The organism is Variovorax monticola (assembly GCF_051216855.1).
Taxonomy (GTDB): domain Bacteria; phylum Pseudomonadota; class Gammaproteobacteria; order Burkholderiales; family Burkholderiaceae_C; genus Variovorax.
Genome location: NZ_JBPJZP010000007.1, coordinates 278,424 through 334,473 on the forward strand (window position 1 = coordinate 278,424; position 56,050 = coordinate 334,473).

Below are 56,050 nucleotides of genomic sequence, written 5' to 3' on the forward strand. Positions count from 1 at the left end.
GAACAGCGTGTGCATGAAGAACCAGGCGTCCTCCACGTCGTGCACGCCCTCGCTGGCATGCAGCAGCTCGTTGAGCTCGGACTCGTAGCCTTCGTAGAGCTTGTTGATCAGCTCTTCCTTGGCCGGGTAGTGGTAGTACAGGTTGCCCGGGCTGATGTTGAGTTCGCCCGCCACCAGGGTGGTCGAGACGTTCGGCTCCCCGAAGCGGTTGAACAGGTCCAATGCGGCTTCGAGGATGCGTTGCGCCGTGCGTCGTGGCGCCTTCTTTGCCATGTCGGTGCCCCCGTTTGTCTCGTGGTCTGTTGGGGACACTCTAGCCTATGTACCCCGCGCCATGAAGGGCGCGGGACATGTTTCGCGGGGCTGATTTTTTGGTGCAGCGCCGCAATACGCGCAATACGCGCAGGCCGCTTCGGGCCTGCCGGGGCTCAGCCGGGCTTGCCGTGGCGCAAGGTGGTCTTCCTTGCGGGGGCGGCGGCCTTGCGCGCGGCGCCGCGGCTGGCGCGTGCCGGGGCGGCTTCCTTGGCGGTGCCCGCGTGCTGCTTCTTCAGTTGCGCCTCGAGCGCGTCGACACGCGCCTGCAGCGCGGCCATGTCGGCGGCCGTGGGCGTGCCGAGTTTTTCGAGCGCGCGCGCCACGCGCTCTTCGAAGATGTTCTCCAGCTTGCCCCACTGGCCTGCGGCCTTGGTGCCGAACTCGCTGGCGAAGCCGGCCATGCGGGTCTGCGCCTGGCTCAGGGTTTCTTCCGCGGCCTGCTGGGTCTTTTTCTGCATGCCGGCGCCGTCCTTGACGAGTGCCTCGAAAGCCTTGCTGCCTTCCTGCTGCATCTTGGCGAAGGCGCCGAGACCGGCCAGCCAGATCTGCTGGGCGGAGTCCTTGATGCGGTCGGATGACTTGCCGTTGTCGCTGCTGTCGTCGTGGTTGCCGGAGGTGGCCATGCGAGAAGTTCCTTGAAGGGGGTCGGGTCGCAGGACTCTAGCCGCCCGCGCCCTTCGCCGTTAGAGCTTTCCGCCTAGTCGGGCGCCCTCAGGGCGTGGCGCCTGCCGCGCGGCTGGCGTCCAGGTGGGCTTTGGCGCGCTCGGCCAGCGCCATTTCGCCGGGCGTTCCCGGTGCGAAGGCCTCGACCGGCAGCGGCCGGCCGTGCGAGTCGACCGACACGAACACGATCAGGCATTCGGTGGTCTTTTCCATCACACCGCCCTTCATGTCGCCGCTGCGCACCTCGACCGAGATGTTCATGCTGGTGGTGCCGGTGTAGGCCAGGCGGGCTTCGACCTCGACCAGGTCGCCGATCATGATCGGGCGGTGAAAGCGGATGCTGCCGATGAAGGCGGTGACGCAGTAGCGCTTGGCCCAGCTGGTCGCGCAGGCGTAGCCGGCCTCGTCGATCCACTTCATGACCGTGCCGCCGTGGACCTTGCCGCCGAAGTTGACGGTGTTGGGTTCTGCGAGGAATCGCAGGGTGATCGAGGACATGGGGCCGCCTTTTTCGTAGGGCTGTGGGATTCGGGCAGCCGCGATTATGCGAGCGGGCGAACCCTCGCGAGCGCCGCCGGTCGCGCAGGCTCGCGCGCTCAGCTGCCGCTGAACAGCTGGGCCAGCGTGCGCCGCAGCCAGGCATTGCCGGGGTCGGCATGAAAGCGCTCGTGCCAGTGCTGCTTGACGGCGTAGGCGGGCAGGGCGAAGGGCGGCTCCAGCAGCTTCACCGGCTCCTGCGTCACCAGCACCTGGCCCAGGATGCGCGGCACCACCACGATCAGCTCGGTGTGCGCCACGATGCGCGCCACGCTCAGAAAGCTCGACAGCCGCACCACCACGTCGCGCCGGAGCCCCAGCCGGGCGATGGTCGTGTCGACGATGGCGTGGCCCGTGCCCGACGTGGACACCACCGCGTGCGCCTCGGCCTCGAAGCGCTTGCGCGTGAGCCGCTCGCCGATGCGCGGGTGGTTGCGCGCCGCCAGGCACACGAAGTTCTGCATGAACAGCGTCTGCTGGTAGAAGCCCGCGTCCAGCTGCGGCATGAAGCCCACGGCCAGGTCGACCTCGCCGTCCTGCAGGCGGCGCCCGCTGAGGGTGGAGATGATCTCGGTCTCGATATGCACCCCCGGCGCCACATGCCGCAGGTGGTCGAGCAGGCCGGGCAGCAGCACCACCTCGCTGATGTCGGTCATGCAGATGCGAAAGCGCCGCTGCGCCTGCGCGGGCTCGAAGCTGCTGCGGTTGCCCTGGGCCTGCGCCAGCTGGGCCAGCGCCTCGCGCAGGTTCGGGTAGATGCGCTCGGCATGCGGCGTGGGCTGCATGCCCTGCGCGGTGCGGGTGAACAGGCGGTCGTCGAAGTGCGCGCGCAGCTTGTTCAGCGCGGTGCTCGCCGCCGCCTGCGCCATGCCCAGCCGCTCGGCCGCCTTGGACACGTTGCCGGTCTTGTAGACCTCGTCGAACACGGCGAGCCATTCGAGATCGAGCTTGGACATGGACAGGTTGCCTCGGGAGCGTTGCGTGGGGAGAACGGAAAGAGAAGCCACCATTATCGAAATTTCGAATTCCGTGTATTGACGACCGGTCTTGAGTAAATAGTGGTGCCGCTCAACAATGCCCGCAACGGAGACACCCACGCCCATGAAAACCGCGCCATCCAATGCAGCCGAGCGCAGCGACTACTACGCCCGCATCCGCCCCCTGAACCTCACGCCGCTGTGGGAGTCGCTGCATGCCCTGGTGCCGCGCGAGCCGCAAACGCCCTGCGTGCCGGCCCTGTGGCGCTACGACGAGATTCGCCCGCTGCTGATGGAGTCGGCCGACCTCATCACCGCCGAAGAAGCCGTGCGCCGCGTGCTGGTGCTGGAGAACCCGGCGCTGCCGGGCAACTCGTCGATCACGCAGTCGATCTACGCCGGCCTGCAGCTCATCATGCCGGGCGAGGTGGCGCCTTCGCACCGCCATGTGCAGTCGGCGCTGCGCTTCATCGTCGACGGCAAGGGCGCCTACACCACGGTGGGCGGCGAGCGCACCACCATGCATCCAGGCGACTTCATCATCACGCCCTCGTGGGCCTGGCACGACCATGGCAACGAGGGCATCGAAGGCGTGAGCGAGCCGGTGGTGTGGCTCGACGGGCTGGACATTCCGATGCTGCGCTTCTTCGACGCCGGCTTCGCCGAGAACGACGACGCGAAGGTGCAGCACGTGTCGCGCCCCGAAGGCCACAGCCTGGCGCGCTTCGGCCACAACATGGTGCCGGTGCGCCACGACCATGTGTCGGCCACCTCGCCGATCTTCAACTACCCCTATGCGCGCAGCCGCGAGGCGCTGGCCCAATTGCACAAGCAGGAAGCGCCCGACGCGTGGCTCGGCCACAAGCTGCGCTACGTCAACCCGCTGACGGGCGGCTCGCCGATGCCGACCATCTCGACGAACCTGCAGTTGCTGCCCGAAGGCTTCGCGGGCAAGACGCACCGCGCGACCGACGGCGCCGTGTACAGCGTGGTCGAAGGCCACGGCACGGCCGAGATGGGCGGCCGGCGCTTCGACTTCGGTCCGCGCGACACCTTCGTGGTGCCGTCCTGGGCACCGCTGCGGCTGCTGGCCCCGGCGCAAGACGTGGTGCTGTTCAGCTTCTCCGACCGCCCCGTGCAGCAGGCCATGGGCATCCTGCGCGAAGCCTTTCTCGAAGACGCCTGAAAGGATGTTCGCCCCCCGGCTTTTCACTGCGCTTCGCTTCGTGTAATTCGCCACCCCCCGAGGGGGAGGTTCGGCCGCCTTGGGGCGGCCCGGCGGCGGCCGACGCGCCGACTCCTTTTTTCTTGTTTGTTTGACCGTGTGCCGCCGCGTGCGGCAGGAGCCTTCATGTCCTTCGTTTTCACTCCCCCCGCCATCGTCGGCCTGCCCATCGTCGATTCGGACAAGCTGTTCCCCGTGCGCCGCGTCTACTGCGTGGGCCGCAACTACGCGGCGCATGCCCGCGAGATGGGCTTCGACCCCGAGCGCGAACCGCCGTTCTTCTTCTGCAAGCCCAACGACGACGCGTCGGTGGTGCCCGTGGCCGAAGGCGCGACCGGCCGCATTCCGTACCCGCCGCACACCAGCAACTACCACTACGAGGCCGAGCTGGTGGTGGCCATCGGCAAGGGCGGCAAGGACATTGCCATCGACCAGGCCGCCAGCCACATTCACAGCTACGCCGTGGGCCTGGACATGACGCGCCGCGACCTGCAGATGAAGATGCGCGAGCAGGGCCGCCCGTGGGAAATCGGCAAGGCCTTCGACTTCTCAGCGCCCATCGCGCCGCTGCGCACGCTGGCCGACGTGGGCGAGATCAACGCCGGCAGCATCACGCTGGAAGTCGACGGCCAGGTGCGCCAGAACAGCGACATCACGCACCTGATCTGGTCGGTGAACGAAGTCATCGCCAACCTGTCGACGCTGTTCACGCTGCAGCCCGGCGACCTGATCTTCACCGGCACGCCCGAAGGCGTGGGCGCCGTGAAGCCCGGCCAGACGATCAAGGTGAGCATCGAGCGCCTGCCTTCGCTCGCGGTTCGCATCGACTGATTCCGAACGAGAAAGCACAGGCCGCCCCATGACCGCACCCGTCCCGAAGAATCCTCCCACCGTGCTGCTGGTCGGCGGCGGCATCGGCGGCATGGCCGCCGCGCTGGCGCTCGCGCGCATCGGCGTGGCCGTCGACCTGCTGGAGCAGAGCGCCACCATCGGCGAGATCGGCGCCGGCCTGCAGCTGGGCCCCAACGCCTTCGCCGCGCTCGACGCGCTGGGCGTGGGCGAGGCCGTGCGCCGGGGCTCGGTGTTCACCGACCGGCTCGTGATGATGGACGCGGTCGATTGCGCCGAGGTGGCCTCGGTGCCGGTCGGCGAAGCCTTCCGCGCGCGCTTTCGCAATCCGTATGCGGTGAGCCACCGCGCCGACCTGCACGGCGCCATCCACGAGGCGGTCAAGCAGCATCCGTTGATTCGCTTCCACACCTCGGCGCAGGTCGAGTCCGTCGACATGAGCGGGCGGGGCGTGGTTGCCGTCACCCGCGACGGCCGCCGTTTCGAGGCAGACGCCATCGTCGGCTGCGACGGCGTGAAGTCGGTGGTGCGCCACACGCTCATCGGCGACGCGCCGCGCGTGTCGGGCCACGTGGTCTACCGCGCCGTGGTGCCCGCGGCCGACATGCCGGCCGACCTGCGCTGGAACGCGCCCGTGGTCTGGGCCGGCCCCGACTGCCACCTGGTGCACTACCCGCTGCGCCACGGCGAGCAATACAACCTGGTCGTCACCTTCCACAGCCGCGAAAAGGAGGAGTGGGGCGTGAGCGACGGCAGCAAGGAAGAGGTGCTGTCGTACTTCGAGGGCGTGCATGCGCGCCCGCGCCAGCTGCTCGACCGCCCGACCTCGTGGCGCCGCTGGAGCACCGCCGACCGCGACCCGGTCGTGCGCTGGAGCGAGGGCGCGGCGACGCTGCTGGGCGACGCTGCCCATCCCATGATGCAGTACCTGGCGCAGGGCGCCTGCATGGCGCTCGAAGACGCGGTAACGCTCGGCGAGGCCGTGAAGGCCTGCGGCTTCGACATGCCCGCCGCGTTCAGGCTGTACGAGGCGGCGCGCGTCGCCCGCACCGCGCGCGTGGTGCTGTCGGTGCGCGAAATGGGGCGCCTGTATCACGCCAAGGGCGTGGAGCGCCTGGTGCGCAACAGCCTGTGGGTCGGCCGCTCGCCGGAGCGCTTCTACGATGCGGTCGAGTGGCTCTACGCCTGGCGGCCGGAGCATTGCCTGGACGATGCACCCGAGGCACTGTATGCCCCGACTTCGGCAAGGACCGAACCCGCCGCGGCGCTTTCGCCGCACTGACATCTGTTTCTTTCAGCATCCACAACCATCGAGGCGGCCACACAGGTCACGCCCAGGAGACAAAAGACATGAATTTCTCGCGCGCACTGCTGACAAGCATCCTTGCCCTGACGGCGGCCACCGGGGCGCTGGCCCAGGCCGGCGACTACCCCAACAAGCCCGTGACCCTGGTCACCCCCTTCGCGGCCGGCAGCGGCCCCGACGCGGTGCTGCGCCTGGTCTCCGACAAGCTCTCGCGCCTGTGGAACCAGCGCGTGCTGATCGACAACAAGCCCGGCGGCGGGGGCTTCATCGCCATCGACCAGGCCCGGCGCGCCGCGCCCGACGGCTACACGCTGCTGCAGCTCGACAGCGAGCACATCGCCGCGCTGCCGCACCTGTACAAGTCGAAGAACTTCGTCACGCTGCAGCACTTCGACCCGGTGGCCTCGCTGTTTCGCACGCCCTTCTTCGTGGCCGTGGGCAGCGAGTCGAAGTGGAAGACCATGGGCGACCTGATCGCCGCGGCCAAGGCCGACCCCGAAGGCGTGGTCTACGGCTCATGGGGCGTCGGCAGCCCGGGCCACCTGGGCGCGCAGCAGCTCGAGGCGCTCACCGGCATCCGCATGCGCCACGCGCCGTACCGCGAGGTGTCGCAGCTGTTCGCCAACGTGGGCGCGGGCGAGGTGCCGTGGAGCTTTGCCAGCCTTCCGTCGAGCCAGGGCATCTACAAGGCCGGCAAGCTGCGCTACCTGGCCATTGCGGCGCCCAAGCGCATTCCGCAGATGCCCGACGTGCCGACCATGGCCGAGGCGGGTGGCCCGGCCTCGCTGGAGGTCAATTCGTTCGTGTCGCTGCTCGCGCCCAAGGGCGTGCCGGCGGCCGTCAAGGCGAAGATCAACGCCGACGTGGCCAAGGTCATCGCCGACCCGGAGATTCGCGCCCGCTTCGACACCTTCGCCTTCGAGCCGCTGGCCTGGTCGCCCGAGGAAATCGAGCGCAATGCCGAAGCCAAGTCGAAGGTGTACGGCGAGCTGGTGCGCAGGGGCAACATCAGCCTCGAATAGCGCGGGCCGCGCCTTGCCCGGTGCTTCGCTCGGCAGTTAAGCTGGCCCTCTTCGTTTTTTTGACAATTTTTCACATTCCATGCACGCCACCAAGAGAGCCCTCCTGATTGCCTGCGGCCTGGCCGCCGCCGCCGCGTTGCCGCTGGCCGCCAGCGCACAGAACGCCGCCTGGCCGACCAAGCCGATCCGCCTGCTGGTGGGCTTTCCGGGTGGCTCCACGCCCGACATCGCGGCGCGCACCATCGCCGAGCCGCTGGGCAAGGCGCTGGGCCAGCCGATCGTGGTGGACAACAAGGCCGGTGCCTCGGGCAACATCGCGGCCGACCAGGTGGCCAAGGCCACCGACGACCACACGCTGGGCATCGTCATCAACGGCAACCTCACGTCGTCGAAGATGCTGTACGCCAAGCTGCCGTACGACCCGGTCAAGGACTTCACCTACCTGTCGCTGATCGCGACCGCGCCGCTGGTGCTGGTGGCGCAGAACAACCTGCCTTCGGGCACCGCCTTCTTCGACGCGGCCCGCCAGGCCGGCGACAAGTGGAACTACGGCTCGGTCGGCATCGGCTCGGTGGGCCACCTGGGCATGGAACTGCTCAAGACCCGCGTGGCCGGCTTCAAGCCCGAGCACGTGCCCTACCAGGGCAACCCGCAGGTCATCACCGCCATGCTGGGCGACCAGGTGCAGATGGGCCTGATTCCCCCGGGCGTGGCCATGCCGCAGATCCGGGCCGGCAAGCTCAAGGCGATCGGCCTGACGGGCGGGCGCAGCGCGCTGGTGCCCGAAATTCCGCCGCTGGCCGACGCCGGCGTGAAAGACTTCAACCTCGAGGTGTGGGTGGCGCTGCTGGGCCCGGCCAACCTGTCGAAGGCCGCGCAGGCGCGCATCAGCCGCGAACTCGAGGTCGTCATGAAGGACCCGGACGTGCGCCGCAAGCTCTTCGAGCAAGGCTGGCAGGCCGTGGGCACCTCGCCGGACGGCATGCGCACGCGCGTGACCGAAGAGGCGGCCATCATGAGCAAGATCATCTCGGCCCGCGGCATCAAGTTGCAGTAATGACCGTCCAGACCCTGCATGAGCCGGCGCGCGAGCTGCCGGTGTTCGGCGCCTGCGACGTGGTGGTGGTGGGCGGCGGCCCTGCCGGCATCGCGGCGGCCGTGAGCGCGGCGCGCCACGGCGCCAGCACATTGCTGGTCGAGCGCTACGGCTTCCTCGGCGGCATGGGCACCGCCGGCGGCGTGACCAACTTCGCGGGCCTGTACGGCAAGCGCAAGGGCGAGATGACGCAGCTGGTGCACGGCGTGGTCGACCCGCTGATCGAGCGCATCGCCGCGCTCAACGGCATGAACGACCCGCAGAACGGCATGGGCGGGCGCATCTGCGTGCGCTCGTACGACACCTCGGCGTACAAGCTCGCGGCCGACCAGTTGCTCGAAGCGGCGGGCGTGAAGCTGCTGTTCCATGCGTACGCGGCCGCGGTGATCCGCGACGGCAGCCGCATCGCGGCGCTGGTGGTCGAGACCAAGTCGGGCCGCCAGGCCATTCGCGCCAACGCGTTCATCGACGCCAGCGGCGACGCCGACGTGGCCGCCTTCGCGGGCGTGCCCTTCGAGGTGGGCGACGGCCACGGCAGCGGGCTGTTCCCGACCACCATGTTCCGCATCGGCCAGGTCGACGCGCCGGCCGCGCTGGAAGCGGTGGGCGAGTTCAAGGCCATCAACGACTTCATGGCGCGCGCCGAGGCGCAAAAGCCGGGCGTGTACAAGTTCCCGCGCGAAGGCGCCATCCTGCGGCCCAACAAGGACCCTCGCGAGTGGCGCGCCAACGTCACGCAGATCCGCAACGCCCAGGGCCGCGCGATGAACGGCGTGGACGCGCAGGAGCTCACCGACGGCGAGCTCGAGGGCCGCCGCCAGATCACCGAGTACTTCAAGTTCCTGAAGGCCGAGGTGCCGGGCTTCGCGCAGTCGGCCATCGTGGAGATCGCGCCGCAGGTGGGCATTCGCGAAACGCGGCGCATCCAGGGGCTGTATGCGCTGCAGCGCGAGGACATTCTGGGCTCGGCCAAGTTCGACGACAACATCGGCCTGAACGCCTGGCCGATGGAAATGCATGCCGACGGGCGCATCGAATGGGCCTTTCCGCGCGACGAAGACAACGCCTACAACCACCTGCCGTGGCGCATGCTGGTGCCGCAGGCAATCGACAACCTGCTGGTGGCCGGGCGCTGCGCGTCGATGACGCACGAAGGACAGTCGGCCGCGCGTGCGAGCGGCGGCTGCTTCGTCATGGGGCAGGCTGCGGGCACGGCGGCGGCGTCGCTGGGCAGCGCGGCCTTTGCCGCGGTGGACGTGGCGGCGCTGCAGAAGAAGCTGCTCGCCGACGGCGTCGACCTCGACCGCTGAGCGCGGCGAACGCGGCGGGATGGCGCTAGAGTCCGGGGCTTGATGAACTCGAACCCCGGACGAAAAGTGCACTTCCTGTCGTTGCCGACCACCGCGCGTCGCATTCTTTTGGCGCTGTCCTGCGCCACCCTCGGCCTGCTGCAGACGGGCTGCGCCAGCACCCCCGAAGGCGACCCGGTCCACGGCAAGGACCGCATCCTGAGCTTCGTGGCGGCCAAGGACGGCCGCAAGGTCGCCATTGCCGGCGACAAGTACCACTACGTGTTCGACGGCGACCCTTCCGTGGCGGCGCTGCTGCGCTGGGACGGCCGCGCCAAGGTCGTGCCCGCCCTGATCGGCGAGTTCAAGGTGGCGCGCAACCAGAGCTTCGAAGGCCAGTACGTGCTGATGGCGTTCGACGCCGACCTGACACCCGAAGACCGCACTTTCCTGGTCCAGACCGGCTTCGCCAGGGCGGACGTGAAATACGGCGACCGCACCGGTCCGGCGCTGCGCTACTTCGGCACCGTCTACGGCAAGCGCTACGAAGCGGCGCCGCTGAAGTCGGCCGACAAGGTCGACTTTTCCAGGCGCCAGTACCTCGCCTACGTCGAGCAGGAAACGCTCAGCGGCGCCTTCGCCAAGGCCGCGCCCACGCCGCTGGTGTACGCCGACGACGGCTCGATGCTGCTGGGCGGCGTGCCCGTGCGCGTGGTCCAGGGCGGCACCGATTTCACCTGCAGCGCCCGCGTCATGGGCTATTGCCTGTACCGGTAGCCGCGCCGGCAGCGGGTGCTGACCGGGCCGCGACAGCCTGCGGGCCCAGCCTTTGCTATGGTTGGAGTCCAGCTTTTTGTCAGCCCCCGACCGCTCCTTTCCGATGATCATCGACCCCGTCACCGCCGCCCGCCTCGTCAACGAACTCGTCTCGCTCATGCAGCTCGAGCCCCTGGGCGGCGACCGCTTCCTGGCCCGGAGCGAGGACATCGGCACCCCCGCCGTGTTCGGCGGGCAGGTGCTCGGCCAGTCGCTGATGGCCGCCAGCCTCACGGTCGGCGCCGACCGCCCGGTGCACTCGATGCACGCCTACTTCCTGCTGCCGGGCGAGCATGCGCCCATCGAGTACAGCGTCGACCGCGTGCGCGACGGCCGCAGCTTCACCACCCGCCACGTGGTGGCGCGCCAGCAGGAGCGCATCATTTTCGAGATGTCGGCTTCGTTCCAGACCGTGGACGACGGCGTCGACCACCAGTTCGACATGCCCGAAGTGGCCGGCCCCGAAGGCCTGGTCAGCGAGCTCGACCAGCGCATCGCGCTCGGCGACCTGCTGCCCGAGCCCTGGCGCGCCAAGGCGACGCAACCGCACGGCATTGAGTACCGCCGCGTGGAAGCCGACGACCTGATCCACCCCGCCGTGCGCCCTTCGTCCGACAGCGCCATCTGGATGCGCGCCGTCGCACCGCTGCCCGACGACCCGATGGTGCACCGTGCGCTGCTGGCCTATGCGTCCGACCACGGCCTGCTGCGCGCCGCCATGCTGCCGCACGGCCTGAGCTTCATGAGCGGCGAGGTGCGCCCCGCCAGCCTCGACCACGCCATGTGGTTCCACCGCGATTTCCGCATGGACGACTGGCTGCTGTACGTGCTCGATTCGCCCAGCGCGGGTGGTGCGCGCGGCCTGTGCCGCGGCAGCCTCTATGCGCGCGACGGCCGGCTGGTGGCCTCGGCCGCGCAAGAGGGCATGCTGCGCATCAGGAAGCCGGCCGCTCGCCAGCCTCGCCAGGCGCGGCCATGAGCGTGGGCGGCAGCCCTTCGCGGCTGCGTTCGTCCAGCAGCCGCTGGTAGTTGTCCCGCAGCAGGATGCCCGCGTAGTACACGTGCTCGCGCATCAGCTGCTCGGCGCGCGCGGCATCGCCTGAAATCACGGCCTGCACGATGCGGTGGTGGTCGTCGTGCGAACGCAGGATCACGCCGTGGTCGTTCCACAGCATGATCCGGTCCGACGCGAACGGCACCGCCTGCGCCTGCGCGCCGAAGCGCATCACCCACGGGTTGCGCGCGCCGTGCATCAGCGTGTTGTGCAGCTTCACGTTCATCTGCTGGTAGGGCGCCAGGTCGTCCAGCAGCAGCTGGCCCTTGGCCAGTATGTCGTCGCCTTCGCGCAGGCATTCGCGCAGCAGCGCGGCGGTGGCGTCGTCCACCCCCAGGGCGGCGAAGCGGCGGCAGGCCAGCCCCTCCAGCACCGAGCGCACCTCGTAGGCCGCGAGGATGTCCTCGAGCGCGAACGAGCGCACCAGGTAGCCCTTTTTCGGCTGGTGGTCGATCAGCCCTTCCATCGCCAGCGCGGCCAGCGCGGCGCGCACCGGCGTGCGCGACACCTTGAGGCTTTCCGCGATCGGCACTTCCTCCACGCGCATGCCCGGCGCCAGCCGTCCGTGAAGGATCCAGGTGCGCAGCGTCTCGGTGACTTGTTGGGAGAGTGTGTCCATGTCAGGTATACATGATGCCCGGGAATTGGGACGATAGTTCGAGTTATCAGGGAAAACGAGGGCGCAAAGATGTATTCATGTATACACAATGCCATCCTCGATCAACTTTCAAGCCGCCCCAGAAGGCGGCCCGGAGACCTTGCAGCCCATGGCCGACCATCATGCACAACCCCACGGCCGGCTGGCCCTCGTGACCGGCGGCGGCCGCGGCATCGGCGAGGCCGTGTGCCGCCGGCTCGCGGCCAGCGGCTACCGCATCGTCGTGGCCGACATCGACGGCGACAACGCGCGCGCCGTGGCGCAGTCGCTGGGCGAGGGCCACCACTTTCGCCAGTTCGACGTGAGCGAAGAGGCGGCGGTCGAAGGCGCGTTCGACGACATCGAGGCCCGCCTCGGCCCGGTCGCCGCGCTCATCTGCGTGGCCGGCGTGCTGCTGCAGCCCGGCGGCGAGCGCTCGCCCATCAAGGACACCACGCTGGAGAACTGGGAGCGCACCTTCGCCGTCAACGCGCGCAGCGTGTTCCTGTGCGGGCGCGCCTACCTGCGACGACGCGAGGCGGCGCCCGTGGCGCACGGGCGCATCGTCACCTTCGGCTCGGTGGCGGCGCAGCTCGGCGGCTACCGCGCGAGCGCGACCTACATCGGCGCCAAGTCGGCGGTGCTCGGCCTCACCAAGGCCATGGCGCGCGAATCGGCGCACCTGGGCGTCACCTGCAATTCGGTGGCCCCCGGCCTGATCGACACCGACATGCTGCGCGGCACCGTGCAGAGCAGCGGCGCGCTCACGGCGGCCGCCGCCAACATTCCGCTCGGGCGCATCGGCACCGTGGACGACGTGGCGGGCGCGGTCGACTACCTGGCCTCGGAGCAGGCTGCGTACATCACCGGCAACGTGATCGACGTCAACGGCGGCTACCGCATGCAGTAGGCGCGCGGGTCTTCCTTCACTCACTCATTCCAACGGAGACAGCCATGAAAAAGAACTTCCTGATTTCGGCCCTGGCGCCCTTCGCGCTGTGCGCCTTCGCGAGCGCCGCGTTCGCTCAGGCCGAACCCGGCCTCACCGACAAGACCATCAAGATCGGCATGTTCTCGCCGATGTCGGGCGCGTCGATGAACTACGGCTTCGACGTGATCAACGCCGCGAAGATGTACTACGACAAGATCAACAAGGAAGGCGGCGTGAACGGCCGCAAGATCGAGCTGGTGGTGGAAGACGACCGCTGCAACGCCAACGACCTGCTGGCCGCGGTGAAGAAGCTCACCGAGCAGGACCAGGTGTTCCTGCTCAACGGCGGCTCCTGCTCGGCCGCCGTGGTGGGCGCGCGCGAGTACGTGGAGCGCGCGAAGATTCCGCTGGTGATGCTCAACGCCTCGGGCGACGGCGCGCTGTATCCGCCCTCGAAGTACATCTACGGCGCGTTCTCCATCTCGCAGCATGCCGTGGGCGGCTCGATGGTGCAGTTCGCGAGCGAGCAGCTCAAGGCGAAGAAGATCGGCTACATCAACCACGACGACGCCTACGGCGGCTGGAACCTCGAGTCGGCCCAGGCGCAGGCCAAGGCGCTGGGCGGCGTTGACCTGCAGGTGCAGTCGGTCAACCCGAACATCACCGACGTCACCGCGCCCATGCTGAAGATCAAGGCCGCCAACCCCGACGTGCTGCTGCTCACCACCTATGCGCGGCCCGTGAGCCTGATCGTCAAGCGCGCCTTCGAGCTGGGCTTCAACAAGCCCATCGTGCTGGCCGTGAACTCCACCGCCGACCTGAAGCAGCTGGTGGAGAACGTGGGCAACAAGGACGCGTTCAAGAACGTCTACATCCAGGAAGTGCTGGCCGACGTGCCCGGCGGCCCCAAGCTGAAGTGGGTGTACGACATGTACAAGGCCGCCTACCCCGAGCTGGCGTCCAAGCCCGGTTACCCGCAGGCCTACATGCCCTACGGCATTCCCTCGGCCATGGCCGTGGTCAACGCCCTGAAGGCGGCCGGCCCGAACCCCACGCGCGAGAAGGTGCTGACCGCGCTGTCGACCATGAAGTTCGACTCCGGCGTGATGGCCGGCCCGATCGAGTTCGGCCCCGACGACCGCGCCGCGCAGGAGTCGGCCATCTACATCAAGTTCGACGGCAGCACCATGACGCTGGTGCCCGGCAGCTACAAGAGCGTGTGGAAGTACAAGCCCTGAGGGCGGCGGCGATCCCATGAGCATCTCCGACATCTGGCTTTTCCTGCAGCAGGGCGTGCTGTCCGGCATCGTGACCGGCAGCGTCTACGCGCTGCTCGCGGTCGCGATCGTCATGGTCTTCAAGACCACCGACGTGCCGAACTTCTCGCAAGGCGAAATCTTCATGGCCGGCGGCTACGCCGCGCTGTTTCCGCTGGTGGTGTGGGGCTGGCCCTACTGGGCCGCGGTGCTCGCCAGCATCGTGGTCACGGCCCTGCTCGCCGCGGCGTTCCAGCGCGTGGTGATGCAGCGCGTGACCGCTTCACGCGGCGTGGGCGTGCAACTGGTCATCGCCACGCTCGGCTTTGCGTACCTGCTCAAGGGCCTGGTGCGCAAGACGGGCCTGGGCGACACGCCGCGCTCGCTGCCCTCGCTGGTGCCGCAGGACCCGATCATGATCGGGCAGGCCTCGCTCACGCTGCTCGACCTGGCCATCTTCGGCTCGGCCGTGGTGGTGATGGTGCTGCTGTACCTGATGTTCACGCGCACCCGCACCGGCCAGGCCATGCGCGCAGTGGGCATGAACCCGCGCGGCGCGCAGATCGTGGGCGTGAAGCTGGGCAGCATCCGCATGAAGATCTGGGCGCTCACGGGCGTCATCTCGGCCATCTCGGCGCTGCTGATCACGCCCAAGATCCTCATCACGCCCGACATCGGCCACATCGCCATCCTGGCCTATGCGGCGGCCATCGTCGGCGGCTTCACCAGCCTGCCGGGGGCGGTGGTGGGCGGCTTCATCATCGGCATCGTCGAGAACCTGGTGGGGCTTTTCATTTCGTCCAATGCCATCGTGGTGGCGCCCTTCGTGGCGATCATGGTGGTGCTGCTGGTGCGTCCGCAAGGGCTGCTCGGCGGCAAGCCGCAGGTGAAGAAGGTATGAGCGCGTTCACAACCTCGTCCCCGTGGTGGGACCGCTGCGTGCTGCTCGGCATGGCCGTGGTGCTCGCCGTGCTGCCCTTCACCACCAGCGGCTACGTGCTGTACGTGGTCAACCTGCTGATGGTGTTCTCGGTGCTGGCGCTGGGCATGCACCTGGTCATCGGCGAGACGGGGCAGTTCGCGCTGTCGCACGCGGCCTTCTTCGGCATCGGCATCTACACGGCCGGGCTCGTCAACAACCACTGGCAGCCGCCGTTCTTCGTGTCGATCCTCGCGGGCGCGGTGCTGGCGGCGGCGCTGGGCTGGGTCATCGGGTTGCTGGCGCTGCGCATGCGCGACATCTACCTGGCGCTGGCCACCTTCGCCTTCGGCGAGGCGATGCAGTGGGTGTTCCTGAACTGGGAGTCCGTGACCAACGGCTCCAACGGCTTGCAGATGAAGCCGGCCTCGCTCGGCGGCTACCGGCTCATGAACGACCTGCAGGCCTACCCCTTCGTGGTGGCCATTGCGGCGCTGATGCTGTGGCTCACGCTGGCGCTCGCGCGCTCGCGGCTGGGCTCGTCGTTCCGCGCGGTGCGCGAGAGCGACGTGGCGGCCGTGGCCATGGGCGTGAACACGCGCGCGGTGAAGGTCACGGCCTTCGTGCTGTCGGCGGCCTTCGCGGGCGTGGCGGGCGGCATGTACACGCTGTTCACCTCGTTCATCCACCCCGAGAGCCTGGGTTTCCAGACCACCATCCTGATCCTCACGATGGTGGTGGTGGGCGGCCTGGGCTCGGTGCGCGGCGCGGTGGCGGGCGCCATCGTGTTCGGCCTGGCGTCGGAGCTGCTGCGCCAGGCCCCCTCGTACCAGGAAATCATCTACGGCGGCATCCTCATGCTCTTCATGATGTTCCTGCCCAAGGGCATGGCCTCGCTGTTTGTGGCGCGGCGCAAGTCGCAACGCGCGACGAACGCGAACACGCCACCTAGCGTTGCGGAGATTATTCAATGAACACCGCGGCATTCCTCGACGTGCGCGACATCAGCGTGGTGTTCGGCGGCCTGAAGGCGGTGAACGGCCTCTCGTTCCAGGTGGAGCAGGGCCGCATCCACGCGCTCATCGGGCCGAACGGCGCGGGCAAGTCGACCACCTTCAACTGCATCTCTCGCTTCTACACGCCCAGCAGCGGCAGCGTGACCTTCGAAGGCCGCGAGCTCACGAGCGTGTCGCCGCACCGCATGGCCTCATTGGGCATTGCGCGCACCTTCCAGAACCTGGAGCTGTTCGCCGAACTCTCGGTGCTGGAGAACGTGCTGCTCGGCACGCACGCCCGCGGCGCGAACACCCTCGGGCGCCTGCTGCGCCGACCCGACCGTGCCACCGAAGACTTCGCCATGCACCTGCTGGAGCGCGTGGGCCTGGCCGGCGAGCGCCACCAGTCGGCGCGCGACCTCGACTTCGGCCGCCAGAAGCTGCTGGAGCTGGCGCGCGCGCTGGCCATCAAGCCGAAGCTGCTGCTGCTCGACGAGCCGGCCGCGGGCTTGCGCAACCGCGAGATCGAAAGCCTCGACCGGCTGCTCAAGGAGCTGGTGGCGCGCGACGGCATCACCGTGCTGCTGGTGGAGCACGTGATGCAGCTGGTGATGTCGATTTCGGACCGCATCACCGTGATGGCCTTCGGCGAGAAGATCGCCGAGGGCACGCCCGCGGAGATCGGCAGCAACGCGCGCGTCATCGAGGCCTACCTGGGCAAGGGAAAAGCACAGGCCCATGCCAAGGAGGCCGCGCATGGCTGAAGCACTGTTGTCCCTGCGCGCCGTCTCGGCCGCGTACGGCCGCATCCAGGCGCTGTGCAACGTGTCGGTGGACGTGCCCGAGGGCGAGATCGTCGCGCTGCTCGGCAGCAACGGCGCGGGCAAGACCACCACGCTGAACTGCATCTCCAACCTGGTGGACTGCACCGAGGGCGAGGTGCGGCTGGACGGCCAGCGCATCGACCGGCTCGGCTCCGACGCGCTCGTCGCACGCGGCATCGTGCAGGTGCCCGAAGGCCGCCAGGTGTTTCGCGACATGAGCGTGCGCGAGAACCTCGACCTGGGTGCCTACCTGCGGCGCGACCGCGCGGGCATCCGCAACGACCTGGAGGCGGTGTACGCCATGTTCCCGCGCCTGAAGGAGCGCCAGCACCAGATGGCCGCCACGCTCTCGGGCGGCGAGCAGCAGATGCTGGCCATCGGCCGCGCGGTGATGGCGCGCCCGCGCGTGATGCTGTTCGACGAACCGTCGATGGGGCTGTCGCCGCTGCTGGTGGAGCAGATGTTCGAGATCATCGAGCGGCTGCACCGCGAGCAGAAGCTCACCATTTTGCTGGTCGAGCAGAACGTGCAGCTCGCGCTGGCGGTGGCCAGCTACGGCTACATCCTGGAGAACGGCGAGATCTCGCTGCACGGGCCTGCCGCACAGCTTGCCAACGACGAAGCGGTGCGCCGCGCCTACCTCGGCGTCTGACACCGCCCCATCCCCAAGGAAATTTCATGCTTCTCGAAGACAAACTCTCGCTCGTCACCGGCGCCGCACGCGGCCTGGGCGAGGCCATTGCGCGCCGCATGGCGGCCGAAGGCGCGCACGTGCTGGTGGTCGACCGCGACCTGGCCGTGGCGCAGCAGGTGGCCGCATCGATCCGCGAAGCCGGCGGCCGCGCCGACGCCGAGAGCGTGGACGTGAGCGACGCGGCGGCGGTCGATGCGCTCGCCGCGCGCGTTGCGGCGTCGCACGGCGACATCGACATCCTGGTGAACAACGCCGGCATTTCCGCGCGCTCGAAGTTCGACGAGCCCGGCGCGCGCGAGGCCTGGGACCGCGTGATGTCGGTCAACCTGCAGGGCGTGTTCAACGTGACGCAGTCGTTCGTGCCCGCGCTCAAGCGCACGCACGGCAACATCGTCAACCTGTCGTCCATCGTGGCCTTCGGCGCGGGCATCTCGTCGGCCGGCTACGTGGTGGCGAAAGGCGGCGTGCGTTCGCTCACGCAGGTGCTGGCACGCGACCTCGCCCCGCACGGCGTGCGCGTGAACGCGGTGGCGCCGGGCCTCATGGTGACCGACATGACCGCGGGCCAGCGCCAGACCGAGCACGGCACCGACTGGTACATGAGCCGCGTGCCCATCAAGCGCCACGGCGAGGCCGACGAGATCGCCGGGCCGGTCGTCTTTCTTGCCTCCTCGATGGCCAGCTACGTCAATGGCGTGGTGCTGCCGGTCGACGGCGGCTACCTGGCGGTCTGAGCACCGCCGCACCCCGGAACACACATGAACGACAACAGCAGTGAAGACAAACGCCTGGTCCTGGTCACGGGCGGCGCCAGTGGCATGGGCCGCGCCATCGTCGAGCGCATGGCGCGCGACGGCTGGCGCGTGGTCATGGCCGACTTCAACGGTGAACTTGCCGAGCGCGAGACGGCCGCGCTGCGCGCCGCCGGCCTCGACGTGGAATGCCGCGCCATCGACCTCACCGACGAAGCGGCCGTGCGCGAGATGGTGCGGCAGCTGCCGCCGCTCACCGCGCTGGTCAACAACGCGGGCATCTTCGACGAGCGCGCCTTCCTGGACGTGACCTCGGCCGACTTCCGCCGCATGTACGAAGTCAACCTGCTGGCCGTGGCCACGCTCACACAGGAGGCCGCGCGCAAGATGGCGCACGGCGCGCGCATCGTCAACATCGCGTCGCGCGCCTACCTGGGCGCGAAGAACCACGCGCACTACGTGGCCTCGAAGGCCGCGCTGGTGGGCTACACGCGCGCCAGCGCCATGGAACTGGCGGCGCGCGGCATCATGGTCAACGCCATCGCGCCCGGGCTCATCGACACGCCGCTGCTGCGCGCGCTGTCACCCGAGCGGCTGGTCGCGCAGCTGGCGCTGCAGCCCACGGGCGCGGCCGGCACGCCGGAAGACATCGCCAACGCGGTGGTGTTCTTTGCTTCGCCCGCGACCTGCTTCGTCACCGGGCAGGTGCTGTTCGTCGACGGCGGCAAGTCGCTCGGGGGCTCGGGGTCGTGATGGCGAAGTCACAAGAAAAGACGACGTACGACGTTGTCGTCATCGGCAGCGGTGCAGGCGGCCTCAGCGCCGCGCTCACCGCGAAGCTCGAAGGGCTCGACGTGCTGGTCGTCGAGAAGACCGACCGCATCGGCGGCTCCACCGCCATCTCGGGCGGCGCCGTGTGGATACCGCTCAACGACCAGGCCGAGGCCGCCGGCCACCCCGACACGCGCGGCAAGGCCTGGACCTACCTGCAGAACACCGTGGGCGCGGCCGGCGACGAAGAACTGCGCCACGCCTTTCTCGACGCGGGCCCGCTCGCGCTGCGCTACCTGCGCGAACGCACGGACGTGAAGCTCGCCGCGCGCACCTACTCGCCCGACTACTACCCCGACCGCGAAGGCGCCGCGATGGGCGGCCGCTCGCTCGACCCCATCGAATTCGACGGGCGGCTGCTCGGTGCGCACTTCAAGACGCTGCGCGACCCGCTGCCCGAGTTCTGCGTGCTCGGTGGAATGATGGTCAACATGACCGACGTGAAGCACCTGCTCGGCGTGTGGCGCTCGTTCGCCTCGTGGAAGCACGGCGTGAGGATGGTGCTGCGCTACACCGGCGACCGGCTGCGCGGCCACCACCGCGGCACGCGGCTGCTGCTGGGCAATGCGCTGGCGGCGCGGCTCTTTCACAGCGTGCTGCAAAAGAACATTCCGTTCTGGCTCGACACGCCGGCGCTGGCCCTGGAGAAGGACGCGAGCGGTGCGGTCACGGGCGTACACCTGCGCCGCGACGGCAAGGAGATCACGGTGCGTGCGCGGCGCGGCGTGGTCATCGCCACCGGCGGTTTTCCGTGGAACGCGGCCCTGCGCGGCCAGCACTATCCCGCGCCGACCGGGCCGTACTCGATGTCGCCGCAAGACAATGCCGGCGAAGGCATCGCGATGGCGCGGCAGGCCGGCGGCGTGCTCGGCACGGGCCACACCGGGCCGGCGCTGTGGGCGCCGGTGTCGATGCTCACGCGGCCCGACGGCAGCGTGCTGCGCTATCCGCACCTGGTGTGGGACCGCGCCAAGCCGGGCCTGATCGCGGTCGATGCGCGGGGCGAACGCTTCGTCAACGAGTCGACCTCGTACCACGAGTTCGTGCGCGGCATGTACCGCGCGAACGACAAGGCCATGGCCATTCCCGCGCTGCTGGTGTGCGACAGCGCCTTCATGGAAAAGTGGGGCCTGGGCCTTGCGCTGCCCGGCGGCCGTGCGCGCGAGCACCTGGTGCGTGCCGGCTACCTGTACCGCGCTGGCACGCTGGAAGACCTGGCGACGCAGGCGGGCGTGGACCCCGCCGGCCTGGCGCGCACGGTCGCACGCTACAACCCGCTCGCCGCACAGGGGCAGGACCCCGCATTCGACAAGGGCGGCAACGCCTACAACCGCTACCTCGGCGACCCCGACCACCAGCCCAACGCCTGCCTCGCGCCGGTACAGCAGGGGCCGTTCTACGGGGTGAAGGTGTACCCCGGCGACATCGGCACGGCGCTCGGCATTCGCACCGACACCAATGCCCGCGCGCTCGATGCGCAGGGCGCGCCCATCGCCGGCCTGTACGTGGCCGGCAACGACATGCACTCGGTCATGGGCGGCGAGTATCCCGCGCCGGGCATCACGCTCGGCCCTGCGCTAACCTTCGGCTGGGTCGCCGGGATGCACCTGGCGCACGGTGCCACGGAACACGTCTGAGACTCGCCGGCATCGCACCTGACATCGCGCCTGAAAGACATCACTTCATCATGCAAATCTTCTTCTCCCCCGCTTCCCCCTTCGTTCGCAAATGCATGGTCGTGGCCCACGAGCTCGGCATGGCCGACCGCATCGAGAAGCTGCCCAGCGCCGCCGGCCCGGTGGTGCGCGACGCCACCATCATTCCGAAGAACCCGCTGGGCCAGGTGCCGACCTTCATCACCGACGACGGCCAGGTGCTGTTCGACAGCCGCGTGATCTGCGAGTACCTGAACGCCACGCAGTCGGGCCACCTGTTTCCGGCCGAAGGCGCGGACCGCTGGGCGCGCCTGACCGAGCTGGCGCTGGCCGACGGCATGACCGCCGCGGCCTTGCTCGCGCGCTACGAGAACGTGCTGCGCCCCGAGGCATTGCGCTGGGCCGACTGGACCGACGGGCAGCTCGCCAAGGTGCGCACCGGACTCGAATGGCTGGAAACGGCCGCGCCTTCGTTCGGCGAGCGCGTCGACATTGGCACCATCGCCTTCGCCTGCGCGCTGGGCTACATGGACTTTCGCTTTCCCACGCTCGACTGGCGCGCCGATGCGCCGATCAGCGCGAAGTGGTTCGATGCCTTCAACCAGCGCCCGTCGATGCGCGCGACCCTGCCGCCGGGGAACTGAAGCGCTTGCGGTCGTGCCGGCGCCTGAGGGCGCCCCCGGCCTGGCAAGCCCACTCGTTCCTTGGCTAAATACGTGTTTCGCACGAACCAAGGAACCTGCATGTCTTCCGAAGCACAGAAAAAAGTAGCCATCGTCACCGCCGGTGGCAGCGGCATGGGCGCCGCCGCGGCGCGCAAGCTGGCCGAGGACGGCTTTCGCGTCGCCATTCTTTCGTCGTCCGGCAAGGGCGAAGCGCTCGCGGCCGAGCTGGGCGGCATCGGCGTGACGGGCTCCAACCAGTCGAACGACGACGTGAAGCGGCTGGTGGACCGTGTGGTCGACGCATGGGGCCGCGTCGACGTGCTGGTCAACAGCGCCGGCCACGGCCCGCGCGCGCCGATCCTGGACATCACCGACGAGGACTGGCACCGCGGCATGGACGTCTACCTGCTGAGCGCCGTGCGCCCCGCGCGGCTGGTGGCGCCGCTGATGGTGAAGCAGGGCGGCGGCACCATCATCAACATCTCGACCTTCGCGGCCTTCGAGCCCGACCCGGTGTTCCCGACCTCGGGCGTGTTCCGCGCGGGCCTGGCGGCCTTCACCAAGCTGTTCGCCGACAAGTACGCCGCGCACAACGTGCGCATGAACAACGTGCTGCCGGGCTTCATCGACAGCCTGCCCGAGAAGGCCGAGTTCCGTGCGCGCATTCCCATGGGCCGCTACGGCAGGAGCAGCGAGATCGCCGCCGTCATCGGCTTCCTGGCGTCGGAGGGCGGGGGCTACATCACCGGGCAGAACCTGCGCGTGGACGGCGGGATCACGCGTTCGGTGTGAAGCCAGCGGGCGACAAAAGAGAAAGCCGGAAAAGGCCGCTCCCTACAATCGCGCCCCATGTGTTCGAGGATGCCCCGCTTTCCCATCCGCCGCCGGCAGTCCGGCTGCTCGCGGCCGACGCCTCCTTGACGACTGCGCAGTGACACGCGGCGGCTCGGCCGCCGCACACCCAGGGGGCCCCGGCCGCCGCGACACCCATGTGGCTGCGCAAGCCGGCCCCCTCCGTCCTGCCCTTGTCCCGCACCGCCTTGCCGGCGGCATGCGGGCTGCTTTCCTTTTTCTCATGACCCCCCAACACAGTTGCCTGCGCACCGAGTGGTGCCCCAGCATTCCCCGCGAGCTGATGGCCGGCGCCGTCGCCACCTTCGCGCTCATTCCCGAAGTCATCGCCTTCTCTTTCGTGGCCGGCGTCGATCCGGCGGTGGGGCTGTTCGCCTCCTTCGTCATCGGCATCGTCATCGCCTTCACGGGCGGGCGCCCGGCCATGGTGTCGGCCGCTGCCGGCTCGGTGGCCCTGGTGGCCGCGCCGCTGGTGCATGCGCACGGGCTGCCGTACCTGCTGGCGGCCGGTGTGCTCGCGGGCGCCATGCAGATCGTGTTCGGCCTGCTGCGCCTGGGCGTGCTGATGCGCTTCGTGTCGTCGTCGGTGCGCACCGGCTTCGTCAATGCGCTGGCCATCCTGATCTTCGCGGCGCAGACGCCGCACTTCATCGGCGCCAACGCCGCGACCTGGGCCATGGTGGGGCTGGGGCTGGCCGTCATCTACCTGCTGCCGCGCCTCACCACGGCGGTGCCGTCGCCGCTGGTGTGCATCGTGGTGGTGACGCTGGTGGGCCACGGGCTGGGCCTGCCGCTGATGACGGTGGGCGACCTGGGGCAACTGCCGGGCGCGCTGCCGGCCTTCGCGCTGCCCGACGTGCCGCTCACGCTCGACACGCTGCGCATCGTTGCGCTGCCTGCCTTCGCCATCGCGATGGTCGGCCTGCTCGAATCGATGATGACGGCCAGCGTGGTTGACGAACTCACCGACACGCCCAGCGCGAAGAACCGCGAGTGCAGCGGCCTGGGCGTGGCCAACGTGGCCGCCAGCTTCTTCGGCGGCATCGCGGGCTGCGGAATGATCGGCCAGACCGTGAGCAATGTGCGCTACGGCGGGCGCGGCCGGCTGTCGACGCTGTTCGCGGGCGCGTTCCTGCTGATCCTCATGGTGCTGCTCAAGCCCTGGGTGTCGCAGGTGCCGGTGGCGGCGCTGGTGGCGATCATGGTGATGGTGTCGGCCTCGACCTTCGACTGGGGGTCGCTGCGCACGCTGGTGCGCCACCCGCGCATGTCCAGCGCGGTGATGCTCGCGACGGTGGCCGTCACCGTGGCCACCGACAACCTGGCGACCGGCGTGGCGGTCGGCGTGATGCTGAGCGGCGTGTTCTTCACCTTCAAGGTGGCGCGGCTGATGCAGGTGCACGCGGGCACGGACGGCGAGGGCGTTCGCGTCTACCGCGTCACCGGCCAGGTGTTCTTCGCCTCGTCCGACCTGCTGGTAGACGCCTTCGACGTGCGCGAGATCGACGGCACGCCGGTGCGCATCGACGTGTCGCAGGCGCACTTCTGGGACGTGACCGCCGTGGCCGCGCTGAAGAAGGTGGTTGAGCGGCTGCGCAAGCATGGCAGCACGGTGGATGTCACCGGCATGAACCAGGCCAGCCGGGACCTGGTGCTGCAGCTGGACGCGGCGCCCGACTGACCAACGGCCCTCAAAGCCCGGCCAGCTTCCTGAGCCTGCCGATGAGGCCCGGCACGCGGCCCTGGTCCGCGACGTCCGGCCTGAAGAACATGGGCAACTGGTCGACGAACGATTCGTCGGCCAGCAGCGCGTCGAACTCTTCCCGGATGAAGGCCTTCGCGGCCTCCGGCGCATCGTCGACTTCGCCGCAGAGCTCGGCGCGCCCGTCGACCAGGTTGACGATGTCCTCCATGTCGTGGTGCATGTAGTCGCCGTTGCCGCGGCCGTGGAAGGCCACGAGCTTGGTCGCCACGAACAATGGCGCGGACACGACCAGGATCTCGAGGCCATTCGCGAGCTGCAATTTGCCGGCGGACCTGACGACCTCCGCGTACCAGCGATTCGTCGAGTGCCCCAGTACATGCTCGTGCGAAGGCATGACATCGAGAACGAGGTCGCCATGTTTCCAGCGGCACATGTTCGCCTCGTCGGCGCTTTCCCTGAAGCCCTGGGCCCGGAGCTTGGGAATCAGCGCCTGGTAGTACGCGCCGGTCGATGCCACTTCCGCGACCAGGTCGACATCGATGGTTTGTCGAACAGGCGGTCGGCCGCGGTCGGTGATGAGCAGGCCGACAGCGCAGCCGCCGACCAGCACCAGCTCGTCCCGCAGCGGCCCCAGCGCCTGTGCGACCAGCTCGACGATCGTGACGTTCGGGTCCTGTGGGCTCACAGCAGTTCTTCCAGGCGCTCCTGCGCGATCGCGCGTTCCCTGGCTGCGCCCACCCTGACGGCGTCGAACAGGGACAGCACCGCATAGAGTTTGGGGTCCAGCCTTGCGGCGGCTGGAACGCACGGATGCAGCGGCGTCAGGGCCGGTCCCCAGCTGTCGCCCTCCGTGTCCGGCCAGACCGGTGACAGGTTGGCTGACCCCTCGAAGAGCGGCGCCAGCACGGGGCCGCCGATGGCCGTGGGCAATCCGCGCACCGTTGCGCCGAGCTGGCCGGGAAAGCAGTACTTTGCGCCGTGCACCACGAATTCCCTCACCGCAGGCCTCGACACCCGGATCGAGCCCGATGCCCGGCTGAGCAAGCGCGCCTGTTCGGCCCGGCGCGCCGAACCGTGAATCAACGACACGGCAATGCCGAGTTCGCTCGCCAGATGGACCAGCAGGAAGTCTCGGTCTGCATTGACTGCGACCTTCAGGACGAGCAACAGGTCTTGCGGTTTGAGTGCGGGTTGCTTGCTGTCGTGGCCTGCCATGGACTTCTCTTTCTGGAAACTGGAAAACGGTGAAGAGTTCGTTGAGAGGAAGTTATCAGGTATTTTCTATTTTCCGGAAATAAGAATTACCATGAATTTCGATTTTTTCTAGAATTTGCCTCGCAAATAAACTTAATTTATACTTATTTAAGTTTAAAAATGCATGGATCTTCTGCCGAGGGCATACGCTTTGAACTCCAACCAGGATCCCTGATGGCTGAAACTCGAAAGAAAAGCCCCCGTGCGCCGTCGATGCCGCTGGACGAAGCGCTGGACCGTGTGATGAAAGCCTATGACAAGCAGCGTCTGCGGCCCGCGCCCACCGACGAGGTTGCCCAGCATATTGGCTACAACTCCGCGAACAACGGCGCTGCGTTGAGTGCGCTGGCGTCGCTGCGTTACTACGGCTTGCTCGAACGCCCGCGCGACGGTGTGCTGGCCGTCAGCAAGGACGTCGAGGCATTTCGATTTGCACCCTCGGAAGAACTGCGCCGGGCCTTCGTGGTTCGATTTCTGCGAACACCTCCGCTTTTCGCAGAGCTGCTGGATGCGTACTCGACGGGCCTGCCTTCGGAAAGCGAACTGAAGTCCGCGCTGTTGCAGCGGGGCTTCCTGCCGGCCGCGGCGGCGGCGATGGCGGTGGTGCTCGAGCGGTCCGTCGGCTTCGCGCGGTACTTCGATGCGCCGGGGTCTTCGAGCGCCGATGCTGTCCAGCCTGACGGCAATGCGCCGGCGTCCGACCCGCCTGCTGAACGTGCGCAGGGCTTTTCGCAGCCTGCGCGCCAGGCCCTGTCGGTCAACAGCGGTCCGGACCCGGCCCCGCAGGAACTGCCGATGCATGACCGCATTCCGATACGCCTGCCCGGCGGACGCCGCGCATGGCTCGTGATTCCACCGGTCTTCTACGAATCGGACAAGGCAAGGATCAAGGCGCAGATCGATCTGCTGCTGACGGAAGACGGCGACGACGCTTGACGCGAACCTCGCCCACGGTCGAGCGAGCTACACGCCCAGGTACCGCGTCCACAGCGACCGGTCGGCGTCCAGCGCCGCCGAGTCGCCCTGCCACACCACGCGCCCGCGTTCCAGGATCACGTGGCGGTTGGCCAGCGGCAGCAGGCGCTGCACGTACTTGTCGACCACCAGGATCGCTTCGCCCTCGGCCTTGAGCGTGGCGATGCAGTGCCAGATCTCCTCGCGGATCACCGGGGCCAGGCCTTCGGTGGCTTCGTCGAGGATCAGCAGGCGCGGGTGCGTGGACAGTGCCCGCGCAATGGCCAGCATCTGCTGCTCGCCGCCCGAGAGCTGGTTGCCGGCGTTCGCCCTGCGTTCCGACAGGCGCGGAAACAGCCCGTAGAGCGCCTCGACCGTCCAGCGCGGCGCGCTGCCCGGGCGCGGCCGTGCAAAGGCGCGCAGGTGCTCTTCCACGCTGAGGTTGGGAAACACGTGCCGCCCCTCGGGCACGATGGCCACGCCGCGCCGCGCAATGGCGTCGGGCCTCATCTGCTTGTTCGGGCCGCCGATGGCCTCGCCGCTGAAGTGCACGCTGCCGCGCATCGGCGAGAGCGAGCCGGTCAGCACCTTCAGCAGCGTGCTCTTGCCCATGCCGTTGCGCCCGAGCAGCGCCAGCACTTCGCCGGGGCGGATGTCGATGTCGATGCCGAACAGCACCTGGCTGGCGCCGTAGCCGGCCTCGATGGATTTCGCTTCCAGCAATGTGGATGCCGCGCTCATGAATGACCTTCCGCTTCGGTGCCGAGATAGACGGCCTGCACATCCGGGTGTCCGCGCACCTCGTCCGCCGTGCCGCTCATCAGCACGCGCCCCTGCACCAGCACCGTAAGGCGGTCGGCCAGGCGGAACACCGCGTCCATGTCGTGCTCGATCAGCAAAATGGCCATCGACGCGCGCAGCGACTCGATCAACTCCACCATGCGCGCCGATTCGTCCGGCCCCATGCCGGCCATCGGTTCGTCGAGCAGCAGCAGCTTGGGTTCGGCCGCCAGCGCCAGCGCCACGTCCAGGGCGCGCTGCGCGCCGTGCGGCAAGGTGCCCGCGATGCGCTCGCGTTCACTGGCCAGCCCCACGCGGTCGGCCAACGCCACCGCGCGGTCGACAAGGTCGTGCTCCTTGGCGCGCGGCGCCATGAAGCGCAGGCTGCTGCCCGCGTGGGCCTGCGTCGCGAGCATCAGGTTGTCGTGCACGGTTTCCTTGGGGAACACACGCGTCACCTGGAAGCAGCGCGACATGCCCGCGGCCACGCGCTGGTGGTCTTTCAGCGCGGTGATGTCCCGCTCGTCGAGCAGCAGGCGGCCGGCGTCGGCCTTCAGCAGCCCGGTGATCAGGTTCACCAGCGTGGTCTTGCCCGCGCCGTTCGGCCCGATGAGCGCATGCACCTCGCCGCGCTCCACCGTGAGGTTCACATGGTCGGTCGCCAGCAGGCCGCCGAAGCGCTTGACCAACCCTTCGATTCTGAAAAGGCTCATGACTTGCTCCCTCGCGCCTCTGGGGAGAGGGCTGGGGCGACGGGCACGCGGCGCTTGTACAAGGCAGCGAGTCCCTTGGGCGCCCACAGCGCGACAGCGATCAGCAGCAAGCCCAGCGGCATGTGCCAATGCTCGGTCTGCTGCTTCAGGAATTCTTCGAGCACCAGCCACACGACGGCGCCCACCGGCCCGCCCCAGCTGCGCCCCAGCCCGCCGATGACCACCATCACCAGCAGCGTGGCCGACTGCGTCCAGTGCATCGTCGCCGGGCTCACGAAGCCGTTGCCGCCCGCGAGCAGCGCGCCGGCCAGGCCCGCGATGGCGCCCGCGATGGCAAAGGCCACCAGCTGCAGGCGAAACACCGGATAGCCCAGCGCGCGCATGCGCGTCTCGTTGTCGCGGATGCCCATGATCGCGTGGCCGAAGCGCGACTGCGTGGCGCGGTGCAGCCACCAGAGCGCCAGCACCACGATCACCAGCACCACCCAGTAGAAATTCGACTCGTTGCCCAGGTCCAGCCCCGGCAGCAGCACGGGCCGGCTCATGAGCGTGTAGCCGTCGTCGCCGCCATAGCGGCGCAACGACACCACCACGAAGTAAAGCATCTGCGCGAAGGCCAGCGTGGTCATGATGAAGTACACGCCGCGCGTGCGCAGCGCCACCGTGCCGATCAGCGCGGCCACCAGCCCCGCGACCAGCGCGGCGGCCGGCCACAGGACCCAGCCCGACAGCACGCCCGCGTCGCTGAGCGCCACCACCGTGTACGCGCCCACGCCGATGAAGCCCGCGTGCCCCAGCGCCACCATGCCGCCGAATCCGAGAATGAAGTTGAGGCTCGCGGCAGCCAGCGCCACGATGAGCACGCGCCGCACGAAGCCGATGTAGAACTCGAGCCCGAAGAGCGGCGCCACCAGCGGAAACGCCGCCAGCAGCAAGAAGACGACGCCGACTGCGACGTAGCGTGGGGATGAGAGGGAAGACTTCATGCGCGCGCCGAGAACAGGCCCGAGGGCCGGAAGATCAGAACAATCACCATCAGCGCGTACATCGCGACTTCGGCGAACAGCGGGCCCAGGTCGGCCGCGGTGGCCGGCGGCAGCGTGGCGCGCAACAGCATCGGCACGAAGGCGCGCCCCACGGTGTCGACCAGGCCCACCAGCAGTGCGGCCACGAAGGCGCCGCGCACCGAACCGATGCCGCCGATCACCAGCACCACCAGCGCCGGAATCAGGATGGCCTCGCCCATGCCGACCTGCACCGCGACGATCGGGCCCATCAGCGCACCGGCCAGCGCGGCCAGCGCCGCGCCCAGCAGGAACACGCCGTTGAAGATGCGGCCCACGCGCACGCCCATCAGCTCGGCCATCGGCCGGTCGGACGCGCCCGCGCGCACCCGCATGCCGATGCGCGTGTGGTTGACCAGAAGGTAGAGCGCCAACGCCACCAGCAGCCCGCCCCCGAGGATGACCAGGCGGTACGAGGGGTAGGGCAGGCCGTCCATGAGCTCGATGGGGCCGGAGAGCGCGGCGGGCGTCGGCGCCATCACCGGCGAGGGGCCCCACACCATCTTCACGATGTCGTCGGCCACCAAAATCACGCCGAAGGTGGCGAGCACCTGCGCGAGGTGGTCGCGCGTGTAGAGCCGGCGCATCAGCAGCACTTCGAGCAGCAGCGCCACCACCACCGTGACCGCCACCGCGATGACGATGGCCGCGGTGAACGACCCGGTGCGCGTGTGCGCCTCGGCCGCCACGTAGGCGCCCGCCATGAACAGCGAGCCGTGCGCGAGGTTCAGCACGTCCATGATGCCGAACACCAGCGTGAGCCCGGCCGCCAGCAGGAACAGCATCAGGCCGTAGCCGAGGCCGTTGAGCAGCTGCTCGAGAACAAGAATTCCACTCATAGAAGAACCAAAAGGTTTGCCCGCGTTTTCATTCAAGGAACACCGAGGAACCGGCTTTGCCGGGCCTCGGGTGTTGCCCCCGGTAGGGGGAAGGAGTAGCGACACGAAGTGCGCGAAGCCTGGGGGCGAGCCTATTTCAGCGGGCACTTGTCGGCGTACGAGTCGCCGTAGTTCGTGAGCACGGTGTTGATCAGCTTGTTCGTGACCTTGCCCTGTGCGTCTTTGCCGACCACGCGCAGGTAGAAGTTCTCGATCGGGAAATGGTTGTTCGCGTACTTGAAGCTGCCGCGCGTCGAGGCGTAGTTGGCCTTCTTCAACGCCGCCACCACGGCTTCGCGGTTCTGCGCGTTGCCGCCCGATTGCTTCACGGCCGCGTCCATCGCCAGGATCGCGTCGTAGGCCTGCGCCGCGTACACCGACGGGTAGCGGCCGTTGTATTCCTTGCGGAAGGCGGCCACGAACTGCTTGTTGGCCGCGTTGTCCAGGTCGTGCGCCCAGTGCGAGGTGTTGAACAGGCCGAGCATCGGGTCGCCCACGGCACCGATCACGTCCTCGTCGGCCGAGAAGCCGCTGGTCACCAGCGTGATGTCCTTCGACAGGCCCGCGCCCACGAACTGCTTGATGAAGTTGATGCCCATCGCGCCGGGCAGGAAGAAGTAGATCGAGTCGGGCTTGGCCGCGCGCAGCTGCGCGAGTTCGGCGGCGTAGTCGATCTGGCCGAGCTTGGTGTAGAGCTCGTCGGCCACCTGGCCCTTGAACTGGCGCTTGAAGCCGCCCAGCGCGTCCTTGCCGGCGGGGTAGTTGGGGGCGATGAGCACGGTCTTCTTGAAGCCGCGGTCCTGTGCGAACTTGCCGGCGGCCTCGTGGAACTGGTCGTTCTGGTAGGCGGTGCCGAAGAAGAAGGCATTGCACTGCGCGCCCGCGAACTGGCTGGGGCCGGCGTTGGCCGACAGGTACGGCACCTTGGCATTGAAGAGCGTGGGCCCCACGGCCAGCGCCACGTTGGAGCCGATGGGGCCGCTGAAGATATCGATCTTGTCGCGCTGGACCATGCGGTCGACCAGTTGCTTGGCCTGGTCGGGGCTGCCGGCCATGTCGGCCTGCACGAACTCCACGTCCTGCCCGCCGAGCTTGCCGCCCAGCTGCTTGATGCCGAGCGCGAAGCCGTCGCGCGCCTCGGCGCCCAGCGCCGCGAATGGCCCTGAAATATCGAGGGCCAAGCCCACCTTGACCGGCGCGGCCAGGGCCGACATCGACGTGCCGAGGGCCGCGCCGCACAGCAGCAGCGAGAGCAGGGTGCGCGGCAGCGCGGGCGACTTCGGGGACAGATGGCTCATGGATTCTCCGGCGAGGAAGGGGTGAAACGACGCACCGGCACCGCTCCCCGCGGCACCGTCAACATCGAACCGTTGATAGCTAAATACTTTAACCATAAACAATTCGGTGTCAACGGTGCTAGCACGAATGGTGCCAGTGGTTCATGTCACTTCCTGGTGCGCGAGCCCTGTTTTGCGGGGCCTTGCCGGACCTCGCCGTGCGCCGCAGCAGGTCAGCCGAAGGGGTTGGCGGTGGCGAACCACAGGCCGATGCCGGTCGCGATGATGAAGGCGCCGTCGGTCACGCCCGCCACCAGGAAGAACTTGGTCTGCAGCGTGTCGACCAGCTCGGGCTGGCGCGCGGTGCTCTCCAGGAACTTCTGGCCGACCAGCCCGATGCCCAGGCACGAGCCGAGCGCCGCCACGCCGATCAGCAAGGCGACGGCGAGGGGAAGGATGTTGAAGCCGGTCATGGTGTTTTCTCCTGGGGGTTGGTGAATCGATGGAGGTACTTTTCCAGAGCGGGTGCTTGCGGTCCATGACGTGAGAGGTCATGCGCAGGGCGCGGCGCGAACGAAAAAAAAGCCGCCCGGCTGACCGAGCGGCTTTGCAGGCGGCTTTCGAAAAGAGCGTTGTTCAGCTCATGGCATTTGCGCCCAGTTCTGGTTGTTGCCGCCGTTGCAGGTCCAGGTGATCAGCGCCGTGTCCTGCGTGGTCGAGCTGTTCGGCACGTCCAGGCACGAACCCGAGGCCCGGTTCTTCAACGCGCCGCCGACCACGCTCCACTGCGCCGTGTTGCCCGCCGAGCAGGCCACCTGCACCACGGGTGCGTTGGTGGTGGCCGTGCCGTTCTGCGCCAGGCACAGCCCGCTGTGCTCCGCCACGAACTGCACGTAGCCGCCGACGAGCGGTGTCACCGTGAACTTCTCGTGGCTCGCGTTGCCGCAAGGCCATTGCACCGCGGTGGTGCCGCTCGCCGCCGCGCCGGCCTTGATGTTCACGCACATGCCGCTCAGCTCCGAACGCAGCCGCGCCACGAACGGCGGGGCCGTGTCCAGCGAGCGCACGTATTCGCGCAGCGCCACCACGTCCGAAGGCGGCAGGCTGGCCGCATTGCCGTGCCCGCCGGCCAGCACGTCCTGCAGCGTGGCCGCCTGCCCGTTGTGGAAGTACGAGGCCGCGTTCCACGTGCCCGACAGCGTCGGCGTGTCGAAGCCCACGCCCGCCAGCGGCTGGTTGATGCCCTTGCCCGACGAGAGCTGCACGGTGCCCACGTCGTGCCGCAACCCGTCGCGCAAGGTGCCGCCGGTGTGGCAGGTGGCGCACTGCGCGGTGTTGAACACGGTCTGGCCGCGCACCGCTTCCACGCTGAGGTTGCCGTCCGACAGGCGCGCGGGGCTGCGCAGGTACTTGTTCAGCGAGCCCAGGTAGGCCGCCAGGTCGTCCAGCTGCGCGTTCTTGCCGGCCTTGGGAGCGCCCAGCGGGTCGGACGTGGCCGTGAAGTCGGCGTTGCTCAGGAAGCCGGTGCCGCCGAACTCGTTGCGGATGTCGTGCTCGAAGTCCTGCACCTCGTCGAAGTTGGCCGTCCAGTGCAGCTTGCCGTGGCTGGTGCCGCGCTTGCCCTGCAGGCTGATGGTGCGGCGCAGGCCCTCTCCGCGCTGGGTGAAGTCCCACACCATGCCGTCGTCGCCGCCGTCCGCGTGGCAGCTCGCGCAGGAGATGTAGTTGTCCTTGCTCATGCGCCGGTCGGAGGCGTTGTAGAACACCTGCTTGCCGCGCAAGGCCGCCGCCGCCATCGGTTCCGTCGCCACCGTCTGCACCGTCTGCAGGAAGGTCGGGGCATTGCTTTCGGACGTCAGCACCGTCGCCACGTCGTGCACCGTGACCGAGCGCGCGAGGAAGTTGTTGACGAACAGCCGCTTGCGCACAGCGTCCAGGTACAGCCCGTGCGGCGCGCTGCTGGCGTTGATCTCGCCGCGCACCGAACGTGTGTAGCTGTCGACGATGGCCACGCGGTTGCCCTCCATCTGCGCCACGAACAGATAGTCGCCGGCTGGCGAGAACAGCGCGGCGCGCGCGGGCGCGCGGTCGTCGAAGTCGATCTGCTCGTCGAACTTTTCCGCCGCCTGCTGCAGGTCGACCTGCGACAGGATGGAGCGCACCGTCTGGTCGTGCATGAGGTTCGTGCCGTCGCGGAACTTGCCGCGCACGATGTTGTCCTTCTTCGAAGGCAGCACGGCGCGCGTGCCGTCGGGCGAGATGACCACCTGGCTCAGGTAGTTGGCCACGCCGCGCGCGCGGCTCTCGGTGTCCACTGTGGTGGTGTCCACCGGCAGTGCGATGGTGCCCATCGCGCTCAGGCTCTGCAGGTTCACCTTGTGCAGCTGGCCGCCGGTGAGCTTCGACTTGAAGCGCGTCACGTAGGCCACCTGCGAATCGGCGCTCACCGCGATGCCGCGCACCTCGCCCTGCAGCGGCACGGTGCCGGTGGCGTTGCCGTTGGCCGGGTCGAAGCTCATCAGCGCCGACTTGCTCTCCAGCGTGAGCAGGCCCTTGGTGCCGTCGGGCGTGAAGACCACGCCGTACGGCCCGCTGCCGTAGCCCAGCGACACGCTGGCCGACACAACGCCGTCGGCCGCGTTCAGCGCCACCAGCTTGTCTTCGCCGTGCACCGACACCCAGATGCGGCCGTCGGGGCCCACGGCCAGCGTCTTCGGCTCGTCGCCCACGCGCGTCTCCCAGCGCTTGGCCAGGGTCTGCGCGTCGATGGCGGCGACCGTGCCGCTGTCGGGGTTCACCGAGTACACCGAGTTGGCGTCGCCCGCGATGTTGGTGGTGTGCGTGGGCGCGCGCGCGGTGACCGGTGCGATCACCGTCACGTTGTACGTGTAGTAGCTCTCGCGGCCCGCCGTGTCGCGCACCGTCAGCGTCACCGTGTAGTGGCCGGGGCTCGTGTAGGTGTAGGTGTAGCCCGGCTGGCTCGCGAAGGCCGTCTGCGTGCCGTTGCCGAAGTTCCAGCGGTACTGCGCTCCGCCGGCGCCCAGCGTGGCGGGCGCGAACACCAGTTGCCCGTTGACCACCTTCGGCCCGCCGCCGATGCCGGGGTCGCCGATGATGGCCTGGCCGCGCAGCGTGGCGACCTCGGCGTCGTTCAGCACGCGCCCGTACACGCGCACCTCGGCCAGCGTGCCCTTGAAGAGCGCGGTGTTGCCCTGGATCTGGCCCAGCACCTGGAACTTGTTCGCCAGGCCCTTGTTGCCGGTGAGGCCTGCGGACGAGGTCTTCGCGCCGTCGACGTAGACGGCCTGCGCGCCCGAGGCCGCGTCGCGCGTCAGCACCACGTGGTGCCAGGCGCCGTCGTTCACCGCCGCGGCCGAGGTGGCGCCCGCTTCGTTGCCGACCGACAGCTTGATGCGCCCGCCGGTGTCCAGCCAGCCCCAGAACACGTCGTCCGTGCCGCTGACCTGGTCGCGCCCGAACAGGCCGGGCGCGGTCCACGAATTCGCTGCGCCGGCCTGCGTGGTCTTCATGTAGAAGCTCAGCGAGGCGGTGCCGCCCAGCACGGTGGCCACCGTGTCGTTCTTCAGCGGCACGCCCGCGGTGCGGTTGGCGAAGTTCAGGCCGATGCTCTCGAAGGCGTCACCCGAGACCGGCGTGCCGTTGTTGGCGCCGATCGGGTCCGAGAGGTTGCCCGCCAGCGTCCAGTGGTGCATCAGGCTGATGTCGGTCGCGTTGCCGGTGTGGAACACCGACCTGTAGTCCGCGCCGATGGCGTTGCCCGCATAGTCCTTCATGCCGTTGGCCGGCAGGAACACCTCGTAGCTGGTGCCCGGTTGCAGCGGCTGTTCGGGGTGGAAGTTGACGATGCCCAGCTGCACGCTGTAGGTGCCCTCCAGCGTGTTGCCGCCCACCGGCCGCACGATGAAGGTGTTGGCGTTCACGCTCTCGGGCCGGATGTTGTCGGTCATGCCCAGGCCGACGCGCGAGGTCAGTGCCTGCTGCTTCGCGCCGCTGGCGGGCGAGACCTGTTTCACTTCGGGCCGGGTGGTGTCGGGGTCGACCTGGTGCACGACGAAGCCGCTGCCCGAGCCGTGGTCGTTGCCCACGAAGACGAGGTTGCCGAACATCGCGACCTGGCCGTTGTCCGAATGCGTGAAGTTCGGGTCGTCCTCGCGCAGGATGCTGCCGCGGCCCACCTCCACATGGTTGAGCGGATTGCTCACGTCGACCTTGTGGATGCGCGTCTGCGCGCCTTGAATGACGTAGTTGTCCTGCGTGGCGCAATAAAGCTGTTCGTCGATGACCAGCCGGTTGTCTTCTGCCACGAAGCGCGAGCGGTCGCTCAGGTCGTAGCTGTACATCTTCGCGCCGCTGTTGCGCGCGGAGGTGTGCAGGTTCCGGCCGTCGAAGCAGGTCGCGTAGTAGAACGGCGTGGTGCCCACGATGGCATCGAGCACCTTGGGGTTGAGCGGATCGGAGATGTCCAGGCTCGCGAAACCGCCGTTGCTTTCCATCGCGGTCAGCACCATGTGGTTGCCCATCGTGAAGATCGGGCCGATGCGAAAGCCGCCGAGCTCGCCGGTGGGAACCGGGTTGGGCTTGCCGGCGCCGCGGCTTGCGACCACGGCGTTCGCGGGGTCCCTGGCGTCGACGATGAAGATGCCCCGGCCCGCCGAGGCCACGTACAGGTAGGGCGCCTGCCACCAGAGCTGCCAGGCCACGTCCTCGTAGTCACCGCCGTTGACGCCGGGCAGCGCCAGCTTCTTCACCTGCTTGATGTCGTTGATGTCGGTGAAGTCCCAGAACTCGACGCCGTTGATGCTGGGCAGCACCACGTAGGTCTTGCCGCCGATCTTCGCGGTGCCGAAGGAGTGCGTTTCGCGGAACTCCTTGGTGCGGCCACCTGTAGCGTCATCGGGCTCGTAGATCTTCTTGACGAGCTGGATCTGGCGCGGGTTCGACACGTCGTACAGCAAAAAGCCGCCCGGGCCCAGGCCGCTGTCCGGCGCGAACGAGGTGAGGAAGTAGCCGTTGATCATGATGCCCGCGTTCATGCCGTAGTCCTTGCGGCCCGGGTACGTGGCCGGCACTTCGCGCGACTCGTAGGCGGCGCTGTGCGCCGGGTCGAGCGGGTGCGCGGGGCTGGTGATCATCGACACCGGCTTGAATAGCTCGCCCGAGGTGTACGTCAGGTTGCCCAGACCCGGCCCCTGCAGCGGGAGCGGGTCGGCCACGGCCTGGGCCAGCGCCGCCGCCATGGTGTTGAGGGTCGTCATCGGACCGACCCCGGTGATTGCCGCATGCGTCAGCAGCGTGACGAATGGCAGCAGGAACGCCATCAAGTAATACCGGATTTTCATCGTCGCCTCCAGGTTGTTGGGTCACTCGCGAAAGTGCGCGCGCAGGGGCGCACCCGGCCGGCGACAAGTGCGTCGCCGGCCGTACAGCCTCTCCCTCTCCTCGTTGTCGACGGCGCCGCGTCGTCAGTTCACATTGCTTTTTTTCTGCGCGCCGCCCGATTCGTAGATGTCCCATGCTTCCTTGGCGCTGGCGCCGCGGTGGATCATGGCCATCAGTGCGTCCACCACCGCCGACGGGTTGGCATGCTGGTACACGTTGCGTCCGTACACCATGCCGACCGCGCCCTGGTCGAGCAGCACGCGCGAGCGTGCGAACACCTGCTGCAGGTCTTCGCGACCGCCGCCGCGCACGAGCACGGGGCAGCGCGCGGCCTGCACCACGCGGTGGAACTCGGCGGGGTCGGTGGTGGGGTCGGCCTTGACGATGTCGGCGCCCATCTCGCGCGCCAGGCGCACGAGCGTGACGATCTTCCCGGCGTCGCCGTCGACCATGTAGCCGCCTTGCTCGCTGTGCGGGCGCATCACCAGCGGCTCGATCATCAGCGGCATGCCGTAGCGGTCGCAGTCCGCGCGCACGCGCGCAATGTTCTGCACGCACTGGCGGAACAGGTCGGGCTCGTTCGGCAGCATGAACAGGTTCACCACCACGCAGGCCGCGTCGCGCTGCACCGCGGGAAGCACCGGGTCGTGCTCGTTCTGCAGCAGCGCCCACATCACGCGGTGCGCGGTGGCGTTGTAGGGGTTGCCCATGTCGATGCGCTGCACCAGCGCGGGCTTGTCGCGGCCCGGGCGGTCCTGCAGCAGGTCGGCCTGGCCGTGGTTGAGCTGCAGCGCGTCGGGGCGCGCGGCCACCAGCTTGTCGACGACGGCGGACATGTCTTCCAGGCCGCTCAGGAAAGAGGGCTCGTTGCACACGCCATGGTCGAGCGCGATGTCCAGGCAGCGCCCGTGGGTCAGCAGCCGGTTCAGGCGTGCGGTCTTGTCCTTCGACATACGAAGAGGTCCTTGTGTGGGGGTGTGAAGAAGATCAGGCCAGCGTGTGCAGGTACCTGCCCGCCGCCGCATCGATGAGCTGCAGCGCGTCGTCGCGCAAGACGAGCGAGCCGGCGGCCGCGTTCTCCGTGGCCTGCTTGCTCACGCGCGCGCCGCACAGCGCCACCTGCACGCTGCCGCGCGCCAGCGTCCACGCGATCATCAGTTGGCCGAACGAGCATTCGAGGTGCTTGCGCAGCGGCTCCAGCTCGTCGAAGAAGGCCTTGAGCTTGGCGCGGTTCTCCGCGCTGAAGCGCGGGTTGGTGGCGCGCTGGTCGTCGCCGGTGAACTGGCGTGCGGGGTCGATGGGGCCGGCGAGCAGGCCGAGTGCCAGCGACGAGTAGCCCAGCACCGCCACGCCGTGCTCGGTGCACAGCGGCACCAGCGTCTGCTCGATCTCGCGGTCGATCAGGCTGTAGCGTTCCTGCGCCGCATCGACCGGGCCGCAGCGCAGGTACTCGGCGAGTGTTTCGGGGCTCACGTTGCTCACGCCGATGGCGCGGATCTTTCCCTGCTTCTTGAGGTCGAGCAGCGCGTCCATGGTCTCGGCCACGGGCGTGGTGCTGTCCTGCCAGTGCGTGATGTACAGGTCGATGTAGTCGGTCTGCAGGCGCTTCAAGCTCTCTTCGCATTCGTGAAAGACCGATTCGCGCCCCAGGTAGCGGTACACCGGGTGGCCGTCTTCCTCGAAGAAGTGCGTTCCCTTCTGCGTGTGCCATACCAGCCCGCACTTGGTGGCGATCACGGCCTGCTGGCGGCGGCCTTTCAAGGCGGTGCCGACGATGCTTTCCGAGCGACCGAGCCCGTAGGCCGGCGCGGTGTCGATCAGCGTCACGCCCGCGTCCAGCGAGGCTTGTATGGCCAGCACGGCGGCCGCGTTGTCCCCGCCGCCCCACATCCAGCCGCCCATGGCCCAGGTGCCCAGGCCGATGGCCGCGCATTCGATGCCCGAGGGCCCCAGGGTGGTCTTCTTCATTGCTGCGTTGTTCATCGCTTGGTCTTTCTCGTGTTCAGGATGTGGTCGATGGTCACGGCCGCGAGCAGGATCAGGCCCTTGATCACGTCCTGCCAGTAAGGCGACACGTCCAGCAGGATGAGCGAGCTGGTCACCACCGACAGCAGCGCCAGCCCCAGCACCGCGCCCAGCACCGTGCCCGAGCCGCCCTTCAGGCTGGCCCCGCCGATGACGGCGGCGGCAATCACGTTCAGTTCCATGCCCACGCCGAAGGTGGGCGTGGCGGCGCCGAAGCGCGCCGTGTAGATCACGCCGGCCAGGCCCGCCGAGGCCGAGCACAGCACCGTGACCCAGAACTTCACGTGGCCCACGCGAATGCCCGAGTACAGCGCGGCCTTCTCGTTGCTGCCGGTGTAGAACACGCGGCGCAACAGCGAGGCGCGGCGCAGCACGAAGTCGCTCACCACCACGATCGCCAGGAAGATCAGGATCACGGCCGGAATGCCGAACAGCGTGCCCTGGCCGATGAACTTGAACTCCGCCGGCAGCGAGAACAGCGACTGCGGCGTGCCCTGCGTGAGCGCCAGGCACAGCCCGCGCACGATCACCATGAACGCCAGCGACGCAATGAAGTGGTTCAGCCCGATGCGCGTGACGCAGCCGCCGATCATCGCGCCGATGCCCGCGCTGGCCGCAATGGCGACGAGCCCCGCCGTCCACGGGTCGAACCCCAGCAGAAAGAGCTTGCCCGTCACCACCATCGCGAAGCACACCACCGAGCCCACCGACAGGTCGATGCCCCCGACGATCAGCAGAATGGTCATGCCCACCACCACGATGCCCTCGATGGAGAACGACAGCAGCATCGCGCGCACGTTGTCCCAGGTCAGGAAGTAGGGCGACGCGAAGCTCATGGCCACGCACAGCACCGCGATGATGAGCAGCAGGCCCATCTCGCGCATGCTGGTGAGCTTGCTGGCGGCGTTGTTGGGTTTGAGGGGGCCGCCGCCTTGCTGTCGTGGCGTCAGGCCCGCGGGCGCCCCCGCGTCGAGTTGTGCCGGGTAGTTCATGCTGTTTCCTGTTCGCAAAGTCCGGAGGCCAGCCGCAGCAGCGCCTCTTCCGTCATGTCGTTGTCTTGCACTTCGCCGGCCAGCCGGCCGTCGCGGATCACCAGCGCGCGGTCGCACAGCCCGATGATCTCGGGCAGCTCCGACGAGATCACCACCACGCCCACGCCCTGGTTCGCCAGCTCGCGCAGGATGTGATGGATTTCCGACTTGGCGCCCACGTCCACGCCGCGCGTGGGCTCGTCCATCAGCAGCACCGAGGGGTGCGTGGCCAGCAGCTTGGCGATGGCCACCTTCTGCTGGTTGCCGCCCGACAGGCTGGCCACGTCGATGTCCACGCCGTCGCTCTTGAGCTTGAGCTTGGCGCCCAGCTCCACCGCCAGCTTGTGCTCGGCCGAGCGCTGCAGCAGGCCGAAGCGCGAGCTCACGCGCCGGAGCGCCATCGAGGCGATGTTCTGCGCAATGGGCAGGTCGAGGTACACGCCCGCCGCCTTGCGGTCTTCGCTGAGATAGGCGATGCCCTCGCGCAGCGCGTCGCTGTACTTGCGGATCGTCAATGCCTTGCCGCGCAGGCGCACCGTGCCGCGCGTGGCCGTGCGCAGGCCGCACACGGTTTCGGCGAGTTCGCTGCGGCCCGCGCCCATGAGGCCCGCGATGCCGAGAATTTCGCCGCGCTTCAAGGTGAACGAGATGCCGTGCACGCGCTCGCCGTCGGCGATGTCGCGCACCTCGAGCACCGGCTCGCCGTGCGTGGCGTCATGTTGCTTCGGCGGGTAGTAGTTGCCCAGGTCGCGCCCGACCATGCGGCGCACCAGGCCGTCGGCGTTCAGTTCGGCGAGCGGCCCGCTGTGCACGTTGCGCCCGTCGCGCAGCACCGTCACGCGCGAGCAGTGCGCAAAGATCTCGGCCATGCGGTGGCTGATGTAGACGATGCCGATGCCCTGGCTCTTCAGGTCGTGCAGCACCTTGAAGAGCGCGGCCGATTCGTTGTCGGTGAGCGCGGCGGTCGGCTCGTCGAGGATGAGCACCTTGCAGTCGAGCGTGAGCGCCTTGGCGATCTCGATGAGCTGCTGCGTGGAGATGCTCAGGTCCTTCACCAGGCAGGCGGGGTCCACGTCCTGGCCCAGCCGCTGCAGCACCTGGGCGGCGCGTGCGTTCAGGTCGGCGTAGTTCATCCACGCGTGCTTGCCGGCGTTGATCTCGGGCATGAAGATGTTCTCGGCCACGGTGGCGTCGGCGCACAGCGCGATCTCCTGGTGCACCAGGCCGATGCCCAGGCGCATGGCATGCGCCGGGCCGTCGATGACCACCTGTTGCCCGTCGAGCGAGATCTCTCCCTCGTCGGGCCGGTGGATGCCGTCGATGATGTTCATCAGCGTGGACTTGCCCGCGCCGTTCTCGCCGCACAGCGCGTGGATCTCTCCGCGCTGCAGCGAGAAGTCCACGCCCGTGAGCGCGCGCGAAGCGCCGAAGCGCTTGCTGATGCCACGCAGTTCGAGCAGGGAGCTCACTCGCCGATTCCCTTGGTGCCACGGCGCGCGAGGTACTTGTCCCAGTAGAAGTCGTCGGCGTTGGCCTTGCTCACCACGGCCAGGCCGTTGTCCAGGAAGGGCACGGCCATCGGGTTGGTGCCGTTGCGCTTGGCGTCGTTCATCGGGTCGATGAGGCCCGGGTTCTTCGCCAGGAACAGCATCATCATGCCCATGTAGCCCTGCATGCCCTGGTTCGGGTTGATGGAGCCGAACACGTCGCCCGACTTGATCATGTCCAGGATCTTGGCGTTCACGTCGCAGCACATCACCTTGATGTTCTTCTTGCTCTCGACCTTGGCCTGCGCCGCGCCGAGTGCCGAGTTGGCCTCGGGCATGAACAGCGCGCCCAGGTTCGGGTTGGCCTGCGCCAGGCTCAGCACCGCCTGGTAGGCCTTGTTCGGGTCCTGGTTGCTGGCGGCGCGGCCGACCAGCTTCATGCCCGGATGCTTGGTCTTCATGCGGTTCACGAAGGCGGCGATGCGGCGGTCGTGGTTGTCCTGGCCGGGGTTCTCGAGCACGGCGTATTCGCCTTTGCCGCCCATCGACGCGGCAATGGCGTCGGCCGCCTGCGTGCCTTCACGGTCGTTGTCCGACGTGATGAACGAGGTGCGCTTGGAGTTGGGCGAATCGGCCGCGAAGGTGACCACCGGAATGCCCATCGCCGCGGCGCGGTTGATGGGCTCGATGAACGGGTCGGGGTTCATCGGGTGCAGCAGGATGCCCGCGGGCTTGCGCGCCAGCTCCTGCTCGAAGGACGCGAGCTGCTTGTTCACGTCGTACTCCGGCGTGCCGGTGTAGCGGGTGCGAACGCCCAGCGTGCGGCCGAGCTGCTTCATCATTTCGTAGACCGGAAACCAGTACTCCACGCCCGACACCATCACGTTCATCACGTAGACGTCGCTGGCGTTGCCGCGCAGGCCCGCACCTGCTGCTGCGCCTGCCGCAGGGGCGGCGGCTTGCTGCTGCGCGAATGCGCTCGCGCCCGCCAGGCCGATGCCGGCGGCGGCTGCGGCTGCGGACTTCAGGAAATTTCGCCTCATTTTTTGTCTCCTCGCGTTGGGTGGCTCAACTTGCGGCGCTGCCCTTTCGGGGCAGCGCCTTGATCCTCTTTGTCACGACAGTTGTTATGACAGGTAGAATGTAAACGCTGCCCGTTTGAAGCGATAACTAGGGGAAACGCTACTGGCAAGCCGCTTTTATTCCGCCGAAGCTGTTATGACATGAAGCCCAACATACTGATCGGCATCGACATGGGGTCGAGCAGCCTGAAAGCCCTGGCCCTCGAAGCCGGGAGCGGCCGGGCCGTCGCCCTGTCCCGAATGCAACTGCCGCACGACCGGCTGCCCGGCGGGGGATGCGAGGTGGCCGCCACGGCCATCCGCGCGGCCCTGACCCACGTGCTGCGCGACGTCGCCCACCAGCTCGGTGCCCGCGTGGCCGAGGTCCGCGCCATCGGCTGCACGGGCCACGGCGCGGGGCTCTACGCGCTCGACGCGAAGAACGAACTCGTGGGCGGCAGGGCGGTCGCCTCGACCGACCAGCGCGCCGACGCGCGTGCGCGCTCCCTGGCAGCAAGCCACGGCAAGGCGCTCTTCGCGGACGTCGGCTGCCAGCCGTGGCCGGGGCAGCCCACCGTGATCGCTGCGGAGCTGCTGGGCACCGACGCCGTGCAGCGCGGCGCGGTGCGCCGGCTGCTGTTCGCCAAGGACTACCTCGGCTTTCTGCTGACCGGCGAGATCGCCACCGACGCGAGCGACGCGAGCACCGCGGGGCTGGTGGCCATTGCCACGGGCGGCTGGTCGCAGGCGGCCTTCGACGCATCCGGCATCGCCGACCTCGGGCCGCGCGCCTTCGGCCCGCTGGTGACCAGCGGCGAGGTCATCGGCACGCTGCGGACTGCCGAAGCCGCGCTGTGCGGCCTGCCGGCGGGCATTCCGGTGGCGATGGGCGCCATCGACCTGCTGGCGTCGATGACGGCCATCTGCGCCGAGGGAAGGGGGCGTGCGGTGTCGGTGTTCGGCACGTGGTGCGTCAACGCGGTGATTGGACCGATGATCGAGCCCAAGCCCGATGTCGCGGCGGTCGTGAACTTCGGCCGCGCCGACAAGCGCCTGTACATGGAGAACAGCCCGTCCTCGATGGCCAACATCGCATGGCTGGCCGGCGTGCTGGGCCTGCCCGATGCGCGCGCGGTGGTCGACCTGGCGATGTCGGTGCCGCTGGGCGCCGGCGGCCTGCGCTTCCTGCCGTTCGTGAACGGCGGCAGCGGCGGCGTGACGGCGGGCTTCGTGGGCCTCAAGAGCCATCACACGCGCGGCGACATGGCGCGTGCGGTGGTCGATGCGGTCGCCGCGCTGCATGCGCGCCACATCGCGCGCCTTGCGGCCTGCGGCCTGCCGGTGTCCGCATCCACCGTGCTCGGCGGCGGCGCCAGCGACACGCGGCTCGTGCGCCTGCTGGCCTCGTTTCTCGGCCGTCCGGTCGAACGCTGCGCCGACGACGAGACCGGCGCGCGCGGCGCGGCGCTCTACGCCGCCATGTCGCAAGGCATCGACCGTGCCGCGCACGGCAGCGCCTTGCTCGCGCCCTGCGACACGGTCGAACCCGACGCCGCGCAGGCGCGCGCCCATGCCGACTTCAACGCCGGCTTCAACGAACTGATCGACACCATGCCTCCTGTGTTTTCCCACCTGGCCGGAGCGGCGCAATGAGCGCCTGGCAACTGCCCTTCGTGCGTCCGGCTGCGCTGGCCGATCGCCATTTCTCCACCGTGATCGTCGGCGCGGGCATCAACGGCGTGGGCGTGTTTCGCGACCTGTGCCTGCAGCGCGTCGACTGCCTCATCGTCGACAAGGGCGACTTCAGCGCGGGCGCCAGCAGCGCGCCGTCGCGCATGATCCACGGCGGCCTGCGCTACCTGGAGAACGGCAGCTTCTCGCTGGTGGCCGAGGCCACGCGCGAGCGCAACCTGCTGCTGCGCAACGCACCGCACCTGGTGCAGCCGCTGAAGACGGTGGTGCCGCTGTCGAGCTTCTTCGGCGGGCTGATGAGCAGCGCGCTCAAGTTCTTCGGCCGCACGCCGCCGCAGCGCACGCGCGGCCTGCTGGCCGTGGCCGCGGGCCTGCGGCTGTACGACCTGCTGGGCCGCCGCCAGCGCGTGATGCCCAACCATCGCATTGCCCGCGTGCCGCCCGCCGACCGCAACCTGTTTCGCGCGGCGGTGCGCTGGACTGCCACCTTCTTCGATGCATGGATCAGCCACCCCGAGTGGCTGGTGCTCGAACTCATCGGCGACGCCTGCCGCGACCAGCCGCGCTCGGCCGCGGCCAACCACTGCCGCGTGATGGGCTGCGCGGGCAACATCCTCACGCTGCGCGACGAGATCACCGGCGCGCTGGTGCGCGTGACGGCCGACACGGTGGTGAACGCCAGCGGCGCGTGGCTGGACCGCAGCACCGCGGTGCTGGGTGGCGCGGGCTCGCGTGCCAAATCACGGGTGATGGGCACCAAGGGCTCGCACCTGGTGCTCGACCACCCGGCGCTGCGCGACGCGCTCGAAGGCCGCATGGCGTACTTCGAGGCGGCGGACGGCCGCGTGTGCATCGTCTATCCGTTTCTCGACCGCGTGCTGGTGGGCTCCACCGACATCCCGGTGGACGACCCCGACCAGATCGGCACCGAGCCGGCCGAGGTCGACTACCTGCTCGACGTGCTGGCCGAGGTGTTCCCGAACCTGGCTTTCGGGCGCGGCGATGTGGTCTACACCTACGTCGGCGTGCGCCCGCTCGCGCGCTCCGACGCCGGCAAGCCCGGGCAGATCTCGCGCGACCATTCGGTGGTGCTCGACCTGCCGAACGCGTCGCGCGACATACCCATCGTGGGCCTGGTCGGCGGCAAGTGGACGACCTTCCGCGCACTCGCCGAAGAAGCCACCGACGAAGTGCTGCGGCAGCTGGGCCGCCCGCGCACCGCGTCCACGGAGCTGATTCCCATCGGCGGCGGCGCGGAGCTGCCGGGCGATGCCGCCGCCACGGCGCGCTTTCTCGACCGCATGGTGGCGTCGTCGGGCGTGGGCCGCGCGAGGGCCCAGGCGCTGCTGGGCCGCTACGGCTCGAAGGCGCTGCCGCTGGCGCAGCGCCTCGGGGCCTCGGGCGACGTGCCGCTGCAGCACGCGCCCGATTACTCGGTCGCCGAACTCTCTTACCTGTGCCTGGAAACCGGCGTGGTGCACCTGGACGACCTGGTGATCCGCCGCACGCTGCTGGCGATTCGCGGCCTCGTCACCGACGCCGTGCTGGCCGAGATGGCCGGCATCGCGGCCGAGGCGCTCGGCTGGGACGCACGGCAGGCCCATGACGAGCTGCAGGCTTGTGCCACCGCGCTGCGCGATCGGCACGGCGTGGGCCTTTCGCCGGTGGCGGCGCGGGCGCACACCGCTTTCGATGCATCATTGACGACACCTCAGGCCGCAGGCCAGCCCTCCACGTGAACTCTTCGACCGATACTTCGACCGTGCTCGACCGCGGCTCCGAATCTCCCCTGTGGGCCCAGTTCCGCGATGCGCTTCGCCTGCAGATCCTGCAGGGCGTGCTGCCCATCGGCGCCAAGCTGCCGTCGGAGGCCGAGCTGGGCGAGCAGTTCGGCATTTCGCGCATCGTGGTGCGCGAAGCCCTGGCCGACCTGGTTCGCAACAACCTCATCTACAAGATCAAGGGCCGCGGCGCTTTCGTGTCGGCGCGCGAGCGCGACGAGGACTTCGTCTCCACCGTGCTCGGCTTCTCCGACGAGATGGAGCGCAAGGGCCGCTCGGTGCGCACGCAGATCCTCACGCAGGAGCTGCGCGCGCCCACCGCGCAGGAGGCCGCGTCGCTGGAGCTTGCCGACGACACGCAGGTGGTGGCGCTCAAGCGCCTGCGCAGCGTGGACGGCGAGCTGCGCCTGCTGGTGGAAACCGTGGTGCCCGCCGACCTGGCGCCGGGGCTGCACCGCACGCGGCTGGACGACCGCTCGCTGTACGACGTGCTGCGCCGCCAGTACGGCCTGCGCCTGGTGCGTGCCGAACGCTGGATTGACGCGGTGCTGCCCGACGCGGCAACCTGCGCGCTGCTCGACCTGCCCGTGCCCGAGCCGCTGCTGCGCATCGAGTCGATCGCCTACGGTGCCAACGGAAGGCCGCTGGAGCACTACCGTGCGCTGCACCGCTGCAAGACCAGCCGGCTGCATGTGCAGACGACGACCTGAGCTACAGCAGCCGCTTCAGGTACCGCCCCGTGTGGCTCGCCTCGTTCGCCGCGATGTCTTCCGGCGTGCCTTCGCCCACCACCGTGCCCCCGCCCGCGCCGCCTTCGGGGCCCATGTCGATCAGCCAGTCGGCCGTCTTGATGACGTCCAGGTTGTGCTCGATCACCACGATGGTGTTGCCCGCGTCGCGCAGCTGGTGCAGCACCTTCAGCAGCAGCTCGATGTCGGCGAAGTGCAGGCCGGTGGTCGGCTCGTCCAGGATGTACAGGGTGCGGCCGGTGTCGCGCTTGCTGAGCTCCAGCGCGAGCTTGACGCGCTGCGCCTCGCCGCCCGACAGCGTGGTGGCCGACTGGCCCAGCTTGATGTAGCTCAGGCCCACGTCCAGCAGCGTGCGCAGCTTGCGCTCGATGGTGGGCACGGCCTTGAGGAACTCGTGCGCGGTCTCCACCGTCATCTCGAGGATCTGTGCGATGTTGCGGCCCTTGTAGAGCACCTCGAGCGTCTCGCGGTTGTAGCGCTGGCCGTGGCACACCTCGCAGGGCACGTACACGTCGGGCAAGAAGTGCATCTCGACCTTCACCACGCCGTCGCCCTGGCAGGCCTCGCAGCGCCCGCCCGCCACGTTGAAGCTGAAGCGCCCCGGGCCGTAGCCGCGCTCGCGCGCGGTGTTGGTCTCGGCCATCAGCTCGCGGATGGGCGTGAACAGGCCGGTGTAGGTGGCCGGGTTGCTGCGCGGCGTGCGCCCGATGGGGCTCTGGTCGACGTTGATGACCTTGTCGAAGTACTCGATGCCCTCGATGGCCTCGTGCGCGGCCGGCTCCTCGTGCGCGCGGTACAGCGTGCGGGCCACGGCGGTGTAGAGCGTGTCGTTTACCAAGGTCGACTTGCCCGAACCCGACACGCCCGTCACGCAGGTCAGCAGGCCGACCGGAAACGCCACGCTCACGTTCTTCAGGTTGTTGCCGGTGGCGTTGACCACGCGAATTTCCTGCAGGTCGCTTTGCGAGGCCAGGTGCGCCGCTTCGCGCGCGGCGCGCCGTTCTGCCGCGGGGCTGGGCGCGAAGCGCGAGGCCTTCTTGCCTTCGTTGAACGCGGCCTTCTTCACGACCGGCAGCCAGGCGGTGCGGTGCTTGGGCACCGCGATCTTGCGCACGCCCGACAGGTACTGGCCGGTGAGCGATTCGGGGTTGGCCGACACCTCGGCGTAGGTGCCCTGCGCCATCACGCGGCCGCCGTGCACGCCCGCGCCGGGGCCCATGTCGATGACGTGGTCGGCGGCGTGGATCATGTCCTCGTCGTGCTCGACCACGATCACGCTGTTGCCGATGTCGCGCAGATGCTTCAGCGTGCCGATCAGCCGGTCGTTGTCGCGCTGGTGCAGGCCGATGCTGGGCTCGTCGAGCACGTACATCACGCCCGTGAGGCCCGAGCCGATCTGCGAGGCCAGCCGAATGCGCTGCGCCTCGCCGCCCGAGAGCGTCTCGGCGCTGCGGTCCAGGCTCAGGTAGTTCAGGCCCACGTCGTTCAAAAACTTCAGGCGCAGGCCGATCTCGCGCACTACCTTGTCGGCGATGTCGGCCTTGGAGCCGCGCAGTTTGAGGTTCTGGAACCAGGCGAGTGAATCGCGCAAGGTGAGGTGGCTGAGCTCGAAGATCGCCATGCGGGGAGCCTCACCACCGTCCGCCGGCCGGCCCGATTCGTCCACCAGGAACACGTTGCGCGCCTCGGGCCGCAGGCGCGAGCCGCCGCAGTCGGGGCAGGGCTGCAGGTTGCGAAAGCGCGCGAGGTCTTCGCGCACCAGCACCGAATCGGTCTCGCGGTAACGCCGCGTCATGTTCGGAATGATCCCCTCGAAGGGGTGCTTCTTCGTGAGCTTCTTGCCCACGAAGTTGCCCGACTCCATGGTGTAGTTGAACTTGATCTCTTCGGCCGCCGATCCGTTCAGCACCACTTGCTGCACCGAGGCGGGCAGCGACTCGAAGGGTGCGTCGACGTCGAACTTGTAGTGCTTGGCCACGCTCTCGATCATGCTGAAGTAGTAGCCGTTGCGCCGGTCCCAGCCCTTGATGGCGCCGCTGGCGATCGACAGCGACGGAAACGCCACCACGCGCACCGGGTCGAACACCTCGCGGTGGCCCAGGCCGTCGCAGCTGGGGCAAGCACCCACGGGCGAGTTGAACGAGAACAGGCGCGGCTCCAGCTCCGACAGCGAGTAGTGGCACACGGGGCAGGAGAACTTGGCGTTGAACAGGTGCTCCTTGTCGGCCACGCCCGCAGCGCCATCGGCACTGCCCTCAGGCCTTGCGCCCAGCTCCAGCGCGATGGCGCGGCCCTCTGCCAGGCGCAGCGCGGCCTCGAAGCTCTCTGCCAGGCGCTGCTGCATGTCGGGGCGCGCGCGCAAGCGGTCGATGACCACGTCGATGTCGTGCTTCTCTGTCTTCTTGAGCTTGGGCAGGTCGTTGTATTCGTAAGTCTCGCCGTCGACGCGAAAACGCACGTAGCCCGCGGCCTGCATCTCGGCGAACAGCTCCAGGAACTCGCCCTTCTTCTCGCGCGCCACGGGTGCCAGGATCATCAGGCGCGGCTCGCCGGGCAGGGCCAGCGTGGCGTCGACCATCTGCGAGACGGTCTGCGCCTGCAGCGGCAGGTGGTGGTCGGGGCAGTAGGGGGTGCCGGCGCGCGCGTACAGCAGGCGCAGGTAGTCGTGGATTTCAGTCACCGTGCCCACGGTGGAGCGCGGGTTGTGGCTGGTGGCCTTCTGCTCGATGCTGATGGCGGGCGACAGCCCCTCGATCACGTCGACGTCGGGCTTGTCCATGAGCTGCAGGAACTGCCGCGCATAGGCCGACAGGCTCTCGACGTAGCGGCGCTGCCCTTCGGCATACAGCGTGTCGAACGCCAGGCTCGACTTGCCCGAGCCCGACAGCCCGGTGATGACCACCAGCTTGTTGCGCGGAATGTCGAGGTCGACGTTCTTCAGGTTGTGGGTGCGCGCACCGCGGATGCTGATGCGCTGCTGCGCGAGCACGGCACCGAGGTAGGTGTCGCGTTCGCGCTGGGCGTCACGTTCGCGTTCCTCGCGCTCGGCGTGTTCAGCAAGATGTTCGGCTTGTTCAGTGGCTTTGGAATTCAAAGGGGGCGATCGTCCGAGGGCAACCGGACATGATAGTCCGGCGGGCATCTCATGGCGAGCGGCCGGCTTCTGGCGGGCTGGGCGCGGGGCTTTCCGGCGGAGGCGGGTGCACCGGCTGGGGGCCGCCAACGGTCCGGCCGACCTCCCGGGCGACCATGTGCTCGGCCAGCGTGTCGTACAGCGGGCGGCTGATCATGCGCGACACCAGGCTGGCCAGCATGGCCGCGGCCATCAGGCTCAGCACCATCGAATGGCCGTCGACCATTTCCATCACGATGATGAAGGCGGTGAGCGGCGCCTGCGTCACCGCGGCCAGGAAGCCGGCCATGCCCATGGCGATGAGCGCCGGTCCCAGCTCGCCGGTGGCCAGCCGGGACACCATGTCGCCGATGCCCGCGCCTATCGACAGCGACGGCGCGAAGATGCCGCCCGGCACGCCGCACCAGGCCGTGAGCCAGGTGGCGACGAACTTCAGCACGGTGTAGAGCGGCGTCAGCTCGTCGTGGCCCTGCAGCATCTGCTTGACCGCCTCGGAGCCCGCGCCGAAGGTGACGCCGCCCGTCACCAGCCCGATGACCGCCACCGCCAGCCCGCCGGCAGCCGCGAACCGCACCGGAAAGCGCGCCCGCCAGCGGTTGAATCGCTCCGGCGCCCCGGTCAGCGAGGCGATCAGCAGCCGCGCGAACAGCCCGCCGGCCGCGCCGCTCAGCAGGGTGACCAGCAGGCCCGGCCCGAGCGCGTCCCAGCCCAGCCGCTGCACGCGGATCACGCCGAAGTAGCTGGCGTTGCCGAAGGCCGACACGGCCACCAGGCCCGCCAGCACGATGGCCGTGATGATCAGCCCGCTGGAACGGGCCTCGAGCCGGCCCGACAGCTCCTCGATGGCGAACACCACGCCCGCCAGCGGCGCGTTGAACGCCGCCGCGATGCCCGCGGCCCCGCCGGCCACCAGCAGCGCCCGGCCGTCGATGGCGGTGTGGGGCGACAGCCATCGCCGCGCGTGCTGCATGACCCCGGCCGCCACCTGCACCGACGGGCCTTCGCGCCCGATCGACAGGCCGGCCGCGAAGCCGGCCACGCCCAGTCCGATCTTGGCGACCGTCAGCCGCAGCGACGCGAACATGAATCGCCGCTCCTCGGGCAGGTCCGGGTGCAGCGCCGCCTTGATCTGCGGAATGCCGGAACCGCCCGCGCCGGGAAAGAACCGCAGCGTGGCCCAGACGATGCTGGCGGTGATGAGCGGCGTGGTCAGCAGCACGGCCCAGGGCCAGGCGCGGTAGAAGCGGTGGAACTGGCCGAAGACCCAGTCGCTGGCGAAGGTGAAGCCCACCACGAAGAGCCCGGCCGCAATGGCGTAGCCGAGCACGATGGCCCGGTCGAGCCAGACGCGGCCACCGCGCAACTCGGCGCGCAGATGCTCGAAAAAGTCGGGTTCTCGGTTCATCGGTGCGGTCCATTCTGGCATTCGGGCGCGATGGCGCGGGCTCCGGCTGGATGCCTTGGGGCACAATCTCCGGTTCTTTTTCCTCCTCCTTCATCTACTTATCAGGGGCAGTGCATATGGCATCGGTCAACAAGGTCATCGTCGTCGGCAACCTGGGGCGCGACCCCGAAATGCGGACTTTCCCCAGCGGCGACCAGGTCGCCAACGTCACGGTGGCCACCACCGATCGCTGGAAAGACAAGCAAAGCGGCGAAATGCGCGAAGCCACCGAGTGGCACCGCATCGTCTTCAACGGCCGCCTGGCCGAAATTGCCGGCCAGTACCTGCGCAAGGGCTCGCAGGTGTACGTCGAAGGCAGCCTGCGCACGCGCAAGTGGACCGACAAGGACGGCGCTGAAAAATACACCACCGAAATCCGCGCCGACCAGATGCAGATGCTCGGCAGCCGTCAAGGCATGGGCGGCCCGGCGGGCGGTCCCGAAGACGACGGCGGCTACTCGCAAGGTGGCGGCGGTGGTGGTGGCGGCTATTCGCAAGGCGGCAATGGCGGCGGTGCGAGTGGCGGCGGCAACAGTGGTGGCGGTGGCGGTGGCGGATATGCCCCGCGTGCGCCCGCAGCCGCACCGCGCGCTCCGGCGCCGGCACCGCGCCAGGCCCCGGCCAAGTCGTCGTCGGGCTTCGACGACATGGATGACGACATTCCGTTCTGAGCACCGGCTGCCCGGTTCCGAACGCAAGGCCGGCCTCGAAAGAGGCAGGCCTTTTTTCATTGCGCCCGGCGTCTCAGCCCGCCAGCCCCACGTACACGTTCTGCACGTCGTCGTTCGCGTCGATGGCCGCCAGGAAGGTCTCTACCTCTTCCAGGTCTTCCGCGCTCAGGCTGGCCGGATCGACCGGGTTCTTGGGCTTGTAGCCCAGCTTGGCCGACAGCACGGTGAAGCCCTGGGCCGGCAGCGCGCGGCTCACCAGGTCGAGGTCGGTGGGGTCCGTGAGAAACACCGCCGGGTGGTCTTCGCCGGCCGGCTCGAAGTCTTGCGCGCCGGCTTCGATGGCGGCCACTTCGGGGTCGGCGTCCGGCCGGGCGGGTTCGGCCTCGATCATGCCGACGTGGTCGAAGTCCCACGACACCGAGCCCGAGGTGCCCAGCTGGCCCTTGCGGAACAGCACGCGCATTTCAGGCGCGGTGCGGTTCACGTTGTCGGTCAGGCACTCGACCATCAGCGGCACGCGGTGCGGCGCGAAGCCCTCGTAGATCACGTGCTCGAAATGCACCGCCTCGCCGGTCAGGCCCGCGCCCTTCTTGATGGCGCGGTCCAGCGTTTCCTTGGGCATCGACACCTTGCGGGCCTGCTCCACCACCAGCCGAAGGCGAGAGTTGGAGGCCGGATCGGCGCCGTTGCGCGCGGCGATCATGATTTCCTTGGCGAGCTTGCCGAACAGCCGGCCCTTGGCATTGGCCGCCAGATCCTTGTGTTTCGCTTTCCATTGGGCGCCCATGGCTCTGTTTCCTTGAATGTGTGTTGTGCGGCCTGGTCTGGCACTTGTCCGGCTCGCGTGAGCGCTTGGCAGAAGGGCTGGATGACCGGATCGGGGCGACTACTGTAGCTGGAGCGCGCCAGGGTGGGAACCGCGGCGCCTGGTCGGCTCGTGCGGCGGGTGCGGCCAGCGCCGCACATGCACGGTGCGCCGTGCACTAAAAAGAACCACTGAAAAAGTAAAACATTTTTACTGAGACTGCTACACTTTTTCATCACCATGAAAAAAACGCAGTCTCCCAAAGAGCCGCCGACGACGCACGCCGCATCTGCGGGCCGCGAAACCGGGGTGCTCGCCGACATCGGGGAAGCCCTGCGGGCGCGGCGCCGGTTGCTGCACCTGAGCCTGGCGGAAGTGGCCAAGCGCAGCGAGCTCAGCATCGGCTACATCTCGCTGCTGGAGCGCAACCTGGCATCGCCGTCGCTCACTGCCCTGATGCGCATCGGCCAGGTGCTGGGCCTGGAGCTGGACTACTTCTTCCAGGCGGGCAATGCCGCCGGCCATCACTTTCCGCAGAGCGCTCGCTCGCCGTTCCAGCTGCAGTCGCGCGGCATGACCTTCGACCGGATCAGCGGGCAGTTCCCCGGCAGCGTGGTCAACGGCCTGGTGGTGACGATTCCCGCCAGGCACAAGTCCACGCCCATCACGCACCCGGGCGAAGAGCTGGTCTACATCCTCGGCGGCAGCCTGCGCTACACGCTCGGCGGGCGCACGGTGCAACTGGACGAAGGCGACTCGGTGCACCTGCCGTCCACCACGCCGCATTGCTGGGAAAACCCATTCGCCCAGCCCGCCAAGGCGCTGTGGGTCGGCACCGCGCCGCTGTTCAAGGCCGACGGGGACGACCCCCATGCCTCGCACGACCTGCAGAGCCATGGCTCCCCGACGCGGGTGACCAGCCCGTCCATCAAAGCCAAGGCCAAGGCCGCCCCTTCCAGGAAGAAAGTCGCGTGAGCATCAACACCCGTCGTACACCCGAATACGAAGTCACCTTCGCCGCCGTGAGCGACCTGCTCCAGCAGCGCGTGGGCCACAAGCTGCTCACCGTCAGCCGCGTGCTGCCCGACGAAGCCAGCGTCGAGCGCATCTACACCACCCGGCCCGACGCCTACCCGGTGCACGGCAGGAAGCCGCGCGACCGCACCGAGTGGACCGCACTGATGGAGCGCGGCGAGTGCTTCGTGGCCAGCCGCCCCGACGACTTCGGCCCGCACTTCTCCGACCTGCCCGCCATCGTGCGGCACGGGCTCGGCGCGGTCATCAACATCCCGGTGCTCGACGGCGCGCGCATGCTGGGCACGCTCAACCTGCTGGACGCCGAGGGCGCCTACACCGGCCCCGTGCTCGACGCCTGCCTCGATGCCCGCGGCCTGGCCGCCAGGGGCTTCGCGCTGTACGAGCAATGGGTTGCGCAGCGCGCCGCCTGAGCTTGCAGCGTTCTCATTCCTTGCCCCTTTTCATCCTCACCAGGAGCGAACCTTGAACCCTCGAATTTGCGCGGCAGTTGCAGGCATCTTTCTCTCTTTGTCCGCGTGGGCCGCCACGCCCAGGGACACGCTGGTGGTGGTCAAGAACATCGACGACATCGTCAGCCTCGATCCGGCCGAGGCCTTCGAGTTCTCCAGCGGCGAGGTGGTGACCAACATCTACGAGCGGCTGGTGCAGTACGACGCCAAGGACCCGACGCAGCTCAAGCCGGGCCTGGCGGCGAGCTGGAAGCCGGCGGCCGACGGCAAGAGCATCGAGTTCACGCTGCGCAAGGGCGCCGCCTTCGAAAGCGGAAACCCGGTGCGCCCGGAGGACGTGGTGTTCTCCTTCAGGCGCGTGCTGAAACTGAACAAGGCGCCGGCCTTCATCCTGAGCCAGCTGGGCTGGACCGCCGACAACGTCGAGCAGATGGTGCGCAAGGGCGCTGCCGACACGCTGGTGTTGGGCTGGAGCGGCGAGTTCGGCCCGGCCTACGTGCTGAGCGTGCTGGCCGCGCGGCCGGGTGCCATCGTCGACGAGAAGCTCGTGATGGCCAACGAGAAGGCGGGCGACCTGGGCAACCAGTGGCTCAACCGCAATTCCGCCGGCAGCGGCCCGTACAAGCTGAAGCTGTACAAGCCCAAGGAAGTGCTTCTGCTCGAGGCGAACAGGAAGGCCGCGAGCCCGCCCAAGACGCCCAACGTGCTCATCAAGAGCGTGGCCGAGTCCGCCACGCAGCGCCTGTTGATCGAGTCCGGCGACGCCGACATCGCGCGCGATCTCGCCGCCGACCAGCTCGACGCGCTGAAGGCGCGCACCGACGTGCGCATCGAAGACTTCCCCGCGGCCGCCGTGCACTTCATTGCGCTCAACCTCAAGAACGAGAAGCTGCGCAACCCCGCGCTGTGGGAAGCGATGCGCTACCTGGTGGACTACGACGGCATTTCGACGCAACTGCTCAAGGGCCAGATGCGCACGCACCAGGCCTTCCTGCCGGTGGGCTTCGCCGGTGCGCTCACCACAAACCCCTACAAGGCCGACCCCGAACGCGCCAAGGCGATCCTCGCCAAGGCCGGCATCAACGGCCTGGAGATCGACATGGACCTGATCAACACGCAGCGCTTCATGGACATGGCGCAGTCGATGCAGGCCACCATGGCCAAGGCGGGCATCAAGCTCAACCTGCTGCCCGGCACCGGCGCCCAGGTGCTGACGCGCTACCGCGCCCGCAAGCACGAGGCCATCCTGCTGTACTGGGGCCCCGACTTCTTCGACCCGCATTCCAACGCGAAGTCCTTCGCGTACAACGTGGACAACAGCGACACCGCCTACCAGAGCACCACCACGTGGCGCAATTCCTGGCTCGTTCCCGAGCTGTCGGCCAGGACCATGGCGGCGCTGAAAGAGGTCGACCCGACCCGGCGCGCCGCGGCCTACCAGGCGCTGCAGAGCGAGGTGCAGGCGAAGTCGCCGTTCATCATCACCTTCCAGGAACAGAACCGGGTCGCGCTGCGCAGCAACGTCAAGGGCTACGTGCAGGGCACCGTGGCCGACCTGATCAAGTACGACGGCGTCAGCAAGTAGCACGGCCATGCGCAAGCTCGTCGCTCCGGCCGCCTTGCTGCGGTCTGGCCTGTCCTTCGCCCTGATGCTGCTGGTGCTGCTGCTGGTCACCTTCCTGATCGGCAAGGCGGCGCCCATCGACCCGGTGCTGCAGGTCGTCGGCGACCGCGCGTCGCCCGAGGCCTACCAGGAGGCCAGGCACCGCATGGGGCTCGACCAGCCGATCGCCACGCAGTTCGTGCGCTACGTGACGGACGCGGTGCAGGGCGACCTGGGGCGCTCGACGACGACGGGGCGCGAGGTGATGGAAGACTTGCGCCAGTACTTTCCGGCTACGCTGGAACTGGCCACGCTGGGCATCGTGCTGGGCGTGGCGTTCGGCGTGCCGCTGGGCATGCTCGCGGCGCACCAGCACAACCGCTGGATCGACCAGGTGCTGCGCCTGGTCGGGCTGCTGGGGTACTCGGTGCCGGTGTTCTGGCTCGGGCTGATGGCGCTGCTGATCTTCTATGCCCGGCTGGGCTGGGTCGGCGGCCCGGGGCGGCTGGACGACGTGTACCAGTACACGGTCGACGCCTGGAGCAACCTGGTGCTGGTGGACACGCTGCGCGCGGGCAATGCGCAGGCCTTTCGCAACGGGCTGTCGCACCTGGTGCTGCCGGCCGCGCTGCTGGGGTACTTCTCGCTGGCCTACATCTCGCGCATGACGCGCGCCTTCTTCCTTGAAGAACTGGGCAAGGAATACGTGCTCACGGCGCGCGTCAAGGGCGCCTCCGAGCTGCAGGTGCTGGTGCGCCATGTGCTGCCCAACGTGGCCGCGCCGCTGGTCACGGTGATCGCGCTGTCGTATGCGGTGCTGCTCGAAGGCGCGGTGCTGACCGAGACGGTGTTCTCCTGGCCCGGCATCGGCCTGTACGTGACCAACGCGCTGTTCA

50 protein-coding genes and 1 pseudogene (2 of these 51 only partly in view) are annotated in these 56,050 nt (G+C 68.6%); 29 read left to right on the forward strand and 22 right to left on the reverse strand.

What is annotated here, in order from left to right:
- The 4 genes from ACSFA5_RS25390 to ACSFA5_RS25405 all read right to left on the reverse strand — a co-directional run.
- Positions 1–273, reverse strand: partial view of a TetR/AcrR family transcriptional regulator gene (locus ACSFA5_RS25390; protein WP_435446818.1) — the 5' portion only. Its footprint begins 435 nt before the window's first position; only the first 273 of its 708 coding nucleotides appear in the window; the start codon lies at positions 271–273; the stop codon falls past the left edge of the window.
- A 155-nt stretch (positions 274–428) separates the two neighbouring features.
- A complete protein-coding gene (locus tag ACSFA5_RS25395; RefSeq protein ID WP_435446819.1) occupies positions 429–938 on the reverse strand; it encodes a phasin family protein in 510 nt (169 codons plus the stop codon).
- Positions 939–1,026: 88 nt separating this feature from the next.
- Positions 1,027–1,476 carry an acyl-CoA thioesterase gene (locus ACSFA5_RS25400; RefSeq protein WP_435446820.1) on the reverse strand — a complete coding sequence of 150 codons (450 nt, stop codon included), beginning with the start codon at positions 1,474–1,476 and terminating at the stop codon, positions 1,027–1,029.
- Between the two features lie 98 nt (positions 1,477–1,574).
- On the reverse strand, positions 1,575–2,471 hold the full coding sequence (locus tag ACSFA5_RS25405; protein WP_435446821.1) for a LysR family transcriptional regulator: 897 nt from the start codon (positions 2,469–2,471) through the stop codon (positions 1,575–1,577).
- Positions 2,472–2,616: 145 nt separating this feature from the next.
- Between ACSFA5_RS25405 and gtdA the strand changes: the two genes are divergently transcribed.
- The 8 genes from gtdA to ACSFA5_RS25445 all read left to right on the forward strand — a co-directional run bounded on the left by gtdA (position 2,617) and on the right by ACSFA5_RS25445 (position 11,074).
- Positions 2,617–3,678: a gentisate 1,2-dioxygenase gene (gene gtdA, locus ACSFA5_RS25410; RefSeq protein WP_435446822.1), complete on the forward strand. Its 1,062-nt coding sequence runs from the start codon at positions 2,617–2,619 to the stop codon at positions 3,676–3,678.
- Between the two features lie 165 nt (positions 3,679–3,843).
- The gene (locus ACSFA5_RS25415; protein WP_435446823.1) at positions 3,844–4,548 is read left to right on the forward strand and encodes a fumarylacetoacetate hydrolase family protein; all 705 of its coding nucleotides are present in this window, start codon (positions 3,844–3,846) and stop codon (positions 4,546–4,548) included.
- 28 nt (positions 4,549–4,576) lie between these two features.
- Complete coding sequence (locus ACSFA5_RS25420; protein ID WP_435446824.1) at positions 4,577–5,848, forward strand: 3-hydroxybenzoate 6-monooxygenase; 1,272 nt, start codon at positions 4,577–4,579, stop codon at positions 5,846–5,848.
- A gap of 68 nt (positions 5,849–5,916) precedes the next feature.
- Positions 5,917–6,894 (forward strand): Bug family tripartite tricarboxylate transporter substrate binding protein, encoded by a 978-nt coding sequence (locus ACSFA5_RS25425; protein WP_435446825.1) that lies wholly within the window; start codon positions 5,917–5,919, stop codon positions 6,892–6,894.
- A 79-nt stretch (positions 6,895–6,973) separates the two neighbouring features.
- Complete coding sequence (locus ACSFA5_RS25430) at positions 6,974–7,951, forward strand: Bug family tripartite tricarboxylate transporter substrate binding protein (RefSeq protein ID WP_435446826.1); 978 nt, start codon at positions 6,974–6,976, stop codon at positions 7,949–7,951.
- Entirely contained in the window at positions 7,951–9,300 is a 1,350-nt protein-coding gene (locus ACSFA5_RS25435) for an FAD-dependent oxidoreductase (protein ID WP_435446827.1), read from the forward strand. Before ACSFA5_RS25430 ends, ACSFA5_RS25435 begins: the two co-directional genes overlap by 1 nt.
- 42 nt (positions 9,301–9,342) lie before the next feature.
- Positions 9,343–10,056, forward strand: a complete 714-nt coding sequence (locus tag ACSFA5_RS25440; RefSeq protein WP_435446828.1) for a hypothetical protein — start codon at positions 9,343–9,345, stop codon at positions 10,054–10,056.
- 103 nt (positions 10,057–10,159) lie between these two features.
- Positions 10,160–11,074, forward strand: a complete 915-nt coding sequence (locus ACSFA5_RS25445; RefSeq protein WP_435446829.1) for an acyl-CoA thioesterase — start codon at positions 10,160–10,162, stop codon at positions 11,072–11,074.
- On the opposite strand, the gene ACSFA5_RS25450 is transcribed toward ACSFA5_RS25445, so the two are convergent.
- On the reverse strand, positions 11,031–11,768 hold the full coding sequence (locus tag ACSFA5_RS25450) for a GntR family transcriptional regulator (RefSeq protein ID WP_435446830.1): 738 nt from the start codon (positions 11,766–11,768) through the stop codon (positions 11,031–11,033). The two genes, ACSFA5_RS25445 and ACSFA5_RS25450, sit on opposite strands and share 44 nt — an antisense overlap.
- A gap of 148 nt (positions 11,769–11,916) precedes the next feature.
- Between ACSFA5_RS25450 and ACSFA5_RS25455 the strand changes: the two genes are divergently transcribed.
- The 12 genes from ACSFA5_RS25455 (at position 11,917) to ACSFA5_RS25510 (ending at position 23,841) form a co-directional block, all read left to right on the forward strand.
- The gene (locus ACSFA5_RS25455) at positions 11,917–12,696 is read left to right on the forward strand and encodes an SDR family NAD(P)-dependent oxidoreductase (RefSeq protein WP_435446831.1); all 780 of its coding nucleotides are present in this window, start codon (positions 11,917–11,919) and stop codon (positions 12,694–12,696) included.
- Between the two features lie 44 nt (positions 12,697–12,740).
- Positions 12,741–13,955, forward strand: coding sequence for an ABC transporter substrate-binding protein (locus ACSFA5_RS25460; RefSeq protein WP_435446832.1), 1,215 nt, complete (start codon positions 12,741–12,743; stop codon positions 13,953–13,955).
- Positions 13,956–13,971: 16 nt separating this feature from the next.
- Positions 13,972–14,874 carry a branched-chain amino acid ABC transporter permease gene (locus ACSFA5_RS25465; RefSeq protein ID WP_435438900.1) on the forward strand — a complete coding sequence of 301 codons (903 nt, stop codon included), beginning with the start codon at positions 13,972–13,974 and terminating at the stop codon, positions 14,872–14,874.
- Entirely contained in the window at positions 14,871–15,866 is a 996-nt protein-coding gene (locus ACSFA5_RS25470) for a branched-chain amino acid ABC transporter permease (RefSeq protein WP_435446833.1), read from the forward strand. Before ACSFA5_RS25465 ends, ACSFA5_RS25470 begins: the two co-directional genes overlap by 4 nt.
- Positions 15,863–16,651, forward strand: coding sequence for an ABC transporter ATP-binding protein (locus ACSFA5_RS25475; protein ID WP_435446834.1), 789 nt, complete (start codon positions 15,863–15,865; stop codon positions 16,649–16,651). Before ACSFA5_RS25470 ends, ACSFA5_RS25475 begins: the two co-directional genes overlap by 4 nt.
- Positions 16,644–17,363 carry an ABC transporter ATP-binding protein gene (locus tag ACSFA5_RS25480; RefSeq protein ID WP_435446835.1) on the forward strand — a complete coding sequence of 240 codons (720 nt, stop codon included), beginning with the start codon at positions 16,644–16,646 and terminating at the stop codon, positions 17,361–17,363. The genes ACSFA5_RS25475 and ACSFA5_RS25480 overlap by 8 nt, the downstream gene beginning before the upstream one ends.
- Positions 17,364–17,389: 26 nt before the next feature.
- Positions 17,390–18,139, forward strand: coding sequence for an SDR family NAD(P)-dependent oxidoreductase (locus tag ACSFA5_RS25485; protein WP_435446836.1), 750 nt, complete (start codon positions 17,390–17,392; stop codon positions 18,137–18,139).
- 24 nt (positions 18,140–18,163) lie between these two features.
- Positions 18,164–18,910: an SDR family NAD(P)-dependent oxidoreductase gene (locus ACSFA5_RS25490; protein ID WP_435446837.1), complete on the forward strand. Its 747-nt coding sequence runs from the start codon at positions 18,164–18,166 to the stop codon at positions 18,908–18,910.
- Complete coding sequence (locus ACSFA5_RS25495) at positions 18,910–20,625, forward strand: FAD-dependent oxidoreductase (protein WP_435446838.1); 1,716 nt, start codon at positions 18,910–18,912, stop codon at positions 20,623–20,625. The genes ACSFA5_RS25490 and ACSFA5_RS25495 overlap by 1 nt, the downstream gene beginning before the upstream one ends.
- A gap of 50 nt (positions 20,626–20,675) precedes the next feature.
- Positions 20,676–21,287 (forward strand): glutathione S-transferase, encoded by a 612-nt coding sequence (locus ACSFA5_RS25500; RefSeq protein WP_435446839.1) that lies wholly within the window; start codon positions 20,676–20,678, stop codon positions 21,285–21,287.
- 99 nt (positions 21,288–21,386) lie between these two features.
- Positions 21,387–22,100 carry an SDR family oxidoreductase gene (locus tag ACSFA5_RS25505; protein WP_435446840.1) on the forward strand — a complete coding sequence of 238 codons (714 nt, stop codon included), beginning with the start codon at positions 21,387–21,389 and terminating at the stop codon, positions 22,098–22,100.
- Positions 22,101–22,383: 283 nt separating this feature from the next.
- Positions 22,384–23,841, forward strand: a complete 1,458-nt coding sequence (locus ACSFA5_RS25510) for a SulP family inorganic anion transporter (protein ID WP_435446841.1) — start codon at positions 22,384–22,386, stop codon at positions 23,839–23,841.
- A gap of 10 nt (positions 23,842–23,851) precedes the next feature.
- Here ACSFA5_RS25510 and ACSFA5_RS25515 read toward each other — a convergent pair whose 3' ends face one another.
- Both ACSFA5_RS25515 and ACSFA5_RS25520 read right to left on the reverse strand, forming a co-directional pair.
- Positions 23,852–24,550, reverse strand: coding sequence for a hypothetical protein (locus tag ACSFA5_RS25515; RefSeq protein ID WP_435446842.1), 699 nt, complete (start codon positions 24,548–24,550; stop codon positions 23,852–23,854).
- Positions 24,547–25,080, reverse strand: a complete 534-nt coding sequence (locus ACSFA5_RS25520) for a hypothetical protein (protein ID WP_435446843.1) — start codon at positions 25,078–25,080, stop codon at positions 24,547–24,549. Before ACSFA5_RS25520 ends, ACSFA5_RS25515 begins: the two co-directional genes overlap by 4 nt.
- Positions 25,081–25,293: 213 nt before the next feature.
- Between ACSFA5_RS25520 and ACSFA5_RS25525 the strand changes: the two genes are divergently transcribed.
- Positions 25,294–26,055 carry a hypothetical protein gene (locus ACSFA5_RS25525; RefSeq protein WP_435446844.1) on the forward strand — a complete coding sequence of 254 codons (762 nt, stop codon included), beginning with the start codon at positions 25,294–25,296 and terminating at the stop codon, positions 26,053–26,055.
- 27 nt (positions 26,056–26,082) lie between these two features.
- On the opposite strand, the pseudogene ACSFA5_RS25530 reads toward ACSFA5_RS25525, so the two are convergent.
- The 12 genes and pseudogenes from ACSFA5_RS25530 to ACSFA5_RS25585 form a co-directional block, all read right to left on the reverse strand.
- A pseudogene (locus ACSFA5_RS25530) lies at positions 26,083–26,733 on the reverse strand (ABC transporter ATP-binding protein); the annotation flags it as partial.
- A gap of 77 nt (positions 26,734–26,810) precedes the next feature.
- Positions 26,811–27,566, reverse strand: coding sequence for an ABC transporter ATP-binding protein (locus ACSFA5_RS25535; RefSeq protein WP_435446845.1), 756 nt, complete (start codon positions 27,564–27,566; stop codon positions 26,811–26,813).
- Positions 27,563–28,552, reverse strand: coding sequence for a branched-chain amino acid ABC transporter permease (locus ACSFA5_RS25540; RefSeq protein ID WP_435446846.1), 990 nt, complete (start codon positions 28,550–28,552; stop codon positions 27,563–27,565). Before ACSFA5_RS25540 ends, ACSFA5_RS25535 begins: the two co-directional genes overlap by 4 nt.
- On the reverse strand, positions 28,549–29,469 hold the full coding sequence (locus tag ACSFA5_RS25545) for a branched-chain amino acid ABC transporter permease (RefSeq protein WP_435446847.1): 921 nt from the start codon (positions 29,467–29,469) through the stop codon (positions 28,549–28,551). The genes ACSFA5_RS25540 and ACSFA5_RS25545 overlap by 4 nt, the downstream gene beginning before the upstream one ends.
- 131 nt (positions 29,470–29,600) lie before the next feature.
- A complete protein-coding gene (locus ACSFA5_RS25550) occupies positions 29,601–30,806 on the reverse strand; it encodes an ABC transporter substrate-binding protein (protein WP_435446848.1) in 1,206 nt (401 codons plus the stop codon).
- Between the two features lie 212 nt (positions 30,807–31,018).
- A complete protein-coding gene (atpE, locus tag ACSFA5_RS25555) occupies positions 31,019–31,258 on the reverse strand; it encodes a F0F1 ATP synthase subunit C (protein ID WP_012745530.1) in 240 nt (79 codons plus the stop codon).
- A 168-nt stretch (positions 31,259–31,426) separates the two neighbouring features.
- The gene (locus ACSFA5_RS25560) at positions 31,427–36,145 is read right to left on the reverse strand and encodes an RICIN domain-containing protein (RefSeq protein WP_435446849.1); all 4,719 of its coding nucleotides are present in this window, start codon (positions 36,143–36,145) and stop codon (positions 31,427–31,429) included.
- A 123-nt stretch (positions 36,146–36,268) separates the two neighbouring features.
- Positions 36,269–37,138, reverse strand: a complete 870-nt coding sequence (locus tag ACSFA5_RS25565) for a class I fructose-bisphosphate aldolase (RefSeq protein ID WP_435446850.1) — start codon at positions 37,136–37,138, stop codon at positions 36,269–36,271.
- A 34-nt stretch (positions 37,139–37,172) separates the two neighbouring features.
- Complete coding sequence (locus ACSFA5_RS25570) at positions 37,173–38,153, reverse strand: aldo/keto reductase (RefSeq protein ID WP_435447063.1); 981 nt, start codon at positions 38,151–38,153, stop codon at positions 37,173–37,175.
- An 11-nt stretch (positions 38,154–38,164) separates the two neighbouring features.
- On the reverse strand, positions 38,165–39,202 hold the full coding sequence (locus tag ACSFA5_RS25575) for an ABC transporter permease (RefSeq protein WP_435446851.1): 1,038 nt from the start codon (positions 39,200–39,202) through the stop codon (positions 38,165–38,167).
- A complete protein-coding gene (locus ACSFA5_RS25580; RefSeq protein WP_435446852.1) occupies positions 39,199–40,710 on the reverse strand; it encodes a sugar ABC transporter ATP-binding protein in 1,512 nt (503 codons plus the stop codon). The genes ACSFA5_RS25575 and ACSFA5_RS25580 overlap by 4 nt, the downstream gene beginning before the upstream one ends.
- Positions 40,707–41,771 carry a substrate-binding domain-containing protein gene (locus ACSFA5_RS25585; protein WP_435446853.1) on the reverse strand — a complete coding sequence of 355 codons (1,065 nt, stop codon included), beginning with the start codon at positions 41,769–41,771 and terminating at the stop codon, positions 40,707–40,709. The genes ACSFA5_RS25580 and ACSFA5_RS25585 overlap by 4 nt, the downstream gene beginning before the upstream one ends.
- 180 nt (positions 41,772–41,951) lie before the next feature.
- Here ACSFA5_RS25585 and ACSFA5_RS25590 point away from each other — a divergent pair, with 180 nt between their 5' ends.
- The 3 genes from ACSFA5_RS25590 to ACSFA5_RS25600 are packed head-to-tail and all read left to right on the forward strand — an operon-like array spanning position 41,952 to position 45,972.
- Positions 41,952–43,442 carry an FGGY family carbohydrate kinase gene (locus ACSFA5_RS25590; RefSeq protein ID WP_435446854.1) on the forward strand — a complete coding sequence of 497 codons (1,491 nt, stop codon included), beginning with the start codon at positions 41,952–41,954 and terminating at the stop codon, positions 43,440–43,442.
- Positions 43,439–45,220, forward strand: a complete 1,782-nt coding sequence (locus ACSFA5_RS25595; RefSeq protein ID WP_435446855.1) for a glycerol-3-phosphate dehydrogenase/oxidase — start codon at positions 43,439–43,441, stop codon at positions 45,218–45,220. Before ACSFA5_RS25590 ends, ACSFA5_RS25595 begins: the two co-directional genes overlap by 4 nt.
- The gene (locus ACSFA5_RS25600) at positions 45,217–45,972 is read left to right on the forward strand and encodes a GntR family transcriptional regulator (protein WP_435446856.1); all 756 of its coding nucleotides are present in this window, start codon (positions 45,217–45,219) and stop codon (positions 45,970–45,972) included. Before ACSFA5_RS25595 ends, ACSFA5_RS25600 begins: the two co-directional genes overlap by 4 nt.
- 1 nt (position 45,973) lies before the next feature.
- Here ACSFA5_RS25600 and uvrA read toward each other — a convergent pair whose 3' ends face one another.
- Both uvrA and ACSFA5_RS25610 read right to left on the reverse strand, forming a co-directional pair.
- Positions 45,974–49,000, reverse strand: coding sequence for an excinuclease ABC subunit UvrA (gene uvrA, locus ACSFA5_RS25605; protein ID WP_435447064.1), 3,027 nt, complete (start codon positions 48,998–49,000; stop codon positions 45,974–45,976).
- A 154-nt stretch (positions 49,001–49,154) separates the two neighbouring features.
- The gene (locus ACSFA5_RS25610) at positions 49,155–50,549 is read right to left on the reverse strand and encodes a chloride channel protein (RefSeq protein ID WP_435446857.1); all 1,395 of its coding nucleotides are present in this window, start codon (positions 50,547–50,549) and stop codon (positions 49,155–49,157) included.
- A gap of 116 nt (positions 50,550–50,665) precedes the next feature.
- On the opposite strand from ACSFA5_RS25610, the gene ssb reads away from it, so the two are divergent.
- Entirely contained in the window at positions 50,666–51,259 is a 594-nt protein-coding gene (ssb, locus tag ACSFA5_RS25615) for a single-stranded DNA-binding protein (RefSeq protein WP_435446858.1), read from the forward strand.
- Between the two features lie 73 nt (positions 51,260–51,332).
- Here ssb and ACSFA5_RS25620 read toward each other — a convergent pair whose 3' ends face one another.
- Positions 51,333–52,046, reverse strand: a complete 714-nt coding sequence (locus ACSFA5_RS25620) for a YebC/PmpR family DNA-binding transcriptional regulator (RefSeq protein WP_435446859.1) — start codon at positions 52,044–52,046, stop codon at positions 51,333–51,335.
- A gap of 258 nt (positions 52,047–52,304) precedes the next feature.
- Between ACSFA5_RS25620 and ACSFA5_RS25625 the strand changes: the two genes are divergently transcribed.
- The 4 genes in view from ACSFA5_RS25625 to ACSFA5_RS25640 are tightly spaced (at most 52 nt apart) and all read left to right on the forward strand, a layout consistent with a single transcriptional unit that may run on beyond the window.
- Positions 52,305–53,039 (forward strand): helix-turn-helix domain-containing protein, encoded by a 735-nt coding sequence (locus tag ACSFA5_RS25625; RefSeq protein ID WP_435446860.1) that lies wholly within the window; start codon positions 52,305–52,307, stop codon positions 53,037–53,039.
- Positions 53,036–53,512, forward strand: coding sequence for a hypothetical protein (locus ACSFA5_RS25630; protein WP_435446861.1), 477 nt, complete (start codon positions 53,036–53,038; stop codon positions 53,510–53,512). Before ACSFA5_RS25625 ends, ACSFA5_RS25630 begins: the two co-directional genes overlap by 4 nt.
- Positions 53,513–53,564: 52 nt before the next feature.
- Complete coding sequence (locus ACSFA5_RS25635; protein ID WP_435446862.1) at positions 53,565–55,136, forward strand: ABC transporter substrate-binding protein; 1,572 nt, start codon at positions 53,565–53,567, stop codon at positions 55,134–55,136.
- 7 nt (positions 55,137–55,143) lie between these two features.
- A protein-coding gene (locus ACSFA5_RS25640; RefSeq protein ID WP_435446863.1) for an ABC transporter permease crosses the window boundary here: on the forward strand, positions 55,144–56,050 show its 5' portion. 116 nt of this gene lie beyond the right edge of the window; only the first 907 of its 1,023 coding nucleotides appear in the window; the start codon lies at positions 55,144–55,146; the stop codon falls past the right edge of the window.

Excerpts from the sequence above, each read along its gene's own strand:
- ACSFA5_RS25395 (WP_435446819.1), bottom strand. The coding sequence starts at position 938 with ATGGCCACCTCCGGCAACCACGACGACAGCAGCGACAACGGCAAGTCA.
- ACSFA5_RS25400 (WP_435446820.1), bottom strand. The coding sequence starts at position 1,476 with ATGTCCTCGATCACCCTGCGATTCCTCGCAGAACCCAACACCGTCAAC.
- ACSFA5_RS25405 (WP_435446821.1), bottom strand. The coding sequence starts at position 2,471 with ATGTCCAAGCTCGATCTCGAATGGCTCGCCGTGTTCGACGAGGTCTAC.
- gtdA (WP_435446822.1), top strand. The coding sequence starts at position 2,617 with ATGAAAACCGCGCCATCCAATGCAGCCGAGCGCAGCGACTACTACGCC.
- ACSFA5_RS25415 (WP_435446823.1), top strand. The coding sequence starts at position 3,844 with ATGTCCTTCGTTTTCACTCCCCCCGCCATCGTCGGCCTGCCCATCGTC.
- ACSFA5_RS25420 (WP_435446824.1), top strand. The coding sequence starts at position 4,577 with ATGACCGCACCCGTCCCGAAGAATCCTCCCACCGTGCTGCTGGTCGGC.
- ACSFA5_RS25425 (WP_435446825.1), top strand. The coding sequence starts at position 5,917 with ATGAATTTCTCGCGCGCACTGCTGACAAGCATCCTTGCCCTGACGGCG.
- ACSFA5_RS25430 (WP_435446826.1), top strand. The coding sequence starts at position 6,974 with ATGCACGCCACCAAGAGAGCCCTCCTGATTGCCTGCGGCCTGGCCGCC.
- ACSFA5_RS25435 (WP_435446827.1), top strand. The coding sequence starts at position 7,951 with ATGACCGTCCAGACCCTGCATGAGCCGGCGCGCGAGCTGCCGGTGTTC.
- ACSFA5_RS25440 (WP_435446828.1), top strand. The coding sequence starts at position 9,343 with ATGAACTCGAACCCCGGACGAAAAGTGCACTTCCTGTCGTTGCCGACC.
- ACSFA5_RS25445 (WP_435446829.1), top strand. The coding sequence starts at position 10,160 with ATGATCATCGACCCCGTCACCGCCGCCCGCCTCGTCAACGAACTCGTC.
- ACSFA5_RS25450 (WP_435446830.1), bottom strand. The coding sequence starts at position 11,768 with ATGGACACACTCTCCCAACAAGTCACCGAGACGCTGCGCACCTGGATC.
- ACSFA5_RS25455 (WP_435446831.1), top strand. The coding sequence starts at position 11,917 with ATGGCCGACCATCATGCACAACCCCACGGCCGGCTGGCCCTCGTGACC.
- ACSFA5_RS25460 (WP_435446832.1), top strand. The coding sequence starts at position 12,741 with ATGAAAAAGAACTTCCTGATTTCGGCCCTGGCGCCCTTCGCGCTGTGC.
- ACSFA5_RS25465 (WP_435438900.1), top strand. The coding sequence starts at position 13,972 with ATGAGCATCTCCGACATCTGGCTTTTCCTGCAGCAGGGCGTGCTGTCC.
- ACSFA5_RS25470 (WP_435446833.1), top strand. The coding sequence starts at position 14,871 with ATGAGCGCGTTCACAACCTCGTCCCCGTGGTGGGACCGCTGCGTGCTG.
- ACSFA5_RS25475 (WP_435446834.1), top strand. The coding sequence starts at position 15,863 with ATGAACACCGCGGCATTCCTCGACGTGCGCGACATCAGCGTGGTGTTC.
- ACSFA5_RS25480 (WP_435446835.1), top strand. The coding sequence starts at position 16,644 with ATGGCTGAAGCACTGTTGTCCCTGCGCGCCGTCTCGGCCGCGTACGGC.
- ACSFA5_RS25485 (WP_435446836.1), top strand. The coding sequence starts at position 17,390 with ATGCTTCTCGAAGACAAACTCTCGCTCGTCACCGGCGCCGCACGCGGC.
- ACSFA5_RS25490 (WP_435446837.1), top strand. The coding sequence starts at position 18,164 with ATGAACGACAACAGCAGTGAAGACAAACGCCTGGTCCTGGTCACGGGC.
- ACSFA5_RS25495 (WP_435446838.1), top strand. The coding sequence starts at position 18,910 with ATGGCGAAGTCACAAGAAAAGACGACGTACGACGTTGTCGTCATCGGC.
- ACSFA5_RS25500 (WP_435446839.1), top strand. The coding sequence starts at position 20,676 with ATGCAAATCTTCTTCTCCCCCGCTTCCCCCTTCGTTCGCAAATGCATG.
- ACSFA5_RS25505 (WP_435446840.1), top strand. The coding sequence starts at position 21,387 with ATGTCTTCCGAAGCACAGAAAAAAGTAGCCATCGTCACCGCCGGTGGC.
- ACSFA5_RS25510 (WP_435446841.1), top strand. The coding sequence starts at position 22,384 with ATGACCCCCCAACACAGTTGCCTGCGCACCGAGTGGTGCCCCAGCATT.
- ACSFA5_RS25520 (WP_435446843.1), bottom strand. The coding sequence starts at position 25,080 with ATGGCAGGCCACGACAGCAAGCAACCCGCACTCAAACCGCAAGACCTG.
- ACSFA5_RS25525 (WP_435446844.1), top strand. The coding sequence starts at position 25,294 with ATGGCTGAAACTCGAAAGAAAAGCCCCCGTGCGCCGTCGATGCCGCTG.
- ACSFA5_RS25535 (WP_435446845.1), bottom strand. The coding sequence starts at position 27,566 with ATGAGCCTTTTCAGAATCGAAGGGTTGGTCAAGCGCTTCGGCGGCCTG.
- ACSFA5_RS25540 (WP_435446846.1), bottom strand. The coding sequence starts at position 28,552 with ATGAAGTCTTCCCTCTCATCCCCACGCTACGTCGCAGTCGGCGTCGTC.
- ACSFA5_RS25545 (WP_435446847.1), bottom strand. The coding sequence starts at position 29,469 with ATGAGTGGAATTCTTGTTCTCGAGCAGCTGCTCAACGGCCTCGGCTAC.
- ACSFA5_RS25550 (WP_435446848.1), bottom strand. The coding sequence starts at position 30,806 with ATGAGCCATCTGTCCCCGAAGTCGCCCGCGCTGCCGCGCACCCTGCTC.
- atpE (WP_012745530.1), bottom strand. The coding sequence starts at position 31,258 with ATGACCGGCTTCAACATCCTTCCCCTCGCCGTCGCCTTGCTGATCGGC.
- ACSFA5_RS25560 (WP_435446849.1), bottom strand. The coding sequence starts at position 36,145 with ATGAAAATCCGGTATTACTTGATGGCGTTCCTGCTGCCATTCGTCACG.
- ACSFA5_RS25565 (WP_435446850.1), bottom strand. The coding sequence starts at position 37,138 with ATGTCGAAGGACAAGACCGCACGCCTGAACCGGCTGCTGACCCACGGG.
- ACSFA5_RS25570 (WP_435447063.1), bottom strand. The coding sequence starts at position 38,153 with ATGAAGAAGACCACCCTGGGGCCCTCGGGCATCGAATGCGCGGCCATC.
- ACSFA5_RS25575 (WP_435446851.1), bottom strand. The coding sequence starts at position 39,202 with ATGAACTACCCGGCACAACTCGACGCGGGGGCGCCCGCGGGCCTGACG.
- ACSFA5_RS25585 (WP_435446853.1), bottom strand. The coding sequence starts at position 41,771 with ATGAGGCGAAATTTCCTGAAGTCCGCAGCCGCAGCCGCCGCCGGCATC.
- ACSFA5_RS25590 (WP_435446854.1), top strand. The coding sequence starts at position 41,952 with ATGAAGCCCAACATACTGATCGGCATCGACATGGGGTCGAGCAGCCTG.
- ACSFA5_RS25595 (WP_435446855.1), top strand. The coding sequence starts at position 43,439 with ATGAGCGCCTGGCAACTGCCCTTCGTGCGTCCGGCTGCGCTGGCCGAT.
- ACSFA5_RS25610 (WP_435446857.1), bottom strand. The coding sequence starts at position 50,549 with ATGAACCGAGAACCCGACTTTTTCGAGCATCTGCGCGCCGAGTTGCGC.
- ssb (WP_435446858.1), top strand. The coding sequence starts at position 50,666 with ATGGCATCGGTCAACAAGGTCATCGTCGTCGGCAACCTGGGGCGCGAC.
- ACSFA5_RS25620 (WP_435446859.1), bottom strand. The coding sequence starts at position 52,046 with ATGGGCGCCCAATGGAAAGCGAAACACAAGGATCTGGCGGCCAATGCC.
- ACSFA5_RS25625 (WP_435446860.1), top strand. The coding sequence starts at position 52,305 with ATGAAAAAAACGCAGTCTCCCAAAGAGCCGCCGACGACGCACGCCGCA.